A 57671-nucleotide genomic window follows, 5' to 3' on the forward strand; every position below is an offset into this window, starting at 1 on the left:
GTAAAACCGCCAGCGCGAACATGGGCCAGATCCATTCAAAAGGGTAGGATACCAATTTGAAAAAGGGCATGTTGAAATAAATGGAATCGTTTAGACTTTTGAGATCGGTCAAATCGGCGTCGCTAAAGTGTTTGAGAAGAGGCATGAGGTAGGTGCCCTGATGGGTCAAGGTATTTTTATCAAGGCGCTCATAGGTGTCATGTTCCGTGTGGTAATCGTAGTGGTCATCGATAAAGGCAAAATTGAAACCCTCGATGTCGCCATCTTCCCTGAAGACGGTGAGATCCGTGTCATTGGGCAGCATTTTATAGATGCTGTACGCCAAGGAGTTGGCAACCGGGTAATGCGGATTGGCCTTGGTAAACTCTTTAATCAGTTTTGAATTGCCGCGGTTGGTTTCAATAAGCATATAACTTGGTCCGCCGCTGCCACGGGCCTCAAAATTTAGGACCAGCCCAACATCTTTCCGCCACGGATGTTCCTTGACGAACAGGTCGGCTCCGTTAAGGCCTAACTCTTCGGCGTCGGAAATCAAAACGATAATATCGTTCTTTGGTTCGGTATTTTCGCTCAAAAACGCCCGGAGACCTTCCAAGATGGTCGCCACCCCGCTACCCGCGTCGCTGGCACCCAATGAAGAATGCGGACTGCTGTCATAGTGCGAAAGCAATAAAAGGGCCTTTCCGTCAGAGGTGCCCTTGATTCTGGCTAAAATATTCACGGCCTTGCTGAGGTTGCCCCAATCACCCGCAGTATACCCTTCTTGTAATGAAGTTTCAAGTCCTAGTTTTTCAAGTTCGGAAACAATATAGGCCCTCACTTCCGTATGGGCTTCAAAGCCCACTGCGTGCGGTTTTTGTGCTATTTGCTCTACATGTTCAAAGGCCTTTGCGGTGGAAAAATGATGCTCGGGACCCATCGCATCCTCGGAATAGGAAGGCATTAGCCCTTCATAACTCCAATACACGGCAGCTATGATGAGCAACAAGGCGGTTAGGGACGAAAACTTTTTCATTTAGTGCGGTTCTAGGTTTAAATGTAAGAAATTCTTATGGCACCTTGGCGATTCAAGACCCTTCCGAATTTCTCATATGACAAGGGCGATATATGCTGATTGAACTGTTTTTTAGACAAAAAGGGAAAGGTTTTACATCGAAAAAATGTCAAGCACATGGATTAATTTGCTATCTTTAGTAATCAACCTAAATTGTAACGTTATGGGAATCAAGAGTTTTCAAGGCCGTAGGGCAAAGGCAGATGTAAAGAAAGAATATAAAGCTCCGATACTGGTGACCGATTATATGACCAAAAAGTTAGTGACTTTCACTCCTAAGCAATCGATTTTGGAGGTTATGGAGCTGTTCACCAAATATAATATATCTGGGGGTCCGGTGTTGGATGACAATGGATTTTTAGTAGGAATCATCTCCGAAGCGGATTGTATGAAACAAATATCGGAAAGCCGCTATTTCAATCAACCTATTCTCGACAAGAGTGTCGAGCGTTTTATGACAAAAAACGTTGATACCATTCCCCATGACATAAGCATCTTTGATGCAGCGGGTGTTTTTCATAAAGGAAACAGGCGCCGACTTCCGGTCATGAAAGATGGTCTTCTTGTCGGGCAGATCAGTCGTAAGGATATTGTGGTCGCTGCCCTCAAACTCAGTGGACAAAACTGGTAATTACACCTTTATTCCCTTTTCACAATCATATAGTAGTCGTTGTCAAGCGGTAGATACCCTAAATCGTAAACGAAGTAATAAGTGGTACCTTTTTTTGTAGTATAGAGATTGGTAATGAAGTCGAAATCGAAATTTTTATCAAGCAAACGTGTCTTGGTGGTCCTTGTTTTCCCATCCTTTAGGGTAAAACTGTCCAGTACCTTGTAATTTTTTCGCAATCGGTTGTTGATATTTCGGATGAGATTCTTGGTAGCGGGATTTACTTTATTGTGATAAGCGTTTCGGCATCCGTCTGAACAGAATTTCTTGTCGATACGGCCCATGAGTTCCCCGCCACATTCCTGACATTTTTTCTTTTCGTTCATTGTTTCTTATAGTTGAAAACGACCTCTTCTTCGGTACCGTTTTGATGTATACGGGCATAGATGTTGATTTCGTCAGTAGTGACTTTTTCAAAGGTGAACCCTTCAAAATACAAGCGATTTCCCACTACTTTGATCAGTTTGAAGCGTTGCACTTCTTCTCTTTCTTCCCAGCCTTTCAAATCCCCTCCGAAATGTTTGAGCTCAAAGACAAGGGTTCCGTCAAGTTCCCTGATATGGCCCAATTCATAGAAGTTGACCGCGCCGTCAACAACTAATTTAAAGGAGAACATCATGGACCCCCCTAGAGGTGGGCTCCAAATTTCCTCAGTGATGCCTCCAAAAGCCTCTCCTTTCCAGTGTCCTTCCATCCAAGTGATTTCCGATAAAGTGGCTTTTGGTGAATTCTCCCCAGCATTTAATGATAGGGTATTTTGGGCATGGCAAGAGATACTTGCCAATACGAATACGAGTGTGGTAAGCTTCATGATGGTAATTTTGAATTGAACAATATACGAAATATCCGTTTTCAAACGGCTGAGTTCCAAGTCCGAATGGAATTGTCATATACATGACGTAATCAAAAAAGACTGTCCGGACATTATTCCACCATTAATTGATGCTTTTTTAAAAGGCCAGGTAGTCCCTCTTTTGTAAACCTGGCGTTCTTCAACTGATTTTTTTCGGGGTCAATGGAAAAATTCAAGGCCTTTGTGAAGTCCGCATTTTGAAGATTTGTTTGCGAAAAAATGGCATTGTCCAAATAGCTGTATTCAAAATTGGCATGTGCTAGGTTCGCTTGGGTAAAATCAACTTCCATGAGCTTACAGGCCTTAAAATCTTGCTTTTTAAGGGTCAGTCCATAGAAGGAGGAAAAATTCAAAGTGCAATTTTGAAATGTGAAATCCATCAAGAAATCATTGCAGTCCTCAAATTTGAGTCCGATCATTTTACAATCGGAAAAGTGTACTTCCTTAAAGATGGTATGGGCCACATTCGCATTGCTGAGGTTGCACGCTATAAACTCACACTCCATAAAATTTTGGTTGTCCAAATACCCATTTTCGAAAGTACATCCTTCAAAAACACAGTTTTCATATTCACCTCTAGGCAGCCGGGTTTTTGAATACTCTTGGTTGGTAAAGGTTTGGTCTAAAATCATTCCGGCAAAATAATCGCGGGTAATCCAAGTTCTTTATACATTGAATTATAGGCATTCATTTCCTCTTCAACAATGGCGTTTCGTTCATTTTCATATACTTTCCAGTCTTTTGACAAGTCGGCCCACCGCTCTTTAGCCCCTTGGGTCAGCTGTGGTTCGGCAGCGTCAACGTAACCTTTTAAATGGATAAGCTGTGCGTTGAGTTTGTTGTTGTAATTAATGACATCTTGAAACGTTTTTTGCTTGGCCTGTATCAAGTTTTCCTCCCACGAGACGATTCGCTTCACTAGTGCTTCTCCCTTCTCTAAAAGTGCCTTCGCCTGATCTTTGTCCGTGAGAAGTTTGGCATACCCTTCTAATTGGGCTTTTGCGGAACGCATGTCGTTCACCGACTCATGTATGGTATGGAGTACTTCTTCAATACCTTCTAACATGGCTTGTTGTTCCTGATACTCCGATGCGCTTGCTTTGACTTTAGGATTGGCCAGTACCTTCACCTCCGTTTGGACGGTTTGCTCCTCTAAGGAGAGTTTCAACGTATAGGTGCCCGGGCCGACATTGGAACCTGTATCTCCTCCGAAAACAAATACTTTATCTATTGCCGGTAGGCTCTTCCTTTTGAAATTCCATGTAAAGCGGTTGTACCCTTTTTTTGAAGGCAATACCTGTGGTTTTGATGGTCCTCCTGGCCAGGTCTTGAAATTTTTGTCTTTTTTATTGGTGTACGTACGAATGACTTTGTTCCCTTGAAGAACTTCCAACTTCAGCGCTAAACTATCGCTATTGGCAGGTAAATAGTAGTCAAAAGTGACACCGCTTTTTGGATTGTCACCTAAACCTGGACGAGGCTTGTCACTACTGCCGCCAAAAATCAAATAGGTGTCTTTGGGTTGAAATAGCTGTACGGTTTCTTTAGCCGAATCGGCATTTTGTACGGCAGCCAGATCATCTAAAATCCAAAAGGCGCGACCGGCTGTAGCCGCAACGAGATCATTGTCTTGAATGATGAGGTCATTGATGGGAACTACCGGAAGGTTCAATTGAAAAGGTTGCCAATTTTGACCGTCGTTCCAGGAGATGAATAGGCCGGTTTCCGTACCGGCATATAACAACCCTTGCCTTTTATGGTCTTCACGTACGACACGTGTAAATGTGTGCTCGCCCACAATACCGGTTACGATTCGACTCCAGGTCTGTCCATAGTCGGTGGTCTTGAAAATATGTGAATTCAGATCCATTGATTTGTAGCGCATTACGACAACATAGGCCGTGGCGGCATCATGTGGGGAAACATCAATACTGTTCACAATACCATCGGGAACGTTTGGAGGGGTTACATTCGTCCAATTCTGCCCGCCATCCCTCGTGATATGCAACCAACCGTCATCACTACCGGCCCAAAGCACTCCTTTTTCATGAGGCGACTCTACCAAATAGGTGAGGGTGTTGTAGTTCTCGCCCCCAGCGGCTTCGTTTGTATAGGGTGCACCACCCGGCCCGTGTTTTTCAATTTCGTTTTTAGTGAGGTCAGGACTCACGGCTTCCCAACTTTGCCCTTCGTCCGTAGACTTGAAAACTACATTTCCGGCGTGGTAAATCGTTTTTCGGTCGTGAGGGGAAGTTATTATGGGAGCGTTCCAATTATATCTATATTTTGAGTCTTTAGGCGCAATACTTAGACCCAATTCGGGATATTCTTTAATTGGTTTGGATTCTCGTGATTTCGCGTCCCATTTGTCTAAATTTCCTTGGTATGTACCGCCATAAATAATTTCGGGATTGTCAGGGTCAAAGGCTAAGAAAGCACTTTCGCCTCCTGCCACAGCGTACCAGTCTTTCCAGTCGATACCCGCATCATTGGTACGACTCGTTATCGCCACAGTGGAATTATCTTGCTGCCCTCCATATACATTATAAGGCACCAGGTTATCCGTAATTACACGATAAAACTGCGCTGTATTTTGATTGGTCTGTGTGCTCCAACTGCTGCCTCCGTTATTGGAGACATTCGAGCCTCCGTCATTGGAGTTGATCATCCGTTGGTTGTTGTGGGGGTCAATCCACAAGTGGTGGTTGTCGCCATGAGGCGTGGGTAGAGGTTTGAAGCTACGCCCACCGTCAATCGATTTGGTTACCGGCGCATTTAATACGTAAACGACATTTTCGTTCTGTGGATCGGCAAAAATTTCCATATAATACCACGAACGTGCTATGTTGATTCTGTCTTTGTTGACCTGCGTCCATTTTTTTCCTGCATCGGTCGATTTGTATACGCCTCCTTTTGTGCCTTCGGCTTCCAATACGGCATAAACAATTTCATTATTCGCCCGAGAGACCGAAATACCGGCTTTTCCGAAATCCTTAGGTAGGCCCTCGTTCATTTTTTTCCAAGTGCTACCACCATCAGTGGATTTGTACAGCCCCGAGTCTTTGCCGCCCGACTCCATAATCCATGGGTAGCGTCGATGTTGCCACATTGCGGCATATAAGATCGATGGGTTTTTCATATCCATCGATAAGTCCGATGCTCCGGTTGTATTGTTTACAAAAAGCACACGCTCCCAAGTGTTTCCCCCATCCGTGGAACGATAAATACCGCGATCGGGTGTTGCTCCGTATTGCGCTCCTTGGGCCGCTACGAAAATGATATTCGGATCGTTAGGGTGAATGATGACATCCGAAATGTGACGTGTATGGTCCAAACCGATATGTGTCCACGTTTTTCCGGCATCCGTAGATTTGTAGACCCCATCTCCCATGGAAGTCATTACACCACGTGCAGCATGCTCGCCCATGCCCGCGATAACGATATTCGGATTATTTTCAGAAACGGCGATAGCACCGACCGTACCTGTTTTTAAAAATCCGTCGGAGATGTTTTTCCAAGAAATTCCCGCGTCGACGGTTTTCCAGATACCTCCTCCTACTGTGCCCATGTAATATGTCATGGGGTCACCTACAACCCCGGATGAAGCTACGCTACGACCGCCACGGTGCGGGCCTATATTGCGCCATTTGAGCCCATGAAAAAGGGAGTCTTGAATGGTTGTAACAGGCGTGCTACCCTTCTTTTTCCTTCTTTGGGAAAGCAGTGTTAGCGGTAATACGAGCAAGAGGACGAGAAATAATTTTAGGATTTTCATCTCAGGGAGTGGTTTTGAATTAGTCGTGATGAAGATAGTGAAAACGAACTTCAAATGTTTAACAAAAGTTAAAACGGTTTTTTATTTTGGAACAATCGTTCTGATATTGATATATTTGTATCGGAACGATTGTTCCAAAATAGAAATATAAACCCCTTAAAGACGATTACCATGAAAAAATTAGCGAATAAAGTAGCCATTATTACGGGCGCCACTAGTGGAATGGGCCTTGAAACGGCCAAAAGATTTTTGGCCGAAGGAGCCAAGGTTGTGCTCACCGGAAGAAGCCAAGAAAAATTAGATCGATTACCTTCAGAACTGTCGGGCGACTACTTATTGGTAAAAGCGGAAGCTTCAAGTGTGGCGGATAGCAAAAAACTTATTGAAAAGACGGTCGATACCTTCGGCAAAATAGATGTACTGTTTCTGAATGCCGGTATTTTCAGGCTAGAGACGATTGACGGACTTACCGAGGAACTCTTTGACGAAGTGTACAATATCAATGTACGTGGCCCTTTATTTACGGTCAATGCAGCCTACAACCATCTCAATGAGGGCGCGAGTATCATGTTCAATACATCAGTTACCGACGTGAAAGGATTTCCGGGCATGTCTGCTTATGCCTCGAGTAAAGCGGCATTACGTTCGTTGACCCGTACCTTGGCTGCCGAACTGGGTCCGAAAGGAATTCGCGTGAATGCCCTTTCACCAGGCCCGATAGACACTCCTATTTATGGAAAACACAATGTACCTCAAGAAAATATCGATGCCATGGCGGCTAATTTCCCTTCAATGATAAGCCTCGGTCGTTTTGGGAAATCCGAAGAAATCGCAACTACCGCTTTGTTTTTGGCGTCTTCCGATAGCAGTTACATTACTGGTGCCGAGATTCCTGTGGATGGTGGGTTTGCTCAAGTATAATATCATTTCATACATTTGGCGGTAAGATTTTCGGATTATGCCACGAACGAAGCAATTTGATGAGAAAGAAGTATTGAATAAGGCGATGGAACTCTTTTGGGAAAAAGGGTTCCACGCCACTTCAATACAGGATTTAGTGAGCCATATCGGAATCAATAGGGCAAGTATTTATGACACCTACGGAGATAAAACCGCTCTCTTTGATAAGGCCTTCGAACAATATCGGAACAACAGCCTTGAATCACTACGGAATATACTGCACTCGGAACCGGATGTCAAGAAAGGGTTTCAAAATCTATTTCAGTTGGTGATTGACGATGTCAAGACGGGTAGGTGTACAAAAGGCTGCTTTGTCGTGAATACGATTACCGAGCTTGTGCCCGGAGATGCTGCGCTGCAAAATAAACTGGTTCAAAATTCAGCAATAACGGAAGCGCTTTTTGCCGAGTACATTCGCAACGGAATCACGAGCGGCAACCTGACCACTTCCAAAAACCCGGAAGCTATGGCCTTTACCCTGTTCACACTCTTCAGTGGGTTGCGAGTCATGGCCAAAATAGAGCAAAACCCATCAAAGTTGAGTGATACTATAGCTATTGGACTGACTATTTTGGATTAAACCATGGTCTTATTTGTCTAACCCGCCTTTTCTTTTTGGGCTACGTGGCGTAGGCCATGTTAGTGGTTTTCCGGTCCGTCGACTATTGCCGATCAAGGTTGCTTTTTCACGGGGAGTTCGTTCAGGGTCTTCAGAGGCCATATACGCCAAGATTGCCGTGAGAATAGCATTGTTGCGCACATCGTCAAAAACAATCTTATCATAGGTATCAAGATTGGTGTGCCAAGTATAGTTCCAATAACTCCAACTCAGTGAACTCAATGAGAACCCTGGGGCACCGACGGCCACGAAAGAGGCATAATCAGAACCTCCACCGCCGGGTGTGCCCGGAAAGGTAGTCTCAATATGTTGGGTGATGTCCTTAGGTACGCTTTCCAACCAACGCCCCAAGAAGTCGTAGGCATGTAGAAATCCTTGTCCTGAAATATTGACCACTCTACCCGTGCCATTGTCTTGATTGAATAAAGCCTGAAGGCCGCCAACGATTTCCGGGTGATCTTCAACAAAAGCCCGTGACCCATTCAAACCTTGTTCTTCACTTCCCCAATGCCCAACAAGTATGGTCCGTTTTGGGTTGGGATACACTTTTTTAAGAATACGTGCCGCCTCGAGCATAGTGATCGTGCCCGTACCATTATCCGTTGCTCCAGTGCCACCATCCCATGAATCAAAATGTGCAGATAGTATCACATACTCGTCGGGCAGTTCTGTACCGGGTATTGTCGCTATGGTATTAAAGGTAGGTACCTCTCCTAATTCTTTGGATTCCGCAACAATCTTTATCTGCGGATTCGCTCCATTTTCTACCATGCGATAGAGCATGCCATAGTCTTCAAGTGAGATATCTACCACTGGTATTTTACTAGTATTTGCACTGAAAATCTTATTAGCACCAAATGCTTTCGACCAACGGGACTGTGCGATGCCTATGGCCCCTGCTTTCTCTAGAGCAGCATTGATATTTCTACTGGTATATCCGGTATTTTTCATGTTTTGCTGCCAAGCCTCTTCTATTTTTTTTCGCTCGGATTTCATTTTTTCAAAGGAGACTTTGGTGGCGAATTCCTCCCAGTTATAATCCGGCCTTCCGGTGGGCTGTTTCATGCTGACCAGTACTATTTTTCCTTTGACATTTGGCAACCATTTTACGAAAGCCATCGAATCCGATACTTTTGGAAGGGTTATCAAAGCCCCTGTAATTCCCTTTTTTCCGGTACCCGGGTTCCATGCCAATTGTGTAGCATGTAGCGATGCTACCCGAGGGAACACCATGTCTACATGGGTTATTCCACGTTCCCATCCTCGCCATGTGCCCCATTCTTGGTTTTCGGCGGAAATACCCCACTTTTTATAGGTATTCACAGCCCAATCATGGGCGGTTTTCATTTGCGGAGTACCCACTAATCGCGGTCCGTTGAGGTCCATAAGTTCGTAGGCCAATTGCTCTAGTTGTGAGTTTTCATTCGCTTCTTTGTGAATGGCTTCCACGATTTCTTCCTTAGTTTGGGAAAATCCGAATGCAATAAATAAAAGGAATGAGAAAGGGAGTAGTCTTTTTTTCATATTTAGGTTTCTTAGGTTAAAAGGGGTAACTAATATACTGATAAAGGAGGAGGTATTTTGTAACTGGAATGCGACTTCGATTTTATTTCAAAGGGTTTTTGGCTCGTTTGAGAATTTCCCTCAATTGACTTTTGTCAAAGTACGTTCCATTTTTAATGACGGCTCTGATGCTTTTGGTATGGGCAATATTTTCAATGGGGTTTGCATCAAGTAAGACCAAATCCGCCCACATTCCTTCTTGAACCAGGCCTAGCTCATCTTCCATATTAAAATATTTTGCAGGATTTATGGTTGCGGTTTTTAAGGCCTCTAGGGGGGTGAGGCCTGCTTGAACTAAAACAGCCAACTCTTCATGCAAACTTTCGCCAGGTGTCAAAAGCGCAATGGGGCAGTCGGTACCGGCCATAATTTCAATCTTCGTTCGGTGTATCTTTTTGACCATATTTAGAGACCAATCGGAATAGGATACTCGAAATGGAGTAACGGGCATCTCTTTTAAGGATGCGACACTTTTGCTCCATTGTTGTGCTATGGTTTCCGGTAAAAATGCAATGCTCTCTTGCCATGATCGACGTTCGAAATGGCGGTTGGTGAGAAAAGTGTTCAAAGCCAAGGTCGGAATTTGCCAAGTTTCGTTTTTGGCCAGCACTGCCAAAACCTTATTTGCTTTAGTTTCATCGTAGTTCTTTACCGCTGTTTCCCTTTGTAATTCGTGAATTTTACTTCTCAGAATACCTCCTGCGCTATCTTTTTGGGCGATTAGCAATTGTTGTCTTTGTTGTAATAATTCATCTGCATTGGAGGCACATGACAATTCTAAATTTCGCATGTGCTCCATGCTGCTGAGCCCTGCGTTTGAGGCACCGATTACATCCATACTCAAAGGCACGTGTCCGGTTACTTTGAGTCCTTTTTGCTTCGCCATTTTGGCAATTATGGTGAACTGTTCAGGGGTTAGCATTTCGTACGCTTTCAATAAATCGACCTCTAAACTATCTAATTCGTTCACCTTTTTGACTGCTGCTTCAACTGTGGGTAAACCAACGGATAACGGAGGGCGTTGCGGTATGCTTCCATCATAGACATTCGGCATTCCATCAAGCAATGGGCCCGCTATCATTACCCTAGGAGCAGCATTTGGATTTGCTGCTGCTTTATCTTTCCACATTTTGACAAAATCTATTTTGCCACCTGTATCCCTAACACTGGTAATACCGTACCCTAAAAACAAATCAAACATGCTCGGCGCCAAGTTTTCCATATAGGCAAAATGTACATGGGCGTCCCATAGACCGGGCATTATATATTTTCCTGTACCATCAATGATCTGGTTTTCTGGAGATAGCTTCAAATTGGAAGAGGGGGTAACTCTAAGAATTTTCTCCCCTTGTATGATTATGGTCTGATTTTCGGTTAACCCGTCTTCAGGATGAATCACCGAAACGTGTTCAATACAGATGGCATCCGGAAAAGTTTCACCACCGGGTTGACAAGAAACCATGCTTATGAGAAGAGTGAGGGATAGAAATCTGAGACCGTATTTCATGAGCTCATTTGAGTTTTTTGTCCAGTGCTAAAATGGTATGCAACAATACGTTGGCGCCATTGGCCATATCTTCAGCAGAAGTGAATTCTTTGGGAGAATGGCTAATACCTCCTCTACTCGGGACAAAAATCATTCCTGTCGGCGCGATCAAGGCCATATCTTGAGCATCGTGGCCCGCTCCACTGGGCATTCTCTTTGTAGAAAGCCCCAAGTTTTCAGCAGCCGTGGCGATTTCATCTTGAATGGCCGCGGTCATTATGGCGGGATCGGCAGTAGTGTCCAACGGACGGAATTCAATTTGCACGTTTGACGACCGGGCGATCGCTTCCCCTCTTTTTTTGATAGCGTCGAAAACTTGAGTGATTACCTCAGATGAAAGATCACGAATCTCCAAACTGGTGATGACCTTGCCAGGAATGACATTAGGGGCCCCGGGTTCGGCCTTGATTTGACCAACGGTCGATACCTGGGCTCCTTCGAAACCAGTGACAGTCTCGTTTACGGCCACAATGAATTTAGCGGCCGCTAAAAGGGCATCTTGTCTTGCGTTCATTGGGGTGGTACCGGCATGGTTGGAAAAACCGGTAAATTCTACCTCCCACCATTTGAGCCCTACAATACCCTCGACGATCCCGATCTGTAGGCGCTCTTTTTCCAAGGTGCCCCCTTGTTCAATATGCAATTCAAGAAAAGCGGCGATGTCATCCTTCTGGCGGGCTACCTCTGCAATTCGGGTAGTATCCCCACCGAGTCTCATGATTCCTTCGCCCATGGAATAACCGGTCGAATTCATCACGTTAAGTGCATCTTTGCCAAGATGGCCCGCTATCGCGCGACTACCCATTACCCCACCTTCTTCATTGGAAAATATAATGATCTCCAAGGGGTGCTTGGTGGTTACATTGTTTTCATGAAGTACTTCCAAAACCTCCAAAGAGGCCATAGAACCTACACAGCCATCGTAATTACCTCCATTGGGCACTCGGTCAATATGTGAACCAAAAGAAATAGGTTTTAGACCTGCTTTTTTCCCCTTTTTTCGCCCTATGATATTTCCAGCAAAGTCTATATGAACCGATAGGCCCCATGCTTCGAGTTGCCGAACCACCCATTGTTGTGCCTCCACATCCGCGTTGCTGAAGGCTACGCGTTCGGTTTCCCCATTTTCTTGGAGCCCGAATTTGGCAAGGTCGAAGATTCTTTTTTCAAGGCGGTCTTGGTCGACCTGCAATTTCTGGCGCTGCCCTTGAACTAGGGAACAGGCAAAGAACAGGCAAATGATGGAAAGTACAGGTCCGAAATAGTTATTTTTCATGAGGTGAGTTTTCAAGTATAAAGTCTACGATGGGTTTTGGGTCTTTTAGGCTATGCGGGTGATGACCGACTCCCTTTTTTGAGATGATTTGGATCGTACCTCCGGCAGCCTCGAACAGGTCTTTCAGTTTTCCTGTATTTTCTTCATAGGGAACGACTTGATCCGAATCTCCATAAACATGTAAAACGGGAATGTTGGCCTCGGCTACTTTTGTGCTTGTGCACAACGGAATACCCTTAAATGTCAGTACGCTTTTGTCGTCAAGCCCATAGGCATCCAAACAGGTTTTCCAGGCTTCCATACTTCCCTTGCTAGTGTATAGTCCTCCGGGCCAGCTCTTTATGTCGCAAACGGGGGCATCCGCATAGATACAGGCAACTTTATCTGTATTTTGAGCAGCCCAGTTGTAGACAATAAGTCCGCCGCGACTCATCCCCTCTAGTACGACCTTCTTTTTTAAGGTGTATTTGTCCCGACAGTACGTATAAAAATCATTCCAAAGTTGTACTGCTTCTTGGTTGCCGAACAGGTCGGCCACATCAATGTACACTAAATGAAAACCTTTGTCGAGTAGGGCCTTATCGGTCTGGGGTTCGTGGCCCCAAAATCGCGCTCTCCATATCCATTCCCCATTCGGTTCCCTATTCGGGAAAACCACTTTTGCCGGTTTCTCGTGAAAAAGAAATTCATCGATTCGGTATTCGGTAAATAACGTGTCCCTACGTTGGCCATACGATGCCATACTCATTGTTATCCATACGATAAGTATCATAGTCCTAAGGGATCGAGTAATTTTAGGCACTCCATCACGAAATAAATACGAATGGATTTTTACACCACCCTTTGGAACGGACCGAATATTCATGGCCTAAAAATAGGCATTTAATGGGATTCCATTTTTATAGGGGCTATACCTAGGTTTTGGGCTTTAAACCGAAGAAAGGATGCAATACCCGTATCCGAAGTATAACGAAATCATAGAGCAACCAACTGAGCAGAAAAGTTCCTAAGGTCATTACGGTAAACTTGGGGGCCAGCCCCCAATTTAAATCCATTAGCGCATACCCGAGCCCGACTGTAATGGTTTGATGTAGTATATAGAAAGGATATACCGCCCTATTGCAGTAAGCAATACTATGACTCGACTGATTGAGATATTTTGCAGCGTAACCTAAGAGCACCAGAATCCATGACCATAGATTAGTGACCTTCAACAACGCTTCGGTAAAGTGTACCACATAGCCATCCTCCAACTGCCAGATCAAGACTAGGGCAGAGAAGGCCATGGTACCGACAACCAACGCCTTTTTTCTTATGTTCTCTAGGCTTTTCCAAAATACTTCCCCAGCCAAGAGGAGCACAAAACCATAGAAAAAGAGAATCATACTAAAGATAAAGTTAAACCAGTCGTCTATCAAGGCATGCGTCACCGGAAAGAAGGGTTCGATGAACGCCTCTGTCATATAAAGCGGAATAACAAATGCATATAAAGCCCAAGGTTTTTGAAGAAGTCGGGTAATTTTTGTTTTAAAAGTAGAGGGTTTGTTCTTCAACCTATGGAAAATAGGGGAGAGTAAAACCGAGAAACAGAGCAAATAAGGTAAAAACCACAGGTGATGCCAACTGAGGTTTCCTTCTGGATAGACCCCAATAAATGCCTCTTTTGGGAAAAAGTCAAAATATGAACCTGTAAACTGCCCATTGGCCAAGCGTTCGAAATACACTTGGGGCGGTACAATAATCAACATGCCAAATGCCAACGGAACCCATAATCGCTTGATTCGCTCCATATTGAATTGCCATAACGAACGACGTGATAGGGCATAATAGGTGCCCATACCGGATATCAAAAAAAGTATCGGCAATCGCCATTGGTTCAAAAAGAGCATGGGCCAACGTAACCATTCATAGGTGATGTTGTTTTTAACGTGCCATCCCCAAGGAACGAAAAACATACCGACATGGTAAAAAATGAGCAAGGCAAAAACAATAACCCGTAACCAATCTAAATCGTAACGCCTGATGGCTGTCTTCATGATGAGAAAATTTTAAGTTGCTCAAAATTGCCCCATCACCATTAAAATCCATCATTTTTTCTAGCCGTCTTTGTTCAGAATTACAATTGTGAACGTATTTAAAGGCCCTTATTCTGATTCACGTACTGTTTTGGAGATTGTTCCGTATGTTTTTTAAATGCGCTATAGAATGCGGTTTTTGATTTGAAGCCTACTGAATTGCCGATAGCCTCAATGGTCAAGTGAACAAATTTCGGATTCAGTAAGCGCTCTTTGGCACAATTCACCCTGAAAGAGTTGATATATTCATTGAAGTTCATGCCCGCTTCAACATTGATGACCTTGGAGACATGGTTTGTTGTGGTTTGTAATGATTGGGCCAATTTTTGCAATGACGCGTCTTGAGAAAGAAAAAAAGAATGTTCTTGAATGTATTTATCAACGATGGAGAGGCTGAGTTTGGTTTGTTGATGACCCAGGGTTTCATATTTGTCGGCAATCCATGAGTTTTCAAAAAAGCGGGATTCCGAGAGCATGACAAAACTTGTGGCAAAGGCTACCATCGTATTAAAGATACCGATATAGTGGTCTCCGGCATCATCATCGTGATTCAAGAAAACTAGAAAAACCAATACTAAGGCCGTAATCATTAGAAAGACCACATTTCTACTAAAGCGATATTTATTGGTCAAGTTTTTTTTTGAAGGTAATGGGGTAGTTCTTTTTCTTGAAAGGATCATGCGTATGGAAAGAAAGGCATAACATAGAAAGCTGGCCAAAACCAACCATCGAAATTCATCTTTGACCCAATGATATTCATAGGTAATGTGCGTCGGTACTGCAGCCTCTTTGAGGTTCGCATGATAGGCGCCCAGATAGGCATTGTACTTTACGGACAAAGGATGGAGGTAGTATTTGATTTGCGTGAGGGCATAAATCAAGGCCGGCACAAAATGGATCCAATGTTTTTTGACAAGCAACGGCTTTCGCTCTAGCAATTGATATAGAAAAAGGTAAATCAAGGGAAAAAGTAATAGCACTAGGGGTTCGGTCGAATCATTCAAATGGAGTACATGTTTCATTAATCCCGTATAACATAGATGATTGTCTAAGATGACCACGGACTGTAGTAAGAGTAGCCAGGCGAACGTTTTCAAGGCCTTATTTTTACTCCCGCCCCTTAATAGGATGACCAATCCGAGAAAAACCCCCTGAACAATACCCAAAAGAACGATTCGCGATATGTTATCAAATCGAAGCGGAATCTGATCGATTAAGGGCTGTAATTCTTGCATGCTGCTTTGCTGGTTTTTGCGGTTCCGAGACATCTGATCTCGGAAAGTTGGCACTATGGCCTTTAGATGATTGCAAGATCTATTTGGCCAAAGATGCTGTTTCGTCTAAAGATATTTCAATTTACAAGACCTCGCAAAAGCTGATAAATGTCATATGAATACGGTGGTAACTCTTTTATATTTAAGTAATTAAAACCTAAAGCCATGCAAGTAAAGAAAAACCCAAAAGCGGATTTGAATCGAAGTAGCGGCCTTTTTTTTCAAATAGGCCTTACCCTTGTTCTCTTTGTTACGTGGAGAGCTTTGGAGTATAAATCGTATCAAATGGATGACGAAATTGTGCAAATGATCAGTGTTCAGGATGATTTGAAGGAACAGGTGCCTATTACCGAGACCATCAAGACGCCACCGCCACCGCCACCGCCTTCCGCTCCGGAAGTCATTGAAATTGTGGAAGACGAGGCCGAAATTCAGGAGACGATTATAGAGAGTTCAGAGATCAACCAAGAAACGGTCATCGAAACGGCAATTGCCGTTGATGATGTAGAGGTGGGCGAAGAGGAGGAAGAGGTTTCGGTGCCCTTTGCGGTAATCGAGAATGTACCGGTCTATCCGGGTTGTGAGAACCTGGCTTCAAATACCGAAAAGAGAACGTGCTTTCAGCAAAAAATGCAGGAGCACATCAAAAAGAATTTTAAATATCCGGCTACGGCCATGGAATTGGGTATTCAGGGAAGAGTACACGTGCAGTTTAAAATCGATAATAAGGGGTATATCACCAACATTAGAATGAGAGGCCCGGACACGGCCTTGGAGCAGGAGGCTTTCCGGATTATTGCGGCACTACCTCAGATGATTCCGGGCAGACAACGTGGTAGAAACGTGGCGGTACCTTACAGCATACCTATAAATTTTAAGTTGCAATAGACCATGTAATTAGTCGGCGGCCTTTTGGTAATCGACTAGTTTTTGAGGCCCTTCCAATAAGATGCGTACGACTTTGAGCGTACCCCCTTCGGTAGTTGCGATTTGCCATTTGATTAACGAGATTTCCCCATTTTCGATTTCAATACCGGTAATGCTTCGTGGATGCACACAGCTACCATCATTGAACAAGGGGATATCTCCGGGTTCCGGAAATCGAGGACGATGGGTGTGGCCCACAACCGTAATCAAAAGGTTGTTCTGTAAAATCCATTTTTTAAGGCGCCTCTCGATTTTGCGTAGTTCAGTGTAGTTTCTCGCCGGACTCGTGGGGTCAGCGATGCCCCAGACCTGAAGGGGTTTCCAAAGTACACGAACGAGAAAGCGTCCCCACCGCCAAAATTTATAGTTCCACCAATCGGCTTGGTGGCCATGGGTGAGAAAGAGTTCTTGTTGGGTTTCGGAATGCTTCAAAACGATGGCTTCATTATAGGTTATCCCCTCAAAAAGCTCTTTTTCACATTCATCTATAGGTTCAAAATAGCTCCACAAATGCTTTTTTACATAGTTAGGGTCTTTGTATACCATGTCATGATTGCCCCATACCATATGTAGTCGCTTTTCAATATGAAATTGCCGTAAGAGTTTGAACACATTTTTGTGGGCCTCAAAAATCGATTTGAATTGAATATTCTCCCATAGTTCATCACCATCCCCTAATTCGCAATATTCGAAACCCTCATTGTAGTAGTGATTCAGTGCATGAAAATAAATATTCCGATTATTGGCAAAATCATCCGCAAAACTGTTATCCCCACGATGACAATCACTGAATAAAATGAATTTTGAGGTATCGTCAAAGTGCACCGTTTTGGCTTTCTTATAGGCACGCGACAATCTGAATCTTGATGACATAGTTCAAATTTAGCCAAATATCCTAAAAACAAAGGAATACCGTGGTTTACTACCTAGGATTCACTTTAACAAAATTTCGTGTGATATTTTGTAATTTTATAGGCTAATAGTAGACTATATAGTACTATGTCATTGAACAACTTTGAAAATATGCCGATTCAGCGTCTCATAAGTTTCAATAAACTATTGGAATACTATGATGAATTGGCCAAAAGTGAAGATTCATTTCTTGCGGACAAGGCCAAACGTGTTTTGGATGCGCAAGCACCGCACCCTGAACTACGTGAAGGGTTTACCGACCTCACGCTCTTGGATAAACATAGAGCAGTGATCGATATCATCTTGGAGGATACTTTTTCGGATGTACTGGGAGCCAATGAGATCAAGGTCGCTTCTTTGCCCTACGATAATACCATTTTTAAGGCTTCAAAAAGATTCCAAAATATTTTGGCAGAAGCAGGTCCTGATTTTGAGCCTAAGATCAGAAATCAGGAAGAAGAGGTAAATTACATTATGGCCGCGGTTGTGGTCCTTAATTTTTACTACGGTTTTAAACTTGATTTTTCCCGCCCATATTTCTATGACATTCCTGATGCCAAGGGGGTTATGCACCACTACCGCATTCTGTATAATGCCGACTTTTTAGAATTGGAGGCGACCGATAAAGCGAAAGAGCTGACTCAAGAGGATGTTGACGAGTTATTGGAAAATTATGATAAAATAGAATTATGGCAAGAGAAAATCCCTCCGGGGAGCTTCATATCAAAGGGTTTCGTCATTTCGAACATGTTCGATGTTACTGCCGAGCATTCGATTTCCGAGATTAAATCGGCATTGATTTCCAATGAGAAGGAAAAGGAAGAAGGTTCCTTCATGGAGAATATGCAGGAAACCTTTCGATCTTTTTTCAGGCTTAAATCCATTACCGTTGGTTTTGTGGCATATAACGATCAACAAGATCAGTTTGAATGTGTACATGGCGGGGGTATTCAGAGCGTAATCTTAGGGGATGAAGAGTATGTTTCGTGTGAATCGGCCCTGTGCCCGGGTTCTTATCAGTCGTTAATGGAAAACAACGAGTTTTTTGCCGTTACCGATGTCAATAAATATTTTGAGCTTTCAGGAGGTATCGCGCCCTATAAAAATCTCAAGGAGGCAGGATATCAAAGTGCCATATTTGCCCCTATTGCCGACAATGGGCATTTGTTAGGGGTTTTAGAAATCGGCTCTCCCAATAAGAATGAACTCAACAGTGTGGTAGCCACAAAGTTGGAAGATATTATGCCTTTTATAATTACTTCGGTATTGCGATCAAAAGCAGAAGAGGCGAATTTTATCGATGCTATCATCCAAAATGAGTGTACTACGGTACATTCATCTGTGTATTGGAAATTTCAAGAAGAGGCTCGAAATTTCATCAAAGATAGTTTGTACGGGGAAGAACAACCGTCATTCAATGAGATTGTCTTTGAGAACATCAATCCACTCTATGGTCAAATCGACATTAAAGATTCTTCAAATGCCCGTAATGTTTCCATACAGCGCGATTTGATGATTCAATTGTCTGATATTAGCAGGGTTTTAGAGAAGGCATTTGAGATGACCAAGTTGCCCATTTACGAGGAGTTGATCTTTCGCGTTAACAATCATCTCGATGATATAAAGGGAACGCTGCACACCAATAGTGAGCAGGCCATATTTAACTTCGTGATGGATGAGATCAATCCTGTTTTCGAGCACCTGAAGGGGGAAGATAAGTCCCTGGCAGCACATATCGCGAGCTATGAGACCAATATCGACAAAAAGACACATTCGTATTATGATCATCGCAAAAATTATGATACGAGCGTAATGACCATCAACAAAAAATTGGCGGCTTTGATCGATAAGCGTCAAGAAGAAGCGCAACAGATGTTTCCGCATTATTTTGAGCGGTACAAGACAGATGGTATTGAGCATAACATGTACATTGGCGACGACATTACCAGAGAACGAAGGTTCAGCCCTATTTATCTGAACAATCTACGTTTGTGGCAGTTGCAGGTGATGTGTGAAATGGAGAATAAGCACTATCGATTAAAACCTGAACTTCCGGTTCAGCTAGATGTGGCTTCTTTGATTCTTGTGTATAATACCTCGCTATCCATACGCTTTCGAATGGACGAAAAACGCTTTGATGTTGATGGTACCTACAATGCGCGTTACGAAATTATCAAAAAACGCATCGATAAGTCTTTTGTAAAAGGAACTTCCGAAAGGTTGACCCAAACAGGGAAAATGGTCATTGTCTATAGTCAGAAAAGTGATGAGCTTGAATATTTGCGTTACATCAGATTTCTCAAATCCAAAGGTTATTTTACGGGTAAGGTCGAAATCGTTGAACTAGAGGGGCTTCAAGGGGTCGCCGGTCTAAAAGCGATACGAGCGGAGATTCTTTATAAAAAAGACAAGCAATCGGAGCGCACGTATACGTACGAAGATTTGATGGAAGAATTAAAATCGTAGCGAATGGTCTATCCAAGTCGTTCCGGACCCAAAAAGGCAAAAGCCAGTGCGAAAGCCACTACTGAAATCACGATGCCTATCATAAAAATCACATAGGTCAATCGTAGTATTTTATACTTTCGGTGCAACACTAATCCTAGAAAATACAGATCTTTTGTGAGCGAGGAATAGATGTACTCTTTGTCTTTGACCAACTCACCTATCGCCCATTCATAATCCGACAATTTCATTTTATGGAAATTGCCGAAGAACAAGAGGTTCACCTTTTTCTCTGCTACATCCTCTTTTGTGAATTGACCACCCGTAATGTTCGGGCGTGTAGCCAATACGGCCAAAACCATTGACACTACGCTGAATGTCAAGAATATAAGGGTCGGGAAAATCAAATAGGTATTTGATGGGTTGTCTAATTTCGGAATGAGATTTGAGAGCGCCACTGAAATGATAATCGCGTTGACGGAGAGCAGAATGTTCGCTTTGGTATCGGCAATATCACTCAGTGTTAAGTGGTTTTTCAGCGTTACACGAAACAGGGTTTGCACCCCTCGATCCGGGCTTTCCGATTTGTATTTGGCCTTTAAAGCTTCCTTCTTTGCGATTTCTTTTTCAATCTTCTTATCCTTAATCAGGCTTTTCAGGTTTTTCTCTTTTGTTGGCTGCCAGTGTTCTTTCGCATATTCGGTGTAGAATTGATGCTCCGTCTTGAACATTTCAATATTGGCATTTCGCCATTCCTTATTGGAATACTCCATTATTCCCAATAGGGCGAGCTCTTCTCTGAGATAATCGGCTGTTTCTAAGTAGCTTTTTTGACCAAAATGTGACGAATCCGCGTCTCGGATGATTTGTTCGTGGAGGCTTTTAGGTTCATGAAAACGTTTTGTGGCCATGATGCAATCTGAAACCTTCTTGATTTTATCTTCTGGATAACCTTCCTTGGTCAGAAATGCAACTGCCAAGGCACAGCTACTCTCCTCGTGGTCTTTCGTTCCTTTGGTATAGCCAGTGTCATGTAACCAGGCTGTCAACATAAGTATCTCGCGATCTTCATCGGCAAGATTATGCGCATCCAATAATTCTTTAGTACTTTTAGCGACACGCTCGGTATGTCTTAGATTGTGGTACAAATGCTTTGGATCCAAAACATTGGTCAATAAATCCGTGGCGAAAACTTTAGTTTTCTCTATGATATCCGACATATCTTTTATGTTGTGTAAGTGCCCCAAATTACGAAATTTTCGACTGTAGAACGTTTATATGAAAAAATATTACTTCGCTTTGACCGTAGCATTGATTTTTAGTAGTTGTGCTACTTATACTTCCAAGTTTCTTGTGGATGCTCCACAAGAAGATAGAGCAAACGACAAGCCTGTGGTACATACGGTTTACCTTATCGGAGATGCAGGTCTTTCCCCGGAGAATGGGATGAACCCTCCACTTACGCTATTCAAAAGCGCTCTGAGTAAAGCAGATAAAAACAGTACGGCCATTTTTCTCGGTGACAATATCTATCCCGCAGGTTTCCCTGACAAAAAAGATGCTCCTAAGGATTATGCTTCTGCCAAGAACCATTTGGACGCACAACTGAATACCCTTGAGAGTTTTGAGGGCCGCCCCTTGTTCATCCCTGGCAATCATGATTGGTATAGTGAGGGCTTAAAGGGTTTAGAACGACAAGAAAAGTATGTCGAGAAAAAACTGAAGCAAAAGAATCCATTTTTACCTGAAAATGGATGTCCGGTAGATGTGGTCAAGGTATCAGATGATTTGGCTATCATCGTTATTGACACGGAATGGTACATGACCAATTGGGATAAGCACCCTACGATGAACGATAATTGCGAGATCAAAAGCCGCGCCAAGTTCTGGGAGGAGGTTGAAGGGGCCATTAAAAAGAATCGAGATAAAACTACGCTTATTGCCATGCACCACCCAATGTTTTCATATGGTCCGCATGGGGGGCAGTTTTCTTGGAAACAACAGTTGTTTCCCAGTAGCAGTAACATTCCGTTGCCAATTTTGGGGAGTGTCGTGAATCTGCTTCGCAAAACTTCCGGTGCTTCACCGGCAGACATCAGTAATAAAAGGTACACCGAGTTTCAGAACCGTATGGTCACCTTGGCCCAATATTCTCAAAAGGTCATTTTTGCCTCGGGTCATGAGCATACGCTACAGTATATCAAAGAACACAATACACCACAGATCGTAAGTGGATCAGGTGCTAAAAAAGGAGTGAGCCGCTTGCTCAATGGAAGTCAGTTTTCAACAGGACATCGTGGCTATGCGGTTTTGGAAATTTACGAAGATGGTTCCTCTCAGGTACGATATTATGGGGTGTCTTCTGAAAACAAAGAAGAGTTTTTGTTCAATACCGAAGTGCTTCCTGCGGATCGAAATGACCATGCCGATACCTATGCGAATGATTTTCCTGCAGAAGCTTCGGCCTCTATTTATACACGAGATGAAATCGACAAAAGTGGTTTCTTTCGAACCATATGGGGAGACCGTTATAGAAAGTATTATGGCGCAGAAGTCACGGCACCAACGGTGCAGCTTGACACACTTTTTGGAGGTTTGAGGCCCGTTCGTCGCGGTGGAGGACATCAATCCAAATCCCTCAGGCTTCGACATAGTAGTGGAAAGGAATATGTGATGCGGGCCTTGCGAAAGGTCTCTGAACTCTACCTGCAGTCGATGGTTTTTCAAAAGCGCTATGTGATGGATGACCTTCAAGACACCTTTGTGCAGGAGTTGCTCGAGGATTTTTACACCGGATCACATCCCTATGCCCCATTTACTATCGGTGATTTGTCCGATGCTGTCGGAATTTATCATACCAACCCTAAATTATATTACATTCCCAAACAGTCGGCTCTTGAGGATTTCAACCTTGATTTTGGCGATGAGCTGTATATGATAGAGGAACACGCAGGTGACGGCCATGGCGATTTGGCAAGCTATGGTTTTTCGGATAAGTTGATCAGTACAGACGATATGCTCGAAGATCTTCGTGACGATGAGAAGTACGAGGTCGATGCCCAGCTCTATGCAAGAGCTCGTTTATTTGATATGGTATTGGGTGATTGGGACCGTCATGTAGATCAATGGCGTTGGGCGCGGTTCAAGGACAAAGAATCGAAAAAAACGACCTATCGCCCTGTGCCAAGAGATCGAGATCAGGCCTTTTCCATAATGGGTGATGGCCTGTTTATGGGTCTTGCCACAAGATGGGTACCAGGACTCCGTTTGATGGAAGGGTTTAAAGAGGAAATACGAAGTGTGGAAGGATTCAACTCATCTCCAAAAACCTATGTGCTCGATGTTGCGGTACTTTCCGAAACAACCAAGGAAGAGTGGATTCAAGAGGCGAAATACATTCAAGAAAATCTTACTCCAGCTGTTATCGACAAAGCATTCCTTAATTTTCCCGAAGAAGTACGTGGTCAGACGACAACTGAACTCAAACGCATATTGCTTGCGCGAATCAACGATATTCAGAATACTGCTAAGGCCTATTACGGCATATTGAATCGACATGCAGTGATTACAGGAACGGATAAGGATGATTGGTTTGAAATAGAAAACCTCAATAAAGAAGAAGTACTCGTGCGTGGCTTTCGTAATATCAAGGGCGAGAAAAGCAGAAAGTTCTTCGAGAAAAAGTTCCATCGCAATGACACGAAAGAAATTTGGATCTATGGTCTGGATGACGACGATCGTTTCGAGGTCAAGGGCAATCATAACGGAAGAATCAAAATACGGTTGATTGGAGGGCAAAACAATGATATCTATGACGTTGGGGAAGGTGGCAATACCATGGTGTATGATTATAAATCCAAGAAGAACAGCCTCGAAGACGTTTCAAAGGCCAAGGTCATATTGACTGATGATTATGAGGTAAATACATATCAACCCTTGAAAATCAGAAATTCGATCAACCAATTGCTGCCATTGATTGGGTTCAATCCTGATACGGGACTCTCAATTGGCCTTAGCGACACGTATACTTACAACGGTTTTAGACAAAACCCGTTCACCCAACAGCATCGATTTGACGTGGGGTATTATTTCGCAACAAGTGGTTTTGATTTGGGGTATAAGGGGGAGTTTGCCAATATTTTTGGAGCGGCTAACCTGGAGCTTGCCGCTGAATTTACCAGTCCTAATTTTGCAATCAATTTCTTTGGTTTTGGAAATGAAACGGAGAATTTAGATGATACTTTGGAGTTGGATTACAACCGAGTTCGTTTTGGGACTGTTACATTTGCGCCTTCCTTAGTTTGGCGTGGTGATTTGGGAAGTAAGTTCCGCACAGGCATTTCATACGAATCGATTGATGTAGAAGAGACTGAAAACCGCTTTATCAATACCTTCTATCAAGCCAATGGTGCTGAAACGGAAAAGGATTTTCTAGGGATCGATATGGAGTATACGTACGAGAATAGTGATAATCCGGCATTTCCGACCTTGGGGATGGCCACTTCACTTCATGTAGGTTACAAAACTGAAACTGGCGGAGATCAAAGTTTCGGATTTATCATTCCGAGCCTATCATTTGACTATAAATTGATTCCGAGCGGGAAACTGGTGCTGGCTACCAAATGGAAGGCCCATTTCAATATCGGGGATGACTTCGAATTCTATCAAGCTGCAAGTATAGGGGGGGTAGACGGTCTCAGGGGATTCCGAAACGAGCGATTTACCGGGAAGAAATCATTTTATCAGAACAGTGACCTGAGATTGAGCCTGGGGAAGGTGCGTACGGGAATTCTACCGGCGGCAATCGGGCTCTATGGCGGCTTTGATTACGGCCGTGTATGGAATCCGAATGAAGATTCGAATGTGTGGCATACTTCCTATGGTGGAGGCTTTTTCCTAGATGCTGCAGGTGTCGCCTCTATACGCGCAGCCGTTTTTAACAGTAATGATGGTATACGGGTTGCTTTCGGCTTCGGTTTCGGGTTTTGATGATACCCGTAAATTAGTTCAAAATGGGCATTAACCAATTACTTCAGGGAATAGGAGTAGAGCATTCCTCCTTCGTTATCGCGTACTTCGTCTGATAGGAGCAAGGTTGTTCCATCTTTAAAGCATACCGATTCCAACTGGGTACGAACCCCCAAATCGATTTCAGTGAGTTTGCCCTCGAAAAAAGAATCACCGGTAAAGTCGGTCAACGTCCAAAGTTTGCCGTAGCCAAGAAGTACGACCGTTTTACCATCGGGCGAGATATCCGCGGAAGTAACCTGACAGGTATTCCGTTCTTCACAAGTAGTTATCGTTCCAAGTAGCGTAGCGTTATGTCGACCGACTTTTAGGGGTACACGATAAATCGACACCTCGCCCGAGAATGGATGGGCCCTGTTTTTAGTGAAAATGTAAAAGTGTCCTTGCAAATAGAAAAAGGCTTCGGAATCGTATACCAGCTCCTTTTTCTTTGGAGGGTATTCTTTTTGTTCCGGATATTGAAATTCAATACGTTCAGCCTCTATTTTATCGCCAGGTTCGATATCGGGGTTAGGAAGTTTATAGATAACCAGGTTTTTTCTATGGTTGGCATTGTTACCAAAATCGCCTATGTATAAGTTGCCCTTTTTATCGGAGGTCAAGTCTTCCCAGTCATTGTTTTTGGCATTTTTTACTTCGAACTCCTTCCGTATTTTTCCATTGAAGTCCACTTCATAGATAATGTCTTTGTTTCCTTTGTCTTCAATGAACCAGACGGACTCCTGATCGAATTGGGCAATGCCCGAGTTCTCGCTCAACTTGTCCGGTAGTTTGGTGATCGCTTTAAGCTGACCGTAATTGGCACATGCGGCCAAAACTAACGTAGGAAGTAAGTAGAGCAATTTATTCATCTGCCGTTCCTTTCAATGGCATGTAAATTTCCGCTTTCCATTTCAGGGCATCGCCGCCCATATTCGGGTTATTGTAGAAAACTTCGACAGGAAGTTCAGATATCGAAATGGCATTTCTTTCAGCGTGGTCGATTAAGGCGTACCAAGCCCTATCAGAACTGATATAGTTGCCATTGTAAATGGCTTTTAGCGCTTTTTTGCCGTAAAAGTTACGATACTTGAGTTCAGGGTGTTCGGGTAAAATATCGGATTGAACGATCGGAAAACAGAATTTGAACTTCAAGCTGTCCGCACCCTTTTGCCATTCGGTCACTTCTAAAAAAGGCGATCCATTTAACTGAACCTTGTGTTTTGACAGGAAACTGGTCAACAAGGGAAAATCTCGCATCATACCGTCGGCCTTCCCGATTTGTGATGATTGCACATCGGTACAGGCGCAAAAGGTAGTAGGTATTTCTTCTTCCCCGATAATTTCGACCTTGAATTTCTTTCGATGTTCATTCAGCTTATCGACAAAATCGAGCAAGGTCTTTCTGGTACGTTTTTCAAAATCGGTATCGTTGAAAGGGATTTCCAGTTTGTTTTGAAAACTATGGTCTTTATCTCGGGCATACACGCGAACCCGAGATAAGGAATCATGAATTGCGGTTATTTCCCACTCATAGATATGGGTGGAATCCCCGAATTGCAAGTGTTGTGTCAATTCGGTAATGGGTTTTTCATCCGTTATTCCAGTACCTTTTAGGGTTTCGCTCCACGTCTTGATAATTTGATTTACCTCCCCCGGAAAGGTCTTCACCTCGAAAGTGACCTGATAATCGTTTGATTTTAGAAAGAAGTACCAGATGGTGGCACTTACCATGGCAATACCCAAGACTGCGAGAACTTTCTTCATAGGTTTAGTTCGATGCGTTTTGCGCTTCGCGTTTCATCTGTAGATTATCGACAATGAAATTACCTAGATCTCTACCTTGCTTGACTCCGACGTCAACCGCTTTTCGATAGTGGATTCCACCGTACATTCTGCTTATGGCCGCCTCGCTTGCCGCAGCCTCGAATGAAGTAAAGCTCCGAACCGGAAGTCCGTAGGGTACTTCGGTATCATCGTCAAAGGCAAAATCACCTCCGAAAATACTGGTCAATGCTACTCCCGCGGCTCCGGAGACTACACTATGTCCGCTGGTGTATTCAGGAAAGGGAGGAGTTTGTAGTACCGGCTTCCAGTTTTCGTCAATGTGTGCATTGATCAAGGTTTCCGGTCGTATTAAATTACTTCGGTATTTCTCATCCCAGCAGCTGATGAAGCCGTCTGCAATAGCAATCGAGGTTTTGGTATAGGCAAAAAGCGTTTTTGCAAAATCGCTATCGGTCTTCTTGGTCGCTATTTTGACGATACCAATCCAGTGTGCTCCCGGGGTTATTTTTTTGGTTGCGAACATCAGATGGCCACGGGTAACGGAAACATACGGATTGCAATCCCAAAATTGAGCGATGGCAATCTCGTCTGATTCATCACCCTTCTCTGTGATTTCGTTGCTGATATCATAGACTTCCCGTACCTCTTTGTAAAAATCACTGTTCTCTTCCATCGAAAATGGCGGCGGGGGTGCCGGCTTGAATTGGTTGGCCGAATCGATGACGAAAGGCCTTATTTTGTTCCAATGGGGTTCAATGCCCTCCATATAGGCAGGTGGCGTAGGCTGCCAACGTGTGGGGTCGTCCGTGTTGACCGTAAACTTTGGCATGGTGCGCGTCTGGTTGTAATTATCCTTGTTCATCCAAGCAGCAATATGTTCGGCAACTTGTAGGCCGTATTCTTTCGATGCGTTAAAGGCCTTTTCGTTCTTAGATTGCCATTCTGTGTAGAGACTATCGCGAAAGGGCGTTAATTTCTCTTCGGAAAAAATAAGCCTACGGCTGAGGTCGATATGTGCTACCATTGCCGCAACTTCATGATTTATCGGTTGTGATGTATCGGGCTTAGGTATGGGTGTAAGCTCATGTACTTGACCGGCCAGGGAAGCATAATCATCGTTTGTCAACGCCACGATTTCGTAGGCCGCTATATTCGGATAGGCGAAAATACGACTGGCCACCGGAGGTGAAAAGATATCATGTATCATGATTTGGGTGACATGGTCTATGGACTGGTGCAGTACATCTGGGGCCACCACTAAGGGTTCTTCTTTTTTACCGCAGGCAAAAATCAGGACTATCAAAAAAAGTACGCCGTATTTCTTCATCATTCTATTTTTTTCTTATTCAACTTGTACGCTTGGGCTTCTTCATTATTGAATGTTACCAACAGGTACGGGCGATTTTGAAGGGTTATAATATTCAGGTTTCTGACGGATTTATTCGTAAGATCCAAACCAATTTCGTAACCCAAAACTACATTTTTTTTGTGTTTTATCATAGCTCCGCTGAACGAACCAAATCGCCCGTGAAATGGCTTGACACCAAAGTAATTTCCTCCAGCGAGTAGCTCTTGTTTGTTATCTCCATCGAAATCATACACTAGCAAACTCGTAATCGGTGCCACTTGAAGTTCGGTTTGAAAAGGGACAAATGTGAATGTGCCTTTGTTGTTTTCAAGATAACCGGAGCGTAGTTCATGCACTTCATGAAGCTGTGCACGCTGTAAAACCTCTTCTGCAATGATCGCTTCAATGGGCTTTCCTGCAAAGTCTTTGTAAGAGGTAAACTTCTTGCGTAAGGAAACCATTTGAGCGGAGAGTCCACCTAAATCTTCAAGAGGATAATAGGTGCCATTTTTTTCGATGGTGACCAAGGTTTCGGTACTCTTGTTATCGTCAAAATCACCGTAGTACATTTTCATTGGCGCATCTATGGACGCCTTGAACTTGCTATTGACGCCCCAATTGCCAAGAACATAATCTATATCGCCATCCGAATCGATATCAAATGGTGTGATACACTGCCATAGACCGTTGCGTTTTTCCGCTATTACCTCTACTTCGCTGAATTGACCATTTTCGTTTTTGAAAAATCTGGGGGGCATCCATTCACCCACAACAATTAAATCGGTAGAGCCGTCCGCATCAAAATCCGACCATACGGCATCAGTGAGCATTCCGGCCTTTTGTAAAGGACGATCACCTTTGATCGTGAATACCCCATTTTCATTTTCAAGAAGGTAGGAAGATGGAATGTTACCAAAGTCGCTGGTAATGGCTTGATTGCCGATAAAAATATCCAGATCACCATCTGCATCAAAATCAAATGGTTTGACCACGGATGCATTTTCAAAATATTCGGGTAGGGCACGGGCGTCAAAAAGTCCCTCTTTTTGAATATAATAACTGTCCGATAGTGGCGCGGCCTGACCAAAAAAGTCACCTCCTCCAGAAACTACGAATAAATCCTCTTTTCCATCCGAATTGAAATCCGCGATTGTGGCGGCTATTTCTTCCTTTATGGAATCTTTTCTGATGGAAGGAAAGTGTACCTTCTGATATGCGCTATCGGTTTGAAGGTATATTTCGGATGGAATGTATTTTGACCCTCCGAAAAAGAGGTCTGTTTTTCCATCCCCGTTAAGGTCGCCCAATGCGGTTGCAGGGCCGCGATCTCCGATTTGATACGGAATCAACTTTTGCCGATTGAAATCGGTATAGCGATCTTCTTTATGAACAAAATCGATACCTAGATTCCCCTCGACTTTTTCAAAAATGGTTTCCTGGTCAGGTTGAATGCGTTTGTAATCGAAAGGTTTGGTGTGCGTTGGCGAAAGGGTCAAGGTCTGGTTGGTCGCAACCTCTTTCATAGTCTGATATGACCCATCTGGCCAAACTATGCGCAGCGAGTCTACTTTTTCATGTTCACCATACCCATAATGGATAAAGGGTTCCGATGAGGCCTGAAAACCTCTTGCCGTATACAGTTCTTTAAATTGAAGCTGACCTTTGTGATACGAATAGACTTTGGTTCCTATGCCAAAATGATTCGGTGCCCTGTACTTAAATCTGAGCTTTAGATAATGGGCACGCTCATTGGTTTTATTGATATATAGGGTCGCTGGGCGATCACTATTATTTGTCACCAGATCGATATCACCGTCAAGGTCTAGATCGGCAAGGGCAGTAGCGCCCGAAATCAAGGTATCATTCGCTATCCAGTCATCTGAAACGTCATGAAACCTAAGGTGGGCTGTTCCTTTGAAAACCCGATTGGGTACGGCACCCGAAGGCATCAATGCCAGCGCTTTGTTGTCGACTAGCTTGGTACTATTGATTTTACTTTTGATTTGTTCACTAGAAACAAAATTGATATAATCGAGGTCATTAGGACGTTTTGTAATACCATTTGAGATAAAAATATCTTGGGAACTGTCTTGGTCGAAATCCGCAAAAAGGGCACTCCAACTCCAATCGGTTGCAGCCACTCCACTGAGTAGCGCTACTTCAGCATAAGGTGCTTGGGCTTGGTTGACAAAGAGCATATTTCTGGAGTACTGATAGTGGTAGCCGAATTGTTCCGTACGGAGGCGCTGGGTTTGAAAGTCATTGTCACCCTCAGAAGATTTCAGTATCGTCTCATCGTCAGGTAGCATATCCAAGCTTAGGATATCGGGCCATCCATCGTGATTGATATCGGCAACATCGTTTCCCATGGAGAATTTGGAAGTATGGCCGAAATACTGTCGTAAGCTCTCGGAAAATGTGCCATCACCATTGTTGAGGTAGTAATAGTCGTCTTCATGAAAATCGTTACCTACGAAAATATCGGGATACCCATCTTGATTGAAATCTGAAACAGCTACTCCAAGGCCGTACCCATTGACTCCCCCATAAATTCCGGCTTCCTCGCTGACGTCGGTAAACTTGCCGTCGTCATTCCGTAGTAATTTGTCACCGGTTTGATAGTTTCTTTTTTTTCGAACATCAACGGTGCCGTATGATTCTTGGGTGTGTACCGCATGGTTCAACAAATAAATATCGAGATCCCCGTCCAGATCAAAATCAAGAAAGGCTGCGGAAGAGCTGTATGAATCAAAATCAAGTCCATACTGGGCCGCACTCTCGGTAAAAGTTACTTCTTTAGAGCCGGCAGAAGTCCCATTATTGATATAGAGCTCATTATAGCCACCAAGACCGTTGATTCCCACCACGGCACAGACGTAGATATCCAATAGGCCGTCGCCGTTCACATCACCCATGACAGCTCCGGTATTCCAAGAACTGTTGCCCGCAACACCGGCCTTTTCCGTGATGTCCTCGAACTGTAGGTCGCCTTTGTTGATATACAGTTTGTTCTTCACCTGATTACCTGAAAAGAAGATGTCAGGCAGTTCATCACCGTTAATGTCACCAATGGCAACTCCTCCACCATTATAGAAGTATAAGTAATCCAAGATATTCACATCTTCCGATGGCGTCAAGGTATTGGTAAAGGTAATACCCGTCTGCTCGCCGGACGGATTCTTAAAAAGAGTGCCTCCTTTTTCGCTGCATCCTAGAAGTGCTATAAGCCAAATGAAACTGACAACGATTCTATTCATCAAGAGCGTAGATCTTTGGTTTGGCGTCATTAAGTGCGGCAATCAAATACCGTTTGCCCTTAGCGTCTTTGAATTCTTTGAGATGTTTGATTTCTTCCCGTATGAAAAAACCACTTTTGGAATAGTTTTGCCATTCGAATCCCATTTTTCCATCCCCTAAAAGCACGTTTCCGAAATTAGCATCGAGACGCGAATACTGGGGCTTGAACTCAAAATTATTTCCACCCATCACCAAATCCAAATGCCCGTCATTGTTGATGTCCGTACAGGTGATTCCGCATATACATGAAAGTTGCACCCTACTGGGCAACTCTTGTATTGAAAAGTTTCCATCGCCTTCGTTGATGGCGATTACTGATTCTGAAATTGCTGCCTCTTTGACTATTGAATTTTCGAAGATGTCTTTGGGGAAAAGGGCATCCACGGTTTTTCTAGCGTATTCGGAAGCTCTTAGATTTTCTTTTTTCAATTTGACCATTTGATTTGTCAATTCCTTTTTTTGATGAATGGGATAGTCTTTACCGTCCTCCCGCATGGTGACTATTTGCTCAATGGTACCGTTATTGTCAAAATCATTGATCCACATCTTCATGGGGCTTCCCGATGAAGGTTTGTAGTGCAAGTTGGATCCTTGATTACCTAGCACTAGATCCAAGTCTCCATCACCGTCCAAGTCGGCCGCCTCGACCGTATTCCACCAACCGCTGAGGCTATCAAGGGTAGTGGGTAGTTTTGCTAGGCGACGCCCTGTGTTTCGGTAGATATTGGGAGTTCCCCATTCCGAAACGGTGATCAGATCCTCTTTCGTATCCCCATCCATATCGGCCCACAGCGAACCGGTGATCATGCCTGCATCTTTGATGTGGTATACAATGCGCTCTGTAGCATTTTCAAATGAACCGTCGCCATTATTGATTAAAAACAAGTGTTCGGGGTCTACACCATAGGTGCCCGCAACACTCCTTGATGCTATGAAGAGATCGATATCGCCATCTTCATCAAAATCATTGGGCGAAATGCTCGACACATTTTTAAGGGTAGAAGGGATTTGTTCAGAAGATCTTGTAAAATCGCCTTTGCCGTTATTGATATAAAGCCGATTAATGGTATTTCGTTCGTTGCCGATTTCGTTTCCTCCTGAACCGACCATCAAATCTAGATCTCCGTCATTATCGGCATCAAAGAAAGCAGCGGCCGTATCTTCGTAAAGAGCATCGATTTCAAGGGCCTTTTGAGCTCTCGCCTTGATGTTCCCTTTTCCACCGTGAAAGTAGATCGCGCCTGCTTGATTTTTAGCCCCTCCGATAAAAATATCTTCGTTTCCGTCACCATTGACATCACCGGTCGCCAAAGACGGCCCTTCCTGGGAAAGCAATTTGTAGATCAAGCCCTCATTGTCAAAATCGTTATAGGCATTTTCTGAATGTGCTAGAAGTTTTGAATTGGGAACTTCATTTAACAAGGGGTCTACGATCGCTTTAGTCGGAATTCGGTAGCGAGCCAAAGCCTCTTCTTGATGAAACACTAGTGACTGATTGACATTGACCTTTTCAAGCAACTGTGTTCTGTCATCGGGCCAGATGATGCGTACCGAGTCGATTTCGGTCGCTTTACCAAGACCGATAGTCATGGTATAGTCCATTGACGATTGAAAACCGCGAAAAGGTATGAGCTCTTGCAAAACGGTATTATCATCATAGTAAAGTAGTGCCGTAGTACCGATGGCAAATGGATTTTGACCACTTCCTTTAAAGCTCAGTTTTAAGAAATTATGGTCTCCCTTGGTCTCTGTATGATTTTCATACAGAAAGGTTTCGGTATTGACGTTGTTCACGACCAAATCTAAATCCCCATCATTATCAAGATCGGCGTAGGCTGCACCATTGGACATGGTTTCCAGGTCGAACCCCCATTCCTTGTTCGCATTCGAGAAAGTAATATCGCGATTGTTGCGATAGGCATAATTCGTTTGTGGTCGAATCGGCATTTTGTTGATTATCGAATCAATGGATGCTTTCTTTCCGGTCAATGCCATGTCCTGTATGATTTCGTTGGCGAAAAAATCTACGAAATCCAAATCGGTAAGGTCATGGTTGATTCCGTTGGTAATATAAATATCGCGCCAGCCATCATTGTCCATATCGAACATCAGGCCCGCCCAACTCCAATCGGTCGCGTCCACACCACTGAAATACGCCACTTCCGAGAAGGTGCCGTTTCCGTTGTTGAGTTGTAGGGTGTTCTGGATATACTGCTGATAGAAGTCTTTGCTCTGTTTTAGTTTAAAAACGTCATATCCTTCAAACTCCATAACTGCTTTAACACGTCGGTCTTCTTCCGGGAGCATATCTGTGATAAAAATCTCCGAATGGCCATCATTATTGATGTCGGCCATGTCGATACCCATAGCGGAAAGTGAAAGATGAGAGGTCCAGTTTTTGATTTCTTCCGAAAACGTACCATCTTGATTATTGATGTATAAGTAGTCACGCTCGTAAAAATCATTGGAAATGTACAGGTCTGGGTATAGATCCTTATTGATATCGGTCACCATAACCCCCAAACCGAATCCGATCAGACTCCCATAAATTCCTGCCTGTTCGCTAACATCAATAAACTTACCGTTATCATTCCGAAGTAACATATCGCCCACCCCTTTGAAAATGTCGGGTACTCCTTGCCAATCTTGGGCACGAACCTCTCGCTGCTCTGCATATCCCAAACTGGTGACGGGTATATTACTGTTGTTCAAGATATAGGCATCTAGATCACCGTCTTTATCGTAGTCGAAAAATGCTGCGTGCGTCGAAAAACCTGTTTTAGCCAGATTATATTCCGCTGCCCGCTCGGTAAAGGTTAAATCGCCATTGTTGATATAGAGGTCGTTGTCATGGTTGTCACCTTCCATGTTTCCTGCATTGCTCACATATATGTCAAGTAGCCCATCAGCATTGATGTCGACCATACAGACTCCGGTCGACCAAGGTTTATTTCCCTCTACACCTGCTTTTTCCGAAATGTCCTCAAATGTAAAGTCGCCCTTGTTGAGGTACAATTTATTGGATACCATGTTTCCGGAAAGGTAAATATCAGGAAGACCGTCATTGTTTATATCGCCGAGGGCCACGCCTCCGCCATTATAAAAGTTCCTATATTTAAAGATATTGAAGTCTTTTTGGTTCGTTACTTTGTTAACGAAATCGACCCCGGTCTGTGTTGGTGGTAAGAGCGAGAAAAGGGTGGCTGTTTTTTCCTCTTTTTTTTCAGACTTATCTTCGTTGGACGTACAAGATAAGGCCAAGGCAAGCAGTATAAATAGACCCGCTTTTCCTTTAAAAGCATTCATTGTCATAAAATACATTTTCATCATCCGGTCTTGAAAATTCCGGCAATAGCTATAACTAAAAACCAGTACTTCAATTGACCCGAAATCCCCTGTTCTATTGGGTGGCGCAAGATACATATTCTTAAGGGAAGAACGAAGATGTTACAGGTTAATATTTCTATAAAGAACGGGGCTTGTTCCCTTATTTTTTTGGGCAAAGGCCAGAAATGTTCTTTTATTTGGACAATGCTCCTTTTTTTTGAAAATTATCCGATATATTTAGGGGATTAAACCTTTGGAAACGCATAGAAAATCAGGTTCAAGTGCTATAGGCATTTTACTTTTTTAGCGCTTTCGAAAGGTGTCATAAGTGAAGATTTATTATGAAAAACCTGGATAGAAGAAAATTCATCAAGAAGACATCGTTATCCGCTGCTGCATTGGCAGCGGCACCATTGTTGACCCGTGGAGCGGAAATAGCATCCGAAAGACCGGCATTAGGTCAGTATATGGGCGATTTCGCGGCGCCAAAATTGGAAACTGTCAGAGCTGCCTTTATAGGTGTAGGGGCGAGAGGACCGGGGCACTTGAAGTTTTTTGCCGGATTACCTGGTACCGAGGTGGTTGCCATTAGCGACTTGTATGAAGACCTTGCAAAAAAGTGGGGAGAGGAAGCCAAAAGCATTGGTAAAGGTGAGCGCCATAAGAAAATCAAGCTGTATTATGGCGATGAGAACAAGTGGCGAACCATGCTCGACGAGATTAAACCGGACGTCGTTTTCATTGCCACCAATTGGAAAAACCATGCGCCCATGGCGATTGAAGCCATGAACAAGGGCGCGCATACCTTTGTTGAGGTTCCGATTGCCTTGACAATGAACGAGATGTGGGATATCGTGGATGTCTCGGAGACCACTGGAAAACACTGTATGATGATGGAGAACGTCAACTACAGTCGCGATGAATTGATGTTTTTGAATATGTGTCGGCAGGGGGTCATCGGAGAACCTTTTCACGCTGAGGCTGCCTATATTCATGAATTGCGCTTTCAGATGGAAGAGCAAGAACGTGGTACGGGCTCTTGGAGAACCCCGCACTATGCGAAGCGAAATGGTAATTTATATCCTACACATGGGCTCGGGCCGGTCGCACAGTATATGAATTTAGGTCGTACCGAAGATAATTTTGCAAGTTTGGTATCTTTTTCCAGCCCGTCCTTAGGGCGACGAATGTATGCCGAAAAGAACTATGCAGGCGACCATAAATGGAATCAACTGGACTATCAGGGAGGCGATATGAACACATCTATTATTAAAACCGGATTGGGCAAGACCATTATGGTCCAATGGGACGAGACCAGCCCGAGACCGTATTCTAGATTGAACTTGGTACAAGGTACTAAGGGAGCTTTGGCCGGTTTTCCGACTAGAGTGGCGTTAGAAGGCGGAGTCTCTGGAGTAACGAAAGATCATCATAGTTGGGTGCAAGGAGAGCAGTTGGAAATGCTATATGAAAAATTCGACCATCCCTTGTTCAAAAGATTGAACGATGCGACCAAAGATACGGGTCATGGAGGAATGGATGGGATGATGATGTATCGCATAGTAGAATGTTTGCAAAAAGGGCTTCCCCTAGACCAAAATGTGTACGAAGGATGTTTTTGGAGCGCTGTGAGCCCCTTAAGTGAGCGATCCGTGGCAAGTGGGGGTGCACCACAGCCATTTCCAGATTTTACAAGAGGAAATTGGAAAAACACGAAACCTTTAGGGATTATAAGTTAACCAGATTGATGAAAAAAATACACTTTATTTTTTGCGCAATGCTACTCCTACTGGCTTGCAAGAACGAACCAAAAAAAAATGAAACCGTCGAAGGCGAAAAAGCCGAGGCCGCGGTAGATGAAAACGATGGGTGGATTTACCTTTTCGACGGCACGAGTACCGAGGGTTGGCGTGCGTATAATGGCGAATCCCTACCACCACAATGGGTCATTGAACATGGCGCCCTGACCTTTGATACGGAAAAACGGGTTGAGGCCGAAAGAAAAGGAGGGAAAGACATCATTTATGGCGCGGAAGAATTTGAAAATTTTGAGCTTTATCTGGAATGGAAAATCCCTGAGGGAGGAAATAGCGGCATCCTTTACCATTTGAAGGAGGGTTACAATAGTCCACCAGAGGTCAGTCCTGAATATCAACTTTTGGATGATTTAAAGTGGGAGGAGATCAATAATGCCCAATTGGAAGACTGGCAAAAGACCGGAGCTGATTATGCAATGCACGTGCCCGACCCGGAACAGAAAACCATTAAACCTGCTGGGGAATGGAATAGTTCGCGTATTGTGTTCACTCAAGAACGGGTAGAGCACTGGCTCAATGGAAAGAAAATACTATCTTTTGTTCCTTGGTCCGAAGATTGGTATGAGCGAAAGAGTCAAGGGAAGTGGAAAGATTTTCCGGATTACGGGAAGTTCAAAAAGGGATTTATTGGCCTTCAAGATCATGACAGCCCCCTATGGTTCAAGAATATTAAGATTAGAAAACTATAAAAGTCGAGAGAAATGAAAAGAAGAAATTTTGTAAAAAGTACCGCTGCGTTGGCTTCCACTAGTTTGTTGCCTGCTTCTGTATGGGCATTGGCCAAAGACGGAAAACTACGTACTGCGCATATTGGCGTTGGAGGTATGGGAGGTGAAGATCTTAAGGCGATTTCATCACATGCCCAAGTCGAAGTGGCCGCTTTATGTGATGTGGATTCCGAAAAACTGGGTGCAGCTTCAAAATTACATCCAAAGGCAAAACTCTTCTCCGATTATCGAATAATGCTCAAGGAAATGGATGATCAAATCGATGCGGTCATTGTTTCCACACCTGACCATACACATGCTCCGGCATCAATGATGGCCATGAGCAAGAACAAACCCGTGTATTGTCAGAAACCTTTGACGCACCATGTTACCGAGGCAAGGGCGATGAACCAATTGGCCAAAGAAAAAGGCTTGATTACTCAAATGGGCATTCAGGTGCACTCATTCTACGACTATAAATTAGCAACACTCTTGATTCAATCGGGAATTATCGGCAAGGTCAGCAGAGTCCGCGCTTGGTCACCCAAGAATTGGGGTTACGATGGTCCGGTACCTCAAGGCTCGGATCCCGTACCGGAAAACCTGGACTGGAACCTTTGGTTGGGTACATCGGCCGAACGAGCTTATAAGAAAGATGTATACCATCCAGGAAATTGGCGAAAATTAATGGATTACGGTTGTGGAACACTAGGTGATATGGGAGTGCATATTTTCGATACACCTTATAATGCCTTGGCTTTGGACGTGCCTAGGACCATCAAGAACGAATGTCGTGAAACGAACGGTTTCGGATTCCCAGAAAACAATACGGTGACCTACGAATTTCCAGGTACCGACTACACTACGGAGACCTTGACTTGGATATGGTCGGACGGCCCAGGCGCCCCTGAGATGCACGACGACCTTAAACTGCCAGGGGCTAAAGGGGCAATGAAAGGTTCAGCAGCTTCGAGTGCAGAGGAAGCCTCAGTGAAAGATAAGATGTCACTTGATTCCAAAGAAGCGAATATGGATGAATTACCAGAACAGGGCGCAATGTTCATCGGTGAAAGAGGGCGCTTGTTATTGCCACATTTTATGCAATTGCCAAGGAAAATCGTCGATGGCAAATACGTTGATATTTCGGATGAAATTGCCAAGGTAGGAGCAAAGTATCAGATGGGCAAACCTATTCGAAACTATGAATCGGAAGGACCGAAACACTATCATCAATTTGTGGATGCCTGTTTGGGCAAAGGGGAGTGTACCGCTCCGTTTTCCTACGCATCAAGACTTACGGAGACCATCCTTTTAGGGGTCATCGCGGGTCGTTTTCCAAACGAAACATTACACTGGGACGGTGAAAACGGCAAATTCAAAGAAGAGGCGGCCAATAAATTTTTGGATGCCCCCTACCGAGAATTCTAGCATTCGGCAAGCAATCGTGTTAACAACCAATCAAACCAATTCTTTATGTTAGGAATATTCTCTTTTATGGGCTTCACGCTCTTGGTCGCGGTAATCGCTTATTTGGCGACCAGAAAAACTAATGAGAACACATCAGATGGCTATTTTCTGGGTGGACGGAGTTTGACCGCAGGTGTCATTGCCGGGTCGCTTCTTTTGACAAATCTCTCGACCGAGCAAATCGTTGGTCTGAACGGTAGTGCCTATAAAGACGGTCTTTCGGTCATGGCCTGGGAGACCTTGGCAGCGATTGCTATGGTGGTAACGGCCATATTTCTATTGCCGAGATATTTAAAGGGAGGGCTGACAACGGTGCCACAGTTTTTGGCGACACGTTTTGACGTCACAACGAAAACCATTACTTCAGGACTGTTTTTGACCGGCTACGTGGTGGTGCTATTGCCTGTTATTCTGTATTCGGGATCCGTAGCGATAAGTGGAATGTTCGATGTACCTACGCTATTGGGCGTGTCGGATAAAACTGCTCTTGTCATATGTATCTGGGGAATCGGAATCATTGGTTCTATTTATGCGGTATTCGGGGGACTCAAAGCTGTGGCGGTTTCGGATAGTATTAATGCGGTCGGTCTAATGATAGGCGGAATTCTAATCCCGGTGTTTGGTTTGATGGCCATCGGTGATGGCAGTGTTATCGCCGGAATCGACATTCTAATGACCACGAATCCAGAACGATTTGACTCAACAGGAAATCACGGTCAAGAGGTACCTTTCAGTACTATCTTCACTGGTATGATGTTGGTGCAATTGTTTTATTGGGGCACTAATCAACAGATTATTCAACGTGCCTTGGGGGCAAAGAACCTCGCGGAGGGCCAAAAAGGACTACTGCTTGCATCGTTTCTGAAAATACTTGGACCGTTGATATTGGTGCTTCCGGGAATGATAGCCTATCATTATTTTGAAGGTGGCCTAGCCTCGAGTGACCTTGCTTATCCCGAGCTGGTACGCGCGGTACTGCCCAAAACATTGGTCGGTTTTTTCGCTGCTGTACTTTTTGGAGCCATCTTGAGCTCCTTTAATAGTGTTCTAAATAGTTCGGTGACCTTGTTCGGTATCGATATCTATAAACAACATATCAATCAAGGAGCATCCGAAAAGACCGTAGTAAAATATGGAAAGATATTCGGTATTTGTTTGGCTTTGGCCGCCATGTTCATCGCACCTATGATCGCAAATGCCGGTAGTTTGTTCAACTATTTGCAGGAAATAAACGGTATTTACAGTATTCCTATATTGACTATCATTGTTGTGGGTTATTTAACGAAGCGAGTACCTGCAATAGCGGCAAAAATTGGTATTCTTTCAGGGTCGATTCTTTATATCATTAGCCAATTTATACTTAAGCCCGATTTGGTGAATACCGCTTTGGAAGAAGCAAAGGCTTCCGGTATTACAGATGAGGCGGCATTGAGGTTGGTAGAGGCGGATGCTTACCCTCATTTTCTTCATGTCAATTTAATCTTGTTCTTGTTGAATGTCGGTATTATGCTCATCATTGGAAAATTGTATCCGCGTGAAACGGCTTACGAGCAAGAATATACCAAACAAGTATCGATTGAACCGTACAAATATGTAAAGCAGGTGGGTATTGCGATTAGCGTAATCGTGATAGGCATCTATATTTACTTCGCAAAGTAGCCTGAAAAATTTGGTCAACAAAAAGGGGTGCCCAGATTGGGATACCCCTTTTTTATTGGTACACTAGTGTGGGCTAAATATATTGGTTGATGATGTTTTCGAACAATTCTTGTTTGCCACTTTGCAATTTCAATTCCCCATTTTCCTTGGCAATTTCATAGAGGTCGGCGAAGTTGAGTTTTCCAGCTTCGAAATCTTTCCCCTTTCCCGAATCAAAAGAGCTGTAGCGTTGTTCACGTAATTGATCATAGGGCGATGAGGAAATAATCTTATCCGCTACCAAAAGGGCCCGTGCGAATGTATCCGCCCCACCAATATGGGCGTGGAATACATCATCCATATCCGTAGAGTTCCTTCTGATTTTTGCATCGAAATTGATGCCGCCACCTTGGAGACCACCAGCTTTTAAGAAGACGAGCATCGCCTCGGTCACTTCGGTGATATTGTTGGGGAACTGATCGGTATCCCATCCGTTTTGGTAATCCCCTCTGTTTGCATCTACGCTTCCGAGCATACCATGCGCGGCAGCCACTTCAAGTTCATGCTGCATCGTATGACTGGCCAAGGTCGCATGATTGACCTCGATGTTGATCTTAAAATCATCCTGTAATCCGTATTGGTGCAGGAACCCGACCACGGTAGCACAATCGAAGTCATATTGGTGTTTCATCGGCTCCATAGGTTTCGGCTCGATAAAGAAAGTGCCTTTGAATCCTTGGGCTCTTGCATAGTCACGCGCCATACCTAAAAACCTTCCCATATGGTCTACTTCACGTTTCATATCGGTGTTCAGGAGTGACATATAACCTTCTCGACCTCCCCAGAAGACATAATTCTCCCCGTCTAATTCCATGGTTGCATCAAGGGCCAATTTAACCTGGCCACCTGCCCGCGCCAAGACGTTGAAATCGGGGTTGGTAGATGCCCCGTTCATGTATCTTGGATTGGAAAAGCAATTTGCCGTGCCCCATAACAATTTCACACCCGATTCGGCTTTCTTGTTTTTAATATAATCCACTATGGTCGCCAGACGTTTTTCCGATTCAGTAAAAGTGGAGGCTTCCTGAATCAAATCGAAATCATGAAAGCAGAAATAGTCAAAACCCATTTTGGTGATGAACTCGAAAGCGGCATCGGCCTTTTCTTTGGCCGCTTCAACGGCATCGGATGGCTGGTCCCATGGGAAATTCTGCGTTCCAGGACCAAAAGGATCGGCCCCCTGGCCACAGAAGGTATGCCAGTAAGCAATGGCAAATTTAAAATGTTTTCGCATTGATTTGCCAGCGACAACCTTATCCGGATCATACCATTTGAACGCCAATGGATTGTCGGAATCCTTGCCTTCGAATTTAATTTCCCCTATTCCTTTGAAATATTCTTTGTTTCCAATGAGTGCCATATCTTGAGTTATGAGTTATGAGTTATGAGTTATGAGTTATGAGTTATGAGTTATGAGTTATGTTATTTTATGTATGTAGTAGTTGCTGCAATTCGTTTTTCCAGTTTTGATAGGCCTTGAGATAGGGTGCTGTATTTTCGGCTGGTTTAAAACCCATGACATAGTCATTATCCATCAGCTTTTTCCCAAAAGTTTTAAAATCACCGTGGTGCAACTCACAGGCCCTAGCGGCTCCGATGGCTCCTGTAGTATTATAAATCTCTATTTCTTGACCTATTAAAGTGGCGATGGTCTGAGAAAAAATATCGGAACGAAAAAGATTGTCATTTCCTGCGCGGATAACTCCTGGATCGATGCCATCGGAGGTCATAATCTCCATTCCATATACAAAGGAAAAGGCAATGCCTTCCAAGGCCGCTCTGCACAGATGCGCCTTGTTGTGATTGTTGAGGTTGATATTTGACATCCTTGTGCCTAAGGTCTGGTTGTTCAACATGCGTTCCGCCCCGTTTCCAAATGGGTGAATGGTGACGCCATCGGAGCCAATTGGCACCGAAGCGGCCAAAGCGTTCATCTCTTCATAATCGGTGACATCAAGATTATTCATTAACCAACGATATTGAATTCCGGATCCATTGATACATAGTAATTTACCGATTCGTGTATTCGATTTATCGTAATTTACATGGGCGAAATTATTGACCCGGGTGCTTTCTTTGCTAGATAGGCTTTCCGTAATGGCATAAACAACTCCTGAGGTACCACCCGTTGCGGCTACTTCCCCCGGGTTGAACACATTTAGTGAAAGCGCATTGTTCGGTTGGTCTCCTGCTCGGTATAGAATGGGTGTACCTTCCGCCAAACCTGACTCGGAAGCGCCTTGACGAGAGACATAAGCTTGTGTTGAAAAGGTATCCACTAGTTCAGGAACGAGATTTTCATCGATGCCATAATGCTCAAGAAGCCAGTTGGCGACACTATTTTGCCGAAAATCCCAAAAAATACCTTCTGAGAGTCCGGAAATGGTAGAATTTATGGTGCCGCTAAGTTTATAGGCAATGTAGTCGCCTGGCAGCATGAATTTGTAGGTCCGGTTAAAAAGCTCAGGTTCGTTTTCTTGGACCCATCGTAATTTAGATGCTGTAAAATTGGCGGGGGAGTTGAGTAACCTATCAGCACATTGTTGATTTCCTAGCTGATCAAAGGCCCTCTGACCAATAGCCACCGCTCGACTATCGCACCAAATAATAGAATTGCGCAATGGTAATCCTTCCGAGTCCACGATTACCAACCCGTGCATCTGATAAGAAATGCCTATGCCTTCAATCGAGGAAGGCGCTACCTTATTTTCGGAAATCAACCTCTGAGTCGCTGAGCAGACATGTTTCCACCAGTCATCAGGATGCTGTTCGGCCCAGCCATTTTGAACTGCGGTGATTTCCATTTCAACGGAAGGTTCGCTCACGAGGGCAACCCTCTTTCCGGATTTACGTTCTACAAGCGCTGCTTTAATGGATGAGCTTCCAATGTCAAAACCGATGGCATACATAAATTTAATCCCGTATTTAGGGAAAGAAAGATATTGCTTTTTGTATTGGGTAGCAAATAGCGCAAAAAAAAAGCCCCGACGGAGTGACCGTCAGGGCTTTTTATAACACCTAAAATAAAATATTTAGTATCCTGGGTTTTGAACTAAATTTGGATTTGCCAACAGCTGGGCCGAAGGAATCGGGAATAGTTTGAACGTATCGTTTCCTACAGAACCAGGGGCCTTGAATAGCCAGTCTCTGGTATATTGCCCGAAACGTATCAAATCGTTTCTACGCCATGCTTCTGCATACAATTCGCGTCCTCTTTCATCCAATAGATCTTGTTCGGATACAGAACCTAATGGTGAGGCTTTACGAAGTACACGAAGTTCATTGACCATGGCCGTAGGGTCTCCACCACTGCGCATCATCGCTTCTGCCTTCATTAAATGGGCATCGGCATATCTGAAAATAATTTTATGACCGGTGAATGCGCCATAGCGAGGGTTGTATTTAATGACGCGGATACCAGTAGTCTCATCATTATTGATGATGTTAGGAGCACCATCGCCATCCAAGAAATCCCTTTTAAAGGTAAGCGGTGCGCCCGCTCTATCTTGAAGTGGAGTGCCATCGAAATCGTACTGTTGTCCAATAAGGAAACCATTACCTACCTGAGAATCTTCCAAGTCGCCATCACCACTTGGCGGTACACCACCACGACGCTCTTCTTGTCCGTCAAGTAAGGTAAAGTCCACTTCCATTCGGTTTGAATTGGCATCACCTTCGAACAAATCATAGTACTCGGCTAGCGTGGCAAAGCCATTCCATCCACCTCCACCTTGAGTAAGTGAATTGTAGTGAAGTCCATTGAAAATAACGTTTCCAGTACTGGAGGCTAAGTGCCAAATAGTTTCATTGTCGGCCGACTCACGGAAAAGGTCAAAATAACCTTCTTGAAGTTCATACCCTTCTCCGGCAATCTCATCTACTAAGGAAATCACCTGAGCCATATCTCCTGCATCAGGACTTCCACCTAAGTAAATATGCTTATTGAGCAAAAGCTTGGCCTTTAAGAATCGGGCAGCAGCTTTACCTGCTCTACCATTGGCTTCGTCACCACCTGCCGCAATGGTAGGAAGGTTACTAATGGCCGTGTCGATATCCGAGATGATGAAATCATAGGCTGCTTGGCCTGTCAAGATTTCAGGAATTGAACGTGATGGTAAGGTAACATCACGGAAAGGTACCTGCCCGTAGAAATCCAATATCGTCCACATACTCAAAGCACGCAAGAATGTAGCATCACCTATGTTCTGAGGGGTGGGGTTACTTCTAGAGTCTAGAATTTGCGAAGCAATCAATTGATTTCCGTTCCACTCATCCCAAGTACCTATAACAAAAGGATGCTCGGGAGTCCAAAGGTGTTGGTGCAAACTTGACCATTGACCATTATCGCCCCAGTCAGTACCACGTGTGGGTACGATGGCTGCATCTGTGGTTACTTCCATAAAGGAATGACGGTTACCTTGATTTTCCATTTGACCACGTACACGATTGTACAGTTCGTCGACTGCCGAATTGGTATCTGCCAAACCTTGGAAACCTTCGGTAATAATCGAATCGGTTTCTTCAATCTCCAAATCGGTACAGGATACAAAACCTATACTCAACAAGAGCGCAAATGCGTAAAGTTTTAAATTAATTTTTTTCATGAGTAACAATTTTTTTATTAAAATGATGCGTTTATTCCGAAGGTGAATGTTCTTGGATTTGGAAATCCAGACCAGTCAATACCCCTTGTTGGAACTCCGGAATTCAGGTCTCCAGTGTTGACCGTAATTTCAGGATCTAGACCTGAGTAATCGGTAATCAAGAATAAATTCTGTCCTGTTACTGATAAGCGAAGGCTTTTGAACAAGCCGTCACCTTTAAGAGGCCAATTATAGCCAATGGTTGCGTTCTGGAAACGGACAAAATCACCTTTTTCCAAATATCTGGTCGAAACGTCAGCCGATGTTCCCGCAGCTTCTCCGCTGGTAACAACATCTCTTGTCACGTTTCTGGCATTGGTAAGTGATCCTGTGGTGAAAAGTCCATTTGAAGTGTTGTTGTAGACCGAGAATCCAAACTGGCCATTGAAGTACGCGGCGAAATCAAACCGTTTGACTCTTAAGTTCAAGGAAAGACCCGTAGTGACATCGGGAAGTGCATCCTCACCTACGAAAATCTTATCTCCCTCACTGGTAGCGCTCCCTACACCATCACCATCTTGGTCTCTGAAGGTTGGCTGACCAGCAGAATCAAGACCGGTAAATTCGGCCATGTAGTAGGAGAACAATGATTGTCCAGCCGCAAAACGCTGCGCGAACGCTCCTGAGAGTCCTTGTCCGTTTACAGCACCTGTGTTGATGAGTCCTGCAAAATCCTGAACCTCATTTTCGTTGTATGCAATGTTGAAAGAGGTTGAGAAATTAACATCTTCTTTTTGAATCCAATCGTAAGCTATGGCAAATTCAATACCTTGGTTAACGATTTTTGCATCTACGTTACCGAACTGGAATGGGTCAATTGCCGGAGCCGCTGGCGGAGTTCGAAGCAATACATCACTTGTGGTGTTTTGATATACATCGATACTACCTGAAAGTCGATCGTTTGCAAAACCAAAATCAAGACCTGCGTTCAAGTTCAAGGTAGGTTCCCATTTCAAATCAGGAACGTCAGTGGCCACAATTCTCAAGCCGTTTGCGTTAACGGTTAAATCATTTTGAATTGTAAATCCGTTGTTGAAGTCAGTGAATCGTTGTCTGGCTACGAAATTACCGTAACCCAAACCATCTTGGTTACCGGTAACACCTGCACTTAAACGAAGTTTAAGCGTCGAAATATTGTCACCGACAAAGTCTTCTTCACCCAATTGCCATGCAAAGGCACCTGAAGGGAAAATGCCGTATTGATTTTCCGGGCCGAAACGTGAAGAACCATCCGCTCTTACTGTTGCTGTAAATAGATACTTACTGGCAATCGAATAATTGATTCGACCGAAGAAAGACTGTAGTTCATCCGTATTATCAAAAGTGTCGGCAATTACTGCACGCACCTTTCTAGTGAATCCGAAAGGAGTAGGGTCACCTGACACAACGGTTGGAAGTAATCGGTTTACCTGAAGTTGGTCAAAGTTGGTACCGAAATAGAATTGCTGAAAGTCTCCCGTAATAGTGCTTTGAGCTCCATTTACGGTTTCTTGAAGGTCAGATACCATTTGATTTAAGTTGGTCGTACCAAATCCTCTAGCATTTACATTTCTTCCAACGGTTTTGAAATCCTGATATGAGAAACCGACCAATACATCCAGATTTGAGTTTTCAAAAGCTTTCGTATAATTTAAAGTAGCTTCCAATAGTCTGTTTTCCCGCTCTAGGGTGTTATAGGTCCCAAAACCTACATCTTGAATACCGTCGATATTTCTAACTGCCGAGGAAATAACGGAGTTGTTTTCACCTTCTGACCTGTCATAACCCAGATTTACTTTAGCCGTTAATTCATCGGTAATCTTGTATTCCGCCGAGCCGTTTAACAAAACCCTGTCGGTATTTGTTCGAATCTGGCTATTCTGCAAATAGTTCGCTGGAGAAAGTAAGCCTCCTTGCGCAGCAAAAGCGGAAGAGCTGGGCCATGTTGGGTTGGCCGAATAGGCCGCTCCTAAAACATCACCCCGGAATCCGGCTCCACCGGCCAAAGGTGCAGTTTCATCATTTACCCTTGAAATAGTGGCCGCAACACTTAACACCAATTTATCATCTAAAAAGCGATGTCTTGCATTCACACGACCTGTGATACGCTCAAGGTCGGTTTTTTCGATTACACCGAATTGCTTGCTATACCCAAAAGTGGCTCGAACGTTTCCTTTGCCATAATTATTTGAGTATGAAATGTTATTGTTTGTCGAAGCCGCTGTTCTGGTAATGAAATCTTGCCAATCCGTATTATTTCCGAAATCCGTAGTAGCCAAATCGGCATTAGGGTTGAATTGAAATACAGCAGGTACGAATTCATCTGCATTTAATAAATCGTAATCATTTGCGGGCTTAGAGACACTTAAACTACTTGAGAATTCGATTACGCCACCTTGTGATGACTTACCGCTTTTCGTAGTGATGATGACTACCCCATTTGCACCTCTTGAACCATATATGGCGGTTGCAGAGGCATCTTTCAGAACACTGATGCTTTCAATGTCCGAAGGGTTTAAGAAGTTCAACGGGTTTCTTGCAGCAGTAGTTCCACCGTTTCCACCGCCACTACCGGCATTACCATCAGGAGAAGTGTTTTCACCTGATAACGGAATACCATCCACTACAAACAGCGGATTGTTGTTGGCACGAACAGAGTTGGAACCCCTAATGTTGATGGAAATACCAGCACCAGGCTCACCACTCGTTTGTTGAATGTTCACACCAGCGGTCTTACCCTGAATCAGTTGTTCGGGTGAAGCGATAACACCACCGTTGAAATCCTCGGCGCTAACTGCCGTAACGGAACCGGTCGCATCTTTGACCGTTGTAGTACCATAACCGATTACCACTACTTCCTCCAAAGCTTCTGCATCTTCCTGCATGGTCACGTTAATGGTCGTCTGACCATCCACCGCAATTTCCCTGGTTAAGTAGCCAATGTAGCTAAATACCAAAGTTGCGTCACCTTCTACTTCAAGGGAGTAGTTACCGTCAAAATCGGTCTGGGTACCATTGGTTGTTCCTTTTACAACAACACTAGCACCTGGCAAAGGTCCGCTCGCATCGGATACGGTTCCTGTTACCTCCTGTGCTTGTACCATACCAAAGCACAAAAATGCACCGGTAATCAACAAGCTTTTTAGTAGCGTAATCTTCATAAATGTTAATTTAAATTGAGTTAATTTTAGTTCAAGCGTTAAAAATATGTAAAATTGTTGTTAATAAGGTGGATAAGAGGCGGTGCAGAACTACGAAACCGTTTTCGTGTTGATAACTTTTTTGAAATAAGACAATACCAACATACCTCCTAATAAATTATTAAATTCATATTAAAGTATATGTGAAAGTGGGGAATTGATAATTTTGGCCAAAGATACACTTTTTCTATTTATTGTAATTTTAACACGACCTCCGGTCCTAACCGTTGAAAATTTAACATTTGGGTTTTCGGTAGCTTATTTTAAGCGTAATTTTCATTTCTTGTAATTCACAAAACCAAAAGTCTTCTGTTTTGAAAAAAAAAATAACCCTAAAACATATTGCCAGAGAGCTTGAGGTTTCCATTTCAACCGTTTCAAAAGCGCTTAAAAATAGTGAGGAGATTAGTCGCGATACGAAGGAAAAAGTGCAGGCATTTGCTAAGCTCTATAACTATAGACCGAACAATATTGCCATCAGCTTAAAGAACAAGCGGACCAGAAATATCGGGGTCATCATTCCTGATATTGTTCATCATTTTTTTACGACCGTGTTCAGGGGAATCGAGAAATTCGCCAATAGTAGGGGTTATAATGTGATTATCTGCGTATCGGATGAATCTTTCGACAAAGAGGTAATCAATATGGAAATGTTGGCGAACGGAAGTATTGATGGGTTTATTATGTCTCTTTCCGCCGAGACCCAACAGAAGAATGACTTCAATCATTTAAAGGAAGTGACCGAGCAAGGTATTCCTTTAGTGCTCTTTGACCGTGTAACCGATGAAATAGAATGTGACAAGGTAATCATCAATGATAAGGAAGTGGCCTATGCCGCGGTGCAAAAGATGATCGATTCAGGAAAAAGAAAAATAGCGCTGGTCACCACCGATAGTTATTTTAATGTCAGTAAGAAAAGGGCCGAGGGCTATAAAAAGGCCTTGGCGGACAACGGTATTCCGTTCAATGAGATGCTTGTTTTGACCTTACCTTATCAAGAAATAGACAATTCTTATATTGAACGTTTTTTTGTTGAGAACGATATTGACGCGGTCTTATGCGTGAACGAGGTGTTCGCCATTCATTGTATGGGGGCCGTACAGAGTTTAGGCATGCACATTCCCGATGACGTTTCTTTTGTCGGTTTTACCGATGGCCTACTTTCCAGATATTTTGTACCCAGTTTGACCACGGTAGCACAGCACGGCGAGCAAATGGGTGAGACGGCCGCACAAATGCTCATCGAGAAGATAGAAACCGAGATTGAAGAACATGAAGAAGAGACCTATCGCACTGAAATTATTGAAGCGACTTTGCTCGAAAGAGAATCTACTAAATAATCCACAACACTTTTAGAAATGAACAAAACCGGATTTATATTCGATTTAGACGGCGTTATCGTAGATACTGCCAAATATCATTACTTGGCATGGAAAAATCTGGCCCAGGAGCTGGGTTTTGAGTTCACTCATGAACAAAACGAACTATTTAAAGGAGTCAGTAGAAAAAGATGTCTCGAGATATTACTTGATATCGGAGGTGTTACCGCTACCCAAGAACAATTTGATTCTTGGATGATCGAAAAGAACGAAGACTACCTCAAGTACATTGAAAAAATGGATGAGACCGAAATCCTTCCAGATGTACCGAAGGTCTTGGAGTATGTAAAGCGCCATGAGATGCCCATTGCCTTGGGATCCGCAAGTAAAAATGCCAGGCCCATTCTGGAAAAGGTAAAACTGCTTTCGTACTTTGAAACGATTGTAGATGGTAATAACGTCACCAAGGCGAAACCAGACCCTGAGGTGTTTTTGATCGCTGCGGAACAACTTGGGGTAAGGGCCGATCAATGTGTTGTTTTCGAAGACGCCCAAGCAGGTATAGCGGCGGCAAATTCAGCAGACATGATAAGTATTGGTATCGGGGATGCCCAGGTACTTTCAGAAGCCGATTACAATTTCAAGGATTTTACGGAAATCGATGATGGTTTTTTAAAGAAATTAATAACGCAAGAGTAGTCTAGTCAGGGCCGTTTCGTGCTGTATGTATGCCATCAGTTCGGAATGTGGAACAGCAGTAAAGCGACAAGACCATAATTAAATTATACTATGAATCAAGAATATATAAAACCGGACAACTGGTCGATTATCGAAGAGGGGTTTGAAGAAGGCAGGGTGAAATCCTCTGAAAGTCTCTTCAGTATAGGCAATGGGGCCATGGGGCAGCGCGCCAATTTTGAAGAAGGGTATTCGGGCGAAACCTTTCAAGGCAGTTATATAGGCGGGGTGTATTATCCTGACAAAACGAGAGTGGGCTGGTGGAAGAACGGTTACCCCGAATATTTTGCAAAAGTATTGAATGCGCCGAACTGGATAGGGATTAATATCGTTGTTGATGGAGCGGCACTAGATTTGGCTACCTGTAAAGCGGTTGACAACTTTCGCCGTGAGTTGAACATGAAAGAGGGATGGTATCAAAGAAGTTTTTCGGTGACGCTTTCCAATAATACGGAGCTCAGCATCAAAGTGACCCGTTTTCTAAGTCTTGACATCGATGAAATCGGTGCGATCAAGTATGAAATCAAACCACTGAATAAGGAGGTAGAGATTGTCGCCATCCCGTATTTGGACAGTGGTATCACAAATGAGGATAGCAACTGGGACGATAAATTCTGGAATACTACCCAATTAACCTCCGAAGGTAGGCAAGCGTTCATCGAAGCCCACACGATGAAAACAAATTTCGCAACCTGTACGTTTATGGAATCGAAGGTACTTCTGAACGGCGCCGAATTGAAGGAAAAGCCTTCTGCTGTTAAAGAGGATGACCTTAAGGTAAGTCATTCCTATCTGCAAAGGGTCAATAAAGATGAGACCTTGGAAATCCATAAGTTTGGGGGTTATGTAGTGGATACCAATCATGAGCGGGAAGCCTTGGTCAGCGCTGCGAAAACCGTGTTGAAAAAGGCATCTGAACTCGGTTTCGATGCCCTTCTAGCGTTACAGAAAGAGGCATGGGCCAAAATTTGGGAAATGAGCGATATCACCATTGAAGGTGATGTTAAGGCACAACAGGGCATCCGGTTCAATATCTTTCAATTGAATCAAACCTATTCTGGTACAGACTCCAGGCTGAACATCGGACCCAAAGGATTCACCGGTGAAAAATATGGCGGCAGTACCTACTGGGATACGGAAGCCTACTGTATACCGTTTTACATGGCGACCAAAGATCAGGAAGTCGCGCGGAATTTATTGGAGTATCGATACAACCATCTAGAAAAAGCTATAGAGAACGCGGAAAAATTAGGATTTTCGAATGGAGCTGCACTTTATCCTATGGTTACCATGAACGGGGAAGAGTGTCATAATGAATGGGAGATTACGTTTCAGGAAATTCACAGAAATGGAGCAATCGCCTTTGCCATTTACAACTATTACCGCTTTACAGGAGACTATTCGTATATCCCAGAGATGGGCTTGGAAGTATTGATAGGTATCGCCCGTTTTTGGCAACAACGCGCTAATTTTTCCGAAAAGAAAGGAAAGTTCGTTATTCTCGGTGTCACGGGACCAAATGAATATGAGAACAACATCAATAACAATTGGTACACGAACTACTTGGCCAAATGGTGTATCGAGTATACATTGGAACAAGTACAGAAAGTAAAGGAAGGATATCCTGAAGACCACGATCGAATTATTGGTAAAACAAAATTAACGGCGAATGAAAAGATGGCATGGGAGAACGTGGCAAAGAACATGTACTTTCCATACGACAGTGAAAAAGGGGTCTTTTTACAGCAAGATGGTTTTCTCGATAAGGAATTGATATCGGTGGAAGACCTCCCGGCGTCAGAACGTCCCATTAACCAAAAATGGAGTTGGGACCGTATTCTCCGTTCCCCCTATATCAAACAGGCCGATGTTTTACAAGGATTCTACTTTTTCGAAGATCACTTCACGAGCGACGAACTTGAAAAACACTTTGATTTTTACGAGCCCTTTACGGTGCATGAGTCCTCGTTATCGCCCTGCGTACATAGCATCCAAGCTGCTAAATTGAATCGTATGGAACAAGCCTATGTATTTTACTTGAGAACATCACGGTTAGATTTGGATGACTACAACAAAGAGGTAGAAGAAGGGCTCCACATTACTTCCATGGCTGGAACATGGATGAGTATTGTCGAAGGTTTCGGAGGTATGCGTATGGTTGATGATAAGTTGTCTTTTGTGCCCAGGATTCCAGACCAATGGAAACGGTATTCCTTCAAGGTGAATTTTAGAAAGCGTATTTTGAACATCAGTGTTGGTCAAGATGGCATTGCATTCGAATTGAATGGAAAAGAAGAAATGTCTATTCGAGTGAACGGAAATCGTGTCGTACTACCTCCCCACAAAGAAGTAGTGGTACAGAAATGATCAGGCGAACAATGATTTGGGTAATGGCAGCGTTACTTTTCGGATGCCAACAGAAAAAAGAAGAGCCGCAACCTATGAATGTAGATACTACCAAAGTACATAAGAAAGTTATCTATCAAGTATTCCCGAGACTTTTCGGTAATACCAATACGACCAATAAGCCTTGGGGAACCTTGGAAGAGAACGGAACAGGAAAGTTCTCCGACTTCACGGAAAAAGCCCTTGAGGAAATCAAAAATTTGGGAGTGACCCATATTTGGTATACAGGTGTACCGCACCACGCATTGGTCACGGATTACGCTTCCCAAGGAATCTCACCCGATGACCCTGATGTGGTCAAAGGTCGTGCAGGATCCCCATATGCGGTGAAAGATTACTACAATGTCAATCCCGATTTGGCCGATACGGTCGAAAATCGCCTTCAGGAATTCAAAGAACTCATAGCGCGTACCCACAATGCAGGTCTCAAAGTGCTCATCGATATCGTTCCCAACCATGTGGCCAGAAACTATAAGGGTAACTCTACTCCGACTGGTTTAGAAGCTTTTGGCGCCTCCGATGACCGTACGGTGACGTACGCCCGAAACAACAATTTTTATTATATACCCGATTCAGACTTTAAGGTGCCGGTCTGGGAAAACGGCTACCTGCCCTTAGGAGGAGCGGACCACGAAATGTCAGATCATGAATTTGTTGAAGTGCCCGCCAAATGGACAGGTAATGGTTCTAGGGCTGCCCAACCCAAGATGAATGATTGGTATGAAACCGTAAAAGTGAACTACGGGGTGCGACCTGATGGATCTTATGATTTTGAAAGCTTGCCCGAGTCGTATGATCAAGAAGATTTCAAGACCCATTATGAATTTTGGCAAGACAAAAGCGTGCCCGATTCTTGGGTGAAATTCAAGGATATTGCCCTCTATTGGTTGGAACATGGAATCGATGGATTTCGATATGATATGGCCGAGATGGTACCAGTGGAGTTTTGGAGTTACATGAATTCACACATCAAAATGAAGAACAATGAAGCGCTTTTAGTGGCTGAGGTCTATCAACCTGCATTGTACCGTGATTACATCAGAAAGGGTAAGATGGACTATTTGTATGATAAGGTGGAACTTTACGACAGCCTCAAACATATCATGCAAGGTCATGGATGGACCGATCATATTCCCAAAGTCTTGGAGGGATTACAGGATATTGAACATCACATGTTGCACTTTCTTGAAAATCACGATGAACAACGCATTGCAAGTCCGGAATTTGTTGGAAATGCCCTTAAGGGGATGCCTGCGATGGTCGTTTCGGCCACCTCTACTACCTCTCCGACCATGATTTACTTTGGTCAGGAGGTCGGGGAAGCAGGCGCTGAGAATGCCGGTTTCGGACAGCCTTCGCGCACTTCGATTTTCGACTATATTGGCGTGCCGAGTCATCAACGTTGGGTCAATGACAAAAACTATGACGGAGGGCAGTTGTTCGATGATGAGAAGAAACTGCGCGACTTTTATCGGCGTCTTTTGAACTTTACTATAGCAAGTGAGGCCTTAATGGGTACCTATCAAGATATTCATTATTTCAATAAAGATCACACGGAAGGATACGACCACAAAGTACTGTCATATGTGCGATGGAGTGATGCTGAAAAACTGATCATTACTACAAATTTTCATGATGGTGACTCTAGGGTCTTTGAATTGAAAATACCTCAAGAAATCATCAAGGAATGGAATTTAGACGAGGGCACCTACCCAGTTGTCGATGCGTTGTACGGAAGTGAGAAAGAAATGGCGGTCGAAAATGGAATTGGAAAATTGGATGTAACCCTCAATCCACTTGAATCGTTTATTTTTGTCGTAAAATAGATAGGAACATGTTGAGAAAGTTCATTGTGGCTCTGCCAGTAGCACTTATTCTTTTGAGCTGTATGCAAGAAAAAAAACCTTTGGTCATCGGTCATCGAGGAGCGATGGGCCATGAAACGGAAAACACTTTGGCATCCATTCAGAAAGCTTTGGATCTTGGTGTCGATATGATTGAGATAGATGTTTTTAACGTAAAGGGCGGCGATACTATGGTCTTTCACGATGAGACCTTGGATCGTTTGGCCAATGCAGGCGGAAAAATCGAAGATTGGACCTATTATGAACTGCGCAAGGTCATACTTGAAGGAGGTCATAAAATTCCTCGTCTCCAAGACGTGCTTAAACTGATCGATAATAAGGTACGGTTGAATATAGAGCTTAAAGGTAAGGGTACGGTCAATCGGGTAAAGTTCATTACGGATTACTATATCAAAGAAAGAGGGTGGACTATGGATAACTTCTTGATTTCTAGTTTTCATTGGGATGAACTTCGTGAAATGAGAGAAAAGAATCCAAATATTTCCATAGCTATTTTGACAGCAGACGACCCTATGGATGCCATTTCAATTGCTAAGGAACTTAAAGCGGAGGCAATCAATCCGAATTTCAAAAAGTTGAACCAAGAAAATAGTCTTGCCATTCATGAAGCTGGGTTTAAGATCTATCCATGGACCGTAAACGAACCCCAAGATATACTTACCATGAAGGAGTTTGGCGTTGATGGCATTATCACAAATTATCCTGAAAGAGTTCAATAATGTTCGATGTTCTTATAATCGGCGGGGGAGCGGCCGGTTTCTATGCCGCTATCCACATCGCCGAGGGAAATCGTAGATTAAAAGTCGCAATTCTTGAGCGAGGTAAAGAGGTACTGACCAAAGTCAAAATCTCCGGAGGAGGTCGGTGTAATGTAACACATGCGGAGTTTGACCCTAGTGAACTGGTCAAGAATTACCCTAGGGGTGAGAAAGAACTTTTAGGCCCGTTCCATACCTATTGTAGCGGTGACACCGTTCAATTTTTTGAAGAACGTGACATCGCATTGAAAATTGAAGACGATGGTCGAATGTTTCCAGTGTCAAATTCCTCGCAAACTATCATAGACTGTTTTTTAAATGAAGCAGACCGCCTAGGGATACAGGTGTACAAGCACAGTAGTGTTACTGATATCAGTCCTGTTGAAGTCGATGAAGGCCTGTTCTGGAACGTCAAATCAATACGGAATGAATATCAGACCAAAAAGCTCTTGGTGGCAACGGGCAGCAATCCAAAGGTATGGTCGCTCTTGCTAAAATTGGGACATACAATTGATGACCCGACCCCATCGCTCTTTACGTTCAACGTAGATGATGAGAGAATCAGTGGTATTCAGGGGGTCAGCACTCAAGCAAGGGTATCGATTTTAAAACCTAACCTGAAACCTAAAATAACCATTCCATTGGCAAGCCAGACCAAGGGCGAAGCACTGCTTACGGAAGAAGGTCCCGTTCTGATTACGCATTGGGGATTGAGTGGACCTGCAATATTGCGGCTTTCCGCATGGGGAGCTAAGCTATTGAACGAGCGTAACTATAAATTTTCTATTCGAGTCAATTGGATACCCGAATATCATGAGGAATCCGTTATCGATTTGTTGATGGAGATCAAAGAAGTGGAAGCGAAAAAAACGGTACTTCGCACCAAAGCCTTAGATCTGCCCCGTCGATTATGGACAAGTCTGGTCAAAGCCTCCGGGATCGCTCCTGAAGTGACTTGGGCCGATGTGTCAAAAGAACGGTTACAGCAATTGGCAATGCAGTTGACAAAAAGCGAATTCAAGGTAAATGGTAAAAGCACGTTCAAAGAAGAGTTTGTCACTGCTGGTGGGGTTACCTTGAAAGAGATTAATTTTAAAACATTCGAAAGTAAATTGCACTCCAATCTCTTTTTTGCCGGGGAAGTAATCAATGTCGATGCCATCACCGGAGGGTTCAACTTTCAGAATGCATGGACAGGGGGTTATATCGCCGCCCAGGGAATTTTAGAGAAATAAATGAAAACGTACATCGCACTTCTACGGGGAATCAACGTGAGCGGCCATCGAAAAATAAAAATGGTCGACCTTAGGGCTATGCTTGCCAAAATGGGATTCGAAGCGGTCAAAACCTATATTCAAAGTGGAAACGTAGTTTTTGAATCCTCTGAAACGAACACCCAAATCTTAGAACAGCAAATAAAAGAAGGAATCGCCAAGACTTTTGGTTTCGATGTGCCGGTTTTAATAAAGGACAGTACTGAATTGTTTGCGATTCTTCGTGAAAGTCCGTTTCAAAAGGAGGAAGATTTGGCCTCGAATAGAATCTATTATGTGTTGTTAAAGACCGTTCCTGACAAAGAGTCCATGGCGAACTTGGACCAAAGGGATTATCCTAATGAACACTTTGTTGTCACGTCGAATTGTGTATACTTGAATTGCTTTCTTGGGGCTGGAAAGGCCAAATTGAACAACAACATCATAGAGCGAAAACTGAAGTTGCAGGCTACAACACGAAACCATAAAACGATGGTCAAACTTCTTGAACTTAGCGGTCAAGGGTAAGTATCATAGGTGTCTTAGGCAAAACAAAAATCATATCTTTGCCCGATGTCTGAAGAACAATTTATCTTCCATCCAGATTCAGAACCGATCAAAGATGGAAAAGTCACTTGGAGGTCTCCGAGCAACATTGCCTTGGTCAAGTATTGGGGTAAAAAAGCGAACCAGATTCCAGCGAACCCATCACTGAGTTTTACGTTGAACGCCTGTGCTACGACAACTTCACTATCGTATACCCAAAGGGAGCATTACGCTGATGATTTTTCGTTCGATCTCTACTTTGAGGGAAGCCAGAAAGAGGACTTCAAACCGAAAATCAACACTTTTTTTAAACGTATAGCCCCCTATGTTCCGTTCATAAAGGTTGTTCATCTAACCATAGAGACTTCAAATTCATTTCCGCACAGTAGTGGTATCGCGTCTTCGGCGAGTGGTATGTCTGCACTGGCCCTTTGTTTGATGGATATCGAACGACAAATGGATACTACTATGACTTTGGATTTCTTTCATAGAAAGGCATCTTTTTTGGCTCGTTTGGGTTCGGGCAGTGCTTGTAGAAGTATTGAAGGTGATCTGGTGC

At 43.7% G+C, this 57671-nt stretch carries 40 protein-coding genes (2 of these 40 running past the window's edge); 18 read left to right on the forward strand and 22 right to left on the reverse strand.

Features of this window, described 5'->3' with window-relative positions; all coding sequences use genetic code 11:
* Nucleotides 1-1015, reverse strand: the start of a protein-coding gene (locus ACKWCA_RS08060; RefSeq protein ID WP_413977663.1) for a M28 family peptidase. The gene continues 1271 nt to the left of window position 1, outside the view; only the first 1015 of its 2286 coding nucleotides appear in the window; its start codon is at nt 1013-1015; the stop codon falls past the left edge of the window.
* Between the two features lie 202 nt (nt 1016-1217).
* Between ACKWCA_RS08060 and ACKWCA_RS08065 the strand changes: the two genes are divergently transcribed.
* Nucleotides 1218-1685: a CBS domain-containing protein gene (locus tag ACKWCA_RS08065; RefSeq protein ID WP_413977664.1), complete on the forward strand. Its 468-nt coding sequence runs from the start codon at nt 1218-1220 to the stop codon at nt 1683-1685.
* Between the two features lie 8 nt (nt 1686-1693).
* On the opposite strand, the gene ACKWCA_RS08070 is transcribed toward ACKWCA_RS08065, so the two are convergent.
* From ACKWCA_RS08070 to ACKWCA_RS08085, 4 genes are all read right to left on the reverse strand, one after another.
* On the reverse strand, nt 1694-2050 hold the full coding sequence (locus ACKWCA_RS08070; RefSeq protein ID WP_413977665.1) for a hypothetical protein: 357 nt from the start codon (nt 2048-2050) through the stop codon (nt 1694-1696).
* The gene (locus ACKWCA_RS08075; RefSeq protein WP_413977666.1) at nt 2047-2535 is read right to left on the reverse strand and encodes a DUF6265 family protein; all 489 of its coding nucleotides are present in this window, start codon (nt 2533-2535) and stop codon (nt 2047-2049) included. The genes ACKWCA_RS08070 and ACKWCA_RS08075 overlap by 4 nt, the downstream gene beginning before the upstream one ends.
* 113 nt (nt 2536-2648) lie before the next feature.
* Entirely contained in the window at nt 2649-3209 is a 561-nt protein-coding gene (locus tag ACKWCA_RS08080) for a pentapeptide repeat-containing protein (RefSeq protein WP_413977667.1), read from the reverse strand.
* Nucleotides 3206-6352 (reverse strand): VPS10 domain-containing protein, encoded by a 3147-nt coding sequence (locus tag ACKWCA_RS08085; RefSeq protein WP_413977668.1) that lies wholly within the window; start codon nt 6350-6352, stop codon nt 3206-3208. Before ACKWCA_RS08085 ends, ACKWCA_RS08080 begins: the two co-directional genes overlap by 4 nt.
* A gap of 171 nt (nt 6353-6523) precedes the next feature.
* Here ACKWCA_RS08085 and ACKWCA_RS08090 point away from each other — a divergent pair, with 171 nt between their 5' ends.
* Together ACKWCA_RS08090 and ACKWCA_RS08095 are read left to right on the forward strand one after the other, a co-directional pair.
* Nucleotides 6524-7273 carry a glucose 1-dehydrogenase gene (locus ACKWCA_RS08090; RefSeq protein ID WP_413977669.1) on the forward strand — a complete coding sequence of 250 codons (750 nt, stop codon included), beginning with the start codon at nt 6524-6526 and terminating at the stop codon, nt 7271-7273.
* A gap of 37 nt (nt 7274-7310) precedes the next feature.
* Entirely contained in the window at nt 7311-7892 is a 582-nt protein-coding gene (locus ACKWCA_RS08095; RefSeq protein WP_413977670.1) for a TetR/AcrR family transcriptional regulator, read from the forward strand.
* Between the two features lie 9 nt (nt 7893-7901).
* Here ACKWCA_RS08095 and ACKWCA_RS08100 read toward each other — a convergent pair whose 3' ends face one another.
* The 6 genes from ACKWCA_RS08100 to ACKWCA_RS08125 all read right to left on the reverse strand — a co-directional run bounded on the left by ACKWCA_RS08100 (nt 7902) and on the right by ACKWCA_RS08125 (nt 15626).
* Complete coding sequence (locus tag ACKWCA_RS08100; RefSeq protein WP_413977671.1) at nt 7902-9455, reverse strand: M20/M25/M40 family metallo-hydrolase; 1554 nt, start codon at nt 9453-9455, stop codon at nt 7902-7904.
* An 82-nt stretch (nt 9456-9537) separates the two neighbouring features.
* Nucleotides 9538-11001 carry an amidohydrolase family protein gene (locus ACKWCA_RS08105; RefSeq protein ID WP_413977672.1) on the reverse strand — a complete coding sequence of 488 codons (1464 nt, stop codon included), beginning with the start codon at nt 10999-11001 and terminating at the stop codon, nt 9538-9540.
* A gap of 4 nt (nt 11002-11005) precedes the next feature.
* Nucleotides 11006-12316: a Zn-dependent hydrolase gene (locus tag ACKWCA_RS08110; RefSeq protein ID WP_413977673.1), complete on the reverse strand. Its 1311-nt coding sequence runs from the start codon at nt 12314-12316 to the stop codon at nt 11006-11008.
* Nucleotides 12306-13088, reverse strand: coding sequence for an alpha/beta hydrolase family protein (locus tag ACKWCA_RS08115; RefSeq protein WP_413977674.1), 783 nt, complete (start codon nt 13086-13088; stop codon nt 12306-12308). The genes ACKWCA_RS08110 and ACKWCA_RS08115 overlap by 11 nt, the downstream gene beginning before the upstream one ends.
* Nucleotides 13089-13230: 142 nt before the next feature.
* Nucleotides 13231-14352, reverse strand: coding sequence for an acyltransferase family protein (locus ACKWCA_RS08120; protein WP_413977675.1), 1122 nt, complete (start codon nt 14350-14352; stop codon nt 13231-13233).
* 98 nt (nt 14353-14450) lie between these two features.
* The gene (locus ACKWCA_RS08125) at nt 14451-15626 is read right to left on the reverse strand and encodes a helix-turn-helix domain-containing protein (RefSeq protein ID WP_413977676.1); all 1176 of its coding nucleotides are present in this window, start codon (nt 15624-15626) and stop codon (nt 14451-14453) included.
* Nucleotides 15627-15830: 204 nt separating this feature from the next.
* Here ACKWCA_RS08125 and ACKWCA_RS08130 point away from each other — a divergent pair, with 204 nt between their 5' ends.
* Nucleotides 15831-16553, forward strand: coding sequence for an energy transducer TonB (locus ACKWCA_RS08130; RefSeq protein ID WP_413977677.1), 723 nt, complete (start codon nt 15831-15833; stop codon nt 16551-16553).
* 9 nt (nt 16554-16562) lie between these two features.
* Here the strand turns inward: ACKWCA_RS08130 and ACKWCA_RS08135 are convergent, their stop codons facing one another.
* Entirely contained in the window at nt 16563-17465 is a 903-nt protein-coding gene (locus ACKWCA_RS08135) for a metallophosphoesterase (RefSeq protein WP_413977678.1), read from the reverse strand.
* A gap of 126 nt (nt 17466-17591) precedes the next feature.
* On the opposite strand from ACKWCA_RS08135, the gene ACKWCA_RS08140 reads away from it, so the two are divergent.
* On the forward strand, nt 17592-19970 hold the full coding sequence (locus tag ACKWCA_RS08140) for a GAF domain-containing protein (RefSeq protein ID WP_413977679.1): 2379 nt from the start codon (nt 17592-17594) through the stop codon (nt 19968-19970).
* 8 nt (nt 19971-19978) lie between these two features.
* Here the strand turns inward: ACKWCA_RS08140 and ACKWCA_RS08145 are convergent, their stop codons facing one another.
* Nucleotides 19979-21169, reverse strand: a complete 1191-nt coding sequence (locus ACKWCA_RS08145) for a Pycsar system effector family protein (RefSeq protein WP_413977680.1) — start codon at nt 21167-21169, stop codon at nt 19979-19981.
* 58 nt (nt 21170-21227) lie between these two features.
* On the opposite strand from ACKWCA_RS08145, the gene ACKWCA_RS08150 reads away from it, so the two are divergent.
* Nucleotides 21228-24938, forward strand: coding sequence for a metallophosphoesterase (locus ACKWCA_RS08150; RefSeq protein ID WP_413977681.1), 3711 nt, complete (start codon nt 21228-21230; stop codon nt 24936-24938).
* A 38-nt stretch (nt 24939-24976) separates the two neighbouring features.
* On the opposite strand, the gene ACKWCA_RS08155 is transcribed toward ACKWCA_RS08150, so the two are convergent.
* The 5 genes from ACKWCA_RS08155 to ACKWCA_RS08175 are packed head-to-tail and all read right to left on the reverse strand — an operon-like array spanning nt 24977 to nt 34695.
* Nucleotides 24977-25828 (reverse strand): hypothetical protein, encoded by an 852-nt coding sequence (locus ACKWCA_RS08155; RefSeq protein ID WP_413977682.1) that lies wholly within the window; start codon nt 25826-25828, stop codon nt 24977-24979.
* Nucleotides 25821-26723 (reverse strand): AraC family transcriptional regulator, encoded by a 903-nt coding sequence (locus ACKWCA_RS08160; protein ID WP_413977683.1) that lies wholly within the window; start codon nt 26721-26723, stop codon nt 25821-25823. Before ACKWCA_RS08160 ends, ACKWCA_RS08155 begins: the two co-directional genes overlap by 8 nt.
* A gap of 4 nt (nt 26724-26727) precedes the next feature.
* Nucleotides 26728-28074: a vanadium-dependent haloperoxidase gene (locus tag ACKWCA_RS08165; RefSeq protein ID WP_413977684.1), complete on the reverse strand. Its 1347-nt coding sequence runs from the start codon at nt 28072-28074 to the stop codon at nt 26728-26730.
* Nucleotides 28071-31349 (reverse strand): VCBS repeat-containing protein, encoded by a 3279-nt coding sequence (locus tag ACKWCA_RS08170; RefSeq protein ID WP_413977685.1) that lies wholly within the window; start codon nt 31347-31349, stop codon nt 28071-28073. The genes ACKWCA_RS08165 and ACKWCA_RS08170 overlap by 4 nt, the downstream gene beginning before the upstream one ends.
* Nucleotides 31342-34695 carry a VCBS repeat-containing protein gene (locus tag ACKWCA_RS08175; protein ID WP_413977686.1) on the reverse strand — a complete coding sequence of 1118 codons (3354 nt, stop codon included), beginning with the start codon at nt 34693-34695 and terminating at the stop codon, nt 31342-31344. Before ACKWCA_RS08175 ends, ACKWCA_RS08170 begins: the two co-directional genes overlap by 8 nt.
* Before the next feature lie 362 nt (nt 34696-35057).
* On the opposite strand from ACKWCA_RS08175, the gene ACKWCA_RS08180 reads away from it, so the two are divergent.
* The 4 genes from ACKWCA_RS08180 to ACKWCA_RS08195 are packed head-to-tail and all read left to right on the forward strand — an operon-like array spanning nt 35058 to nt 40366.
* Nucleotides 35058-36455, forward strand: coding sequence for a Gfo/Idh/MocA family protein (locus ACKWCA_RS08180; RefSeq protein ID WP_413977687.1), 1398 nt, complete (start codon nt 35058-35060; stop codon nt 36453-36455).
* 8 nt (nt 36456-36463) lie between these two features.
* Nucleotides 36464-37222, forward strand: coding sequence for a 3-keto-disaccharide hydrolase (locus ACKWCA_RS08185; protein ID WP_413977688.1), 759 nt, complete (start codon nt 36464-36466; stop codon nt 37220-37222).
* 12 nt (nt 37223-37234) lie between these two features.
* Nucleotides 37235-38668, forward strand: a complete 1434-nt coding sequence (locus tag ACKWCA_RS08190; RefSeq protein WP_413977689.1) for a Gfo/Idh/MocA family protein — start codon at nt 37235-37237, stop codon at nt 38666-38668.
* 45 nt (nt 38669-38713) lie between these two features.
* On the forward strand, nt 38714-40366 hold the full coding sequence (locus ACKWCA_RS08195) for a solute:sodium symporter family transporter (protein ID WP_413977690.1): 1653 nt from the start codon (nt 38714-38716) through the stop codon (nt 40364-40366).
* Nucleotides 40367-40439: 73 nt separating this feature from the next.
* Here ACKWCA_RS08195 and xylA read toward each other — a convergent pair whose 3' ends face one another.
* The 4 genes from xylA to ACKWCA_RS08215 form a co-directional block, all read right to left on the reverse strand.
* Entirely contained in the window at nt 40440-41765 is a 1326-nt protein-coding gene (xylA, locus tag ACKWCA_RS08200; RefSeq protein WP_413977691.1) for a xylose isomerase, read from the reverse strand.
* A 67-nt stretch (nt 41766-41832) separates the two neighbouring features.
* Complete coding sequence (locus ACKWCA_RS08205; protein WP_413977692.1) at nt 41833-43314, reverse strand: xylulokinase; 1482 nt, start codon at nt 43312-43314, stop codon at nt 41833-41835.
* Between the two features lie 123 nt (nt 43315-43437).
* Nucleotides 43438-45009 (reverse strand): RagB/SusD family nutrient uptake outer membrane protein, encoded by a 1572-nt coding sequence (locus ACKWCA_RS08210; protein WP_413977693.1) that lies wholly within the window; start codon nt 45007-45009, stop codon nt 43438-43440.
* Nucleotides 45010-45026: 17 nt separating this feature from the next.
* The gene (locus ACKWCA_RS08215) at nt 45027-48188 is read right to left on the reverse strand and encodes a SusC/RagA family TonB-linked outer membrane protein (protein ID WP_413977694.1); all 3162 of its coding nucleotides are present in this window, start codon (nt 48186-48188) and stop codon (nt 45027-45029) included.
* A gap of 353 nt (nt 48189-48541) precedes the next feature.
* On the opposite strand from ACKWCA_RS08215, the gene ACKWCA_RS08220 reads away from it, so the two are divergent.
* The 8 genes from ACKWCA_RS08220 to ACKWCA_RS08255 all read left to right on the forward strand — a co-directional run.
* Complete coding sequence (locus tag ACKWCA_RS08220; RefSeq protein WP_413977695.1) at nt 48542-49567, forward strand: LacI family DNA-binding transcriptional regulator; 1026 nt, start codon at nt 48542-48544, stop codon at nt 49565-49567.
* Nucleotides 49568-49585: 18 nt separating this feature from the next.
* Nucleotides 49586-50245: a beta-phosphoglucomutase gene (pgmB, locus tag ACKWCA_RS08225; protein WP_413977696.1), complete on the forward strand. Its 660-nt coding sequence runs from the start codon at nt 49586-49588 to the stop codon at nt 50243-50245.
* A gap of 90 nt (nt 50246-50335) precedes the next feature.
* Nucleotides 50336-52651, forward strand: coding sequence for a glycoside hydrolase family 65 protein (locus ACKWCA_RS08230; protein ID WP_413977697.1), 2316 nt, complete (start codon nt 50336-50338; stop codon nt 52649-52651).
* 23 nt (nt 52652-52674) lie between these two features.
* Entirely contained in the window at nt 52675-54516 is a 1842-nt protein-coding gene (locus tag ACKWCA_RS08235) for an alpha-amylase family glycosyl hydrolase (protein ID WP_413977698.1), read from the forward strand.
* Between the two features lie 8 nt (nt 54517-54524).
* Nucleotides 54525-55274: a glycerophosphodiester phosphodiesterase gene (locus ACKWCA_RS08240; RefSeq protein ID WP_413977699.1), complete on the forward strand. Its 750-nt coding sequence runs from the start codon at nt 54525-54527 to the stop codon at nt 55272-55274.
* The gene (locus ACKWCA_RS08245) at nt 55274-56548 is read left to right on the forward strand and encodes a BaiN/RdsA family NAD(P)/FAD-dependent oxidoreductase (RefSeq protein WP_413977700.1); all 1275 of its coding nucleotides are present in this window, start codon (nt 55274-55276) and stop codon (nt 56546-56548) included. Before ACKWCA_RS08240 ends, ACKWCA_RS08245 begins: the two co-directional genes overlap by 1 nt.
* Entirely contained in the window at nt 56549-57094 is a 546-nt protein-coding gene (locus tag ACKWCA_RS08250; protein WP_413977701.1) for a DUF1697 domain-containing protein, read from the forward strand.
* A 45-nt stretch (nt 57095-57139) separates the two neighbouring features.
* Nucleotides 57140-57671, forward strand: the 5' portion of a protein-coding gene (locus ACKWCA_RS08255; RefSeq protein ID WP_413977702.1) for a diphosphomevalonate decarboxylase. Its footprint extends 557 nt past the window's final position; the window shows 532 of its 1089 coding nt (coding positions 1-532); it begins with the start codon at nt 57140-57142; its stop codon lies beyond the right edge, outside the window.

This window comes from Maribacter corallii, from assembly GCF_047345415.1.
Classification (GTDB): Bacteria; Bacteroidota; Bacteroidia; order Flavobacteriales; family Flavobacteriaceae; genus Maribacter_C.

Excerpts from the sequence above, each read along its gene's own strand:
- ACKWCA_RS08065 (WP_413977664.1), top strand. The coding sequence starts at position 1,218 with ATGGGAATCAAGAGTTTTCAAGGCCGTAGGGCAAAGGCAGATGTAAAG.
- ACKWCA_RS08070 (WP_413977665.1), bottom strand. The coding sequence starts at position 2,050 with ATGAACGAAAAGAAAAAATGTCAGGAATGTGGCGGGGAACTCATGGGC.
- ACKWCA_RS08075 (WP_413977666.1), bottom strand. The coding sequence starts at position 2,535 with ATGAAGCTTACCACACTCGTATTCGTATTGGCAAGTATCTCTTGCCAT.
- ACKWCA_RS08080 (WP_413977667.1), bottom strand. The coding sequence starts at position 3,209 with ATGATTTTAGACCAAACCTTTACCAACCAAGAGTATTCAAAAACCCGG.
- ACKWCA_RS08085 (WP_413977668.1), bottom strand. The coding sequence starts at position 6,352 with ATGAAAATCCTAAAATTATTTCTCGTCCTCTTGCTCGTATTACCGCTA.
- ACKWCA_RS08090 (WP_413977669.1), top strand. The coding sequence starts at position 6,524 with ATGAAAAAATTAGCGAATAAAGTAGCCATTATTACGGGCGCCACTAGT.
- ACKWCA_RS08095 (WP_413977670.1), top strand. The coding sequence starts at position 7,311 with ATGCCACGAACGAAGCAATTTGATGAGAAAGAAGTATTGAATAAGGCG.
- ACKWCA_RS08100 (WP_413977671.1), bottom strand. The coding sequence starts at position 9,455 with ATGAAAAAAAGACTACTCCCTTTCTCATTCCTTTTATTTATTGCATTC.
- ACKWCA_RS08105 (WP_413977672.1), bottom strand. The coding sequence starts at position 11,001 with ATGAAATACGGTCTCAGATTTCTATCCCTCACTCTTCTCATAAGCATG.
- ACKWCA_RS08110 (WP_413977673.1), bottom strand. The coding sequence starts at position 12,316 with ATGAAAAATAACTATTTCGGACCTGTACTTTCCATCATTTGCCTGTTC.
- ACKWCA_RS08115 (WP_413977674.1), bottom strand. The coding sequence starts at position 13,088 with ATGATACTTATCGTATGGATAACAATGAGTATGGCATCGTATGGCCAA.
- ACKWCA_RS08120 (WP_413977675.1), bottom strand. The coding sequence starts at position 14,352 with ATGAAGACAGCCATCAGGCGTTACGATTTAGATTGGTTACGGGTTATT.
- ACKWCA_RS08125 (WP_413977676.1), bottom strand. The coding sequence starts at position 15,626 with ATGCAAGAATTACAGCCCTTAATCGATCAGATTCCGCTTCGATTTGAT.
- ACKWCA_RS08130 (WP_413977677.1), top strand. The coding sequence starts at position 15,831 with ATGCAAGTAAAGAAAAACCCAAAAGCGGATTTGAATCGAAGTAGCGGC.
- ACKWCA_RS08135 (WP_413977678.1), bottom strand. The coding sequence starts at position 17,465 with ATGTCATCAAGATTCAGATTGTCGCGTGCCTATAAGAAAGCCAAAACG.
- ACKWCA_RS08140 (WP_413977679.1), top strand. The coding sequence starts at position 17,592 with ATGTCATTGAACAACTTTGAAAATATGCCGATTCAGCGTCTCATAAGT.
- ACKWCA_RS08145 (WP_413977680.1), bottom strand. The coding sequence starts at position 21,169 with ATGTCGGATATCATAGAGAAAACTAAAGTTTTCGCCACGGATTTATTG.
- ACKWCA_RS08150 (WP_413977681.1), top strand. The coding sequence starts at position 21,228 with ATGAAAAAATATTACTTCGCTTTGACCGTAGCATTGATTTTTAGTAGT.
- ACKWCA_RS08155 (WP_413977682.1), bottom strand. The coding sequence starts at position 25,828 with ATGAATAAATTGCTCTACTTACTTCCTACGTTAGTTTTGGCCGCATGT.
- ACKWCA_RS08160 (WP_413977683.1), bottom strand. The coding sequence starts at position 26,723 with ATGAAGAAAGTTCTCGCAGTCTTGGGTATTGCCATGGTAAGTGCCACC.
- ACKWCA_RS08165 (WP_413977684.1), bottom strand. The coding sequence starts at position 28,074 with ATGATGAAGAAATACGGCGTACTTTTTTTGATAGTCCTGATTTTTGCC.
- ACKWCA_RS08170 (WP_413977685.1), bottom strand. The coding sequence starts at position 31,349 with ATGAATAGAATCGTTGTCAGTTTCATTTGGCTTATAGCACTTCTAGGA.
- ACKWCA_RS08175 (WP_413977686.1), bottom strand. The coding sequence starts at position 34,695 with ATGAATGCTTTTAAAGGAAAAGCGGGTCTATTTATACTGCTTGCCTTG.
- ACKWCA_RS08180 (WP_413977687.1), top strand. The coding sequence starts at position 35,058 with ATGAAAAACCTGGATAGAAGAAAATTCATCAAGAAGACATCGTTATCC.
- ACKWCA_RS08185 (WP_413977688.1), top strand. The coding sequence starts at position 36,464 with ATGAAAAAAATACACTTTATTTTTTGCGCAATGCTACTCCTACTGGCT.
- ACKWCA_RS08190 (WP_413977689.1), top strand. The coding sequence starts at position 37,235 with ATGAAAAGAAGAAATTTTGTAAAAAGTACCGCTGCGTTGGCTTCCACT.
- ACKWCA_RS08195 (WP_413977690.1), top strand. The coding sequence starts at position 38,714 with ATGTTAGGAATATTCTCTTTTATGGGCTTCACGCTCTTGGTCGCGGTA.
- xylA (WP_413977691.1), bottom strand. The coding sequence starts at position 41,765 with ATGGCACTCATTGGAAACAAAGAATATTTCAAAGGAATAGGGGAAATT.
- ACKWCA_RS08205 (WP_413977692.1), bottom strand. The coding sequence starts at position 43,314 with ATGTATGCCATCGGTTTTGACATTGGAAGCTCATCCATTAAAGCAGCG.
- ACKWCA_RS08210 (WP_413977693.1), bottom strand. The coding sequence starts at position 45,009 with ATGAAAAAAATTAATTTAAAACTTTACGCATTTGCGCTCTTGTTGAGT.
- ACKWCA_RS08215 (WP_413977694.1), bottom strand. The coding sequence starts at position 48,188 with ATGAAGATTACGCTACTAAAAAGCTTGTTGATTACCGGTGCATTTTTG.
- pgmB (WP_413977696.1), top strand. The coding sequence starts at position 49,586 with ATGAACAAAACCGGATTTATATTCGATTTAGACGGCGTTATCGTAGAT.
- ACKWCA_RS08230 (WP_413977697.1), top strand. The coding sequence starts at position 50,336 with ATGAATCAAGAATATATAAAACCGGACAACTGGTCGATTATCGAAGAG.
- ACKWCA_RS08235 (WP_413977698.1), top strand. The coding sequence starts at position 52,675 with ATGGCAGCGTTACTTTTCGGATGCCAACAGAAAAAAGAAGAGCCGCAA.
- ACKWCA_RS08240 (WP_413977699.1), top strand. The coding sequence starts at position 54,525 with ATGTTGAGAAAGTTCATTGTGGCTCTGCCAGTAGCACTTATTCTTTTG.
- ACKWCA_RS08245 (WP_413977700.1), top strand. The coding sequence starts at position 55,274 with ATGTTCGATGTTCTTATAATCGGCGGGGGAGCGGCCGGTTTCTATGCC.
- ACKWCA_RS08250 (WP_413977701.1), top strand. The coding sequence starts at position 56,549 with ATGAAAACGTACATCGCACTTCTACGGGGAATCAACGTGAGCGGCCAT.